Genomic DNA, 55,634 nt, shown 5'->3' with positions numbered 1-55,634 from the left:
ACGTGGCCTTCGAGCTCGGATCCGCGGACGCCTCCGCCGTCAACGCCTGGCTCGCCGGCGAGGGCGACGAGGGCGACCTCTCCCGGCTCGCCGGGCCCCTCACCCGCGGCGTGTTCGGAGAACTGCTGAGCTGGCTGCGCCGCTACAACCGGAGCAGGTCGCAGCCCGTCCGGATCGTGGGGATCGACCTGCCCAACACCCTCACCCTGCGCCCGGACCTCGACCCGGTCGCCGAGTACCTGCGACAGGTCGACCCGGACCTCGACGACTTCGTGGCCGGCGTCCTGAGCGCGGCCGGCGAGATCACCGGAGGCTCGGCCGCCGTGTCGGCGCCCGCGTGGGGCGCTCTCGACCCGGCGTTCCGGGACTCCCTCACGGCGAGCCTGTCCCGGCTGTCGCTGCGGCTGCGGGCACTCGAACCGCTCTACGTCTCGCGCGGCGACCAGCACCGGTACGACACGGCCCGCCGCCACCTGGAAGCCGCCTGCCACACCGACTACATGCTCCGGGCGATGAACGACCTGTTCTCCGGCGCGGGTTCGCCGGGCGACACCTCGGCTCGCGACCACTACATGGCCGCGGCCGTACGGTGGCACCTGGCGCGGGCCGGCACCGGCGCGCGAGTCGTGCTGGTCGCCCACAACAACCACATACAGAAGACCCCCGTCACCTTCGGCGGCCACCTGGCCGCCCTGCCGATGGGCCACTACCTCGCACGCGACCTCGGCCCGCGCTACCGCGCCGTGGCGCTGACCCACACCGCGGGCCAGGTTCCGGAGATGATCGTCCCCGCCGAGGGCTCCCCGGTCGGATTCGCGCTCGACGTCGTCAGCGTCGACGCCCCGGCTCCCGGGAGCGTGGAAGGGGCCCTCGTCGACGCCGGGCTCGGCGAGGCCGTCACCCTGACCGACCTGCGTTCGGGGCCGCCGCTGGACCGCATCCGGTCGCAGAGCGCCTCCGTGGACACGCCGCTGCACCAGGCCTTCGACGCGGTCGTGTGCACTCCCACCGCGACGGCGGACCCATCGACCATGTTTGGAGCAGCTTCATGAACATCACCAACGCCGTCGTCACCGGCGCCGCCGGCGGGATCGGCAGGGCGCTGGCCGCCCGCCTCCACTCGGACGGGGCGCGGGTCGTGCTCGCCGACGTCGACGAGACGGCACTCACCGAAGCCGCGGCCGAGCTGGGGGGCGAGGCCGTCCCGACCGACGTCTCGGACGCCGCGCAGATGGAGGCGCTGGCCGCCGCCGCGCCGGAGGCCGATCTGGTCTGCCTGAACGCGGGCATCGTCGGCCAGGACCTGGGCACGCCGTGGGAGGTGAGCCCGCAGGACTGGGACCGCGTGTTCGCGGTGAACGTCGGCGGCGTGGTCAACGGACTGCGCGCGTTCGTCCCGCGGCTGCTCTCGTCCGGCCGGCCGGCGCACATCCTGATCACGGCTTCCCTGGCGGGGCTCGTCACGTTTCCCGCCGGTGGCGCGTACGCGGCCTCCAAGCACGCCGTCGTCGCCCTCGCCGAACAGGCGGCGCTGTCGCTGGCCGGCACGCCGATCGGCGTGACGATGCTGTGCCCGGCCCTGGTCCGCACCGGCATGTCGCCCGACGGCGAGGACCCCGCGGACATCGCGGACCAGGCCCTCGCGGCAGTGCGGGCAGGCACCTTCACCGTGGTGCCGGACGGCTGGCCGGCCGCGATCACGCGGCGCGCTCACTGGCTGGCGACCGGCGCGCCGCCGGAGATGCCGGCCGCCGGCTGATTTTGACCTCCAGGTCCAGAAACTGCTAGCTTCGTTGTCATGGGGAGGCCGAAGCAGTTCGATCCGGATGTGGCCGTCGAGCACGCCATGCAAGTGTTCTGGCGCAAGGGCTACGCGGCCACCACGCCGCAGGACCTGGTGGACGCGCTCGGCATCGGCAAGGGGAGCCTCTACAACACCTTCGGCAGCAAGCACGCGCTGTTCGAGGCGGCGCTGGGCCGCTATCGCGACAGCCAGGCGTCGGCGCTGATCGAGATGCTGGAGGAGCCGGGCCCCGTCAAGGACAGGTTGCGCAGGACACTGCGCCTCCTGTCCGAGATGGACCTGGCCGACCCCGACCGGCGCGGCTGCCTGGCCGTGAACACCGCGGCCGAGCTCGGCCGGGCGGACGAGAGCGCGGCGCAGCTCGTCCGGCGGATGTTCGACCGCACCGAGGACGCCTTCCGCGCACTGGTCGAGGAGGGCCGGCGCACGGGCGAGATCGCCGCCGACCGGGACGCCCAGGCGATCGGGAGCCTGCTGCTGAACACCGTCGTCGGCATGCGCCTGCTGGCGCGCGTCGCCGACGGCCCGGACCGCCTCACCAGAGTGATCGACGCGGTCATCGACTCCCTCTGACCTCAACCCCCCTTTTCGGGGGTTCACTGCGACCTCATTTTGTACCTAGAGTTCAAGAAAATTGGAGAGATCATGAAGCTCGGACTCGACAGCAAGACCGCCGTCGTCACCGGCGCCAGCCGGGGCATCGGCCTGGCCACCGTGCAGACCCTGATCGACGAGGGGGTACGCGTGGTCGGCGCCGCCCGCACCATCACCCCCGAACTGGAGAAGTCGGGAGCCATAGCGGTGCCGGCCGACCTGAGTACCCCCGGCGGGGTCTCCACCCTCGTGGACACCGCGCTCGCCGAGCTGGGCGGCATCGACCTGCTGGTCAACAACGTCGGCGGCGGCGACACCGTGGAGCCGGTCGGCTTCCTCGACACCGGCGACGCGGAGTGGGCCGCCATCTTCGACCTCAACCTGCTCAGCGCCGTCCGCGTCACCAGGGCCGCCCTGCCCAGCCTCATCGAGCGCCGCGGCTCGGTGGTGAACGTCTCGTCCATCAATTCTCGGCTCCCGGCCGCCGGCCCCGTCGCCTACAGCGCCGCCAAGGCCGCCCTGACCGCGCTCGGCAAGTCCCTCGCCGAGGAGTTCGGCCCTCGGGGCGTCCGGGTCAACACCGTCTCGCCCGGTGTCGTCCGTACCGCGATCTGGGACGACCCGGACGGCTTCGGCGGCAAGGTGGCCGCCCTTGCGGGCGCGGACCACGCCACGTTCCTGGAGGGCCTCCCGGCCGCAATCGGCATCACCACGGGCCGCATCACCGAGCCGCGGGAGGTGGCCGCGTTGATCGCTTTCCTGCTGTCGGATGTGGCGGGCAACATCACGGGCGCGGACCACATCATCGACGGCGGCACCGTGAAGACCCTCTGACGACCGGAACGGTCTTGGGCGGCGCCGTGTGGATCTCCGGGGAAATCGGAGGCGTCGCCATCGAGGATGACCAAGGCCACCGTGCCATTCCTGACGAGAGAGATGATCACGTCACCGACCCGACAACCGTCTGGCGGTAGGTGGGATCGCCGCAGCCCTGCGCACATGGACACGGGCGCGAAGCCGTAGGCGTCGTGTACTTCGCTCGGAATGCCCGGGCGGCTCAGCCCTCCTCCGCATCCGCCCGGCCGTTTCGACCATCTGTAGCACAGGGGGCTACGTCAAGCTACGATAGACACATAATGAAGATCATCACCCAACGGGAGTTTCGCAATAACTCCGCCGCTGTCATGGATCAGGTTGAGGCAGGCGAGGTCTTTCACATCACCCGCAACGGAGTCGAGATCGCCGAGTTGCGACCGATTCCACGCCGACGGCGCTTGAGCGCTGAAGAGCTCGTCGCCAGGCATCGCAGACTTCCAGTCGTGGACTACGCGGCGATGCGTCGAGAGGCCGACGAGTTCTTCGGCTCCGAAGACCGCATCGACGACGACCCGTGGGAGGGGCCGCGATGACTGAGCGGCACAGTGCCGGAGTGATAGACACGTGCGTTTACATTGATCTCACCGAGATCTCTCCCGCCGATCTCCCGGCTTATCCAGAGCTCACAGCCATCACGCTTGCCGAACTTCACCAAGGTGTGGCCATGGCCAAGGATCAGGCCACCCGAGTCGCGCGCATGGAGAAGTTGGGCGCTGCGGTAACCGACTTCGAGCCTCTGCCCTTCGATGCCGACGCGGCGGCTCGATACGGCAGTCTTGTCGCACTGACGCTAGCGGCGAAGCGTGACCCGCGACCTCGCCGAATGGACCTCATGATCGCCGCAGTCTCCTCCAGCCGAGGGTTGCCGCTCTTCACGCGTAACACCGACGACTTCGTCGGGCTGGAGAGCTTGGTCACCGTCGTTCCCGTGTGAACATCAATCTCTGGACGGCCCTCCATGATGAGATCGGGGAGACGCCGTCCCAGCGCACTGAAGGGCGCTTATCCTCACGTCGATTGACCTGACTGCGAGGTCTGGAGGGCAACCTGCGGCCCTGACCAACGAAGCTTGCCGGATCCAGCAGGCAGGGTGGGCAGAAGTCGGCCCACCGCCTCGTAGGTCAAGGGGTGGGGCACCGGTCGTCGAATGCGGCGATGGCGTGCGCCGCGACCAGCAACGACCAAGCGGCAGAACACTGGCTCGATGAGGCCAACGAGCCGGCGGAGCAGATGCCCGACGAGGCAGACGCTCGGTTGACTGTCCGCCTGGCGCCCTCAACCCCCGCGCGCCTATCCCTTCTGCGCAGGTGGACGTAGGGTGACACGCGTTCATCCTGCACACCCGCGCCTACGTCGAGTGGTGCGACGATCGCAGGTCGGTACATCCACCATCCGCCTGACGAGGCTGGCCCCGCGCCCGCGACGCGGCGATGATCCGGCTTGGCCACACCATGCAGGCCATGAGGTAGGCCGAAGTGCCAGTGGCAGCCGGACTCCGGCTGCTGCCGGCCGAATGCAGCCAGTGCTACGCCGGCTGCGCCGACGACCCGATCAGCCGGCGAAGGGCTGATAGGCGAGATCAGCCGACGACGGCCCCGCTTCCGGTTCTCGGCTGGGGGCGAGGCTCACCTATGCCAAGCCTGGGCGCGTTACAGCGGGGGTGACAGTCGCCTATCGGCGAAGGCTGGAACTGGCATTTACCTTACCCATTCCGGACTGTAGTCATACGATCACGGTGAGCAACTCGTCTAGACGAAGGAGGCCGGCATGGGAAAGCACAAGGGCGAGGAGCCCAGCCTGAAGCCGTTCACTCCCCCGAAGGAGAAGAAGAGCCAGAACGACGGAGACGGCAGCGAGGGCAAGCGCGGCAGCGGTGACGGGGACAAGAAGGACGGCAAGTGACCCTCGACCTGGGCGCCCGTCTTGATGGCCTCATCGACGCCATCAGCGAGCGCCGCCCGGTCAGCGGCGCCATCGACAAGGCGCTGCGGGCCGTGCCCCGGCATCGGTTCGTGCCCCCTGCCGGGGTCGTTCTCACCGGGGGCGGCCCCCGCCTCATCGACCAGGACGCCGACCCGGACACCTGGTGGGCCACGGTGTACGGACCGGACGCCATCGTGACGCAGCTCGACGCCGGCGCAACCGACCTCCGCGAGGTGGACGGGCGCTACACCTCCTCCAACTCCGCCCCGGGGACCGTCGTCGATCTGCTCACCCTGCTCGATCCGGAGCCGGGCGATCGGGTGCTGGAGATCGGCACGGGGACGGGCTGGACCGCCGCGCTGCTGTCCCACCTGGTCGGCGAGCACGGCATTGTGACCTCGATCGAGGTCGACCAGGCCGTCGCCGAGCAAGCGGGAAAGACGCTGGCCGCGGCCGGCGTGCACCCGCACCTGATCGTCGGAGACGGGGCGGACGGGTGGGCCGAGGGAGCACCGTACGACCGGGTTCACGTCACCTGCGCCGTCCACACGGTGCCGTACGCGTGGGTCGAGCAGACCCGGCCGGGCGGCGTGATCGTGGCGCCGTTCTCGCCTGGCTTCGACGTCGACTTCTCCGTACGGCTCGTGGTCATGCCGGACGGGGTCGCCGCCGGCCGGTTCCCCGGCTACACGTCGTACATGATGATGCGCTCGCAGGACGGATCCCCTGTCTCCGACGACGACGGCAGCGGCCGACGGTCCACAACCCAGGTCGACCCGCGCACGATCGCGCACGCGCCGGCCGGGGCGGGGCTGGCCATGTCGGCTCTCACCGGCCTGCACATCCGCGAGGTCGACGAGGGAGACCGCTTCGTGCTGTACGTCGTCGACCCTGTCGAGCCGACCCACTGGGCGGCGGCGGTTCACGACCCGGACGGCGATCACCTCGCATACCAGCTCGGCGATCGGTCCCTGTGGGATGAGATCACCGACGCCTACGCCCAGTGGGTGTCCTGGGGCGAGCCGGGCCGGGAGCGGTTCGGCATGACCATCACGCAGGAGGGGCAACGGATCTGGCTGGACACGCCGGAGCGTACGCTGGGCCGCGCCGGAGCCTGATCGCGCAGAGAGCGCCTCTGGCCAGGCGCCAGGCCCTCAACCAGGGAGATCCTGCCCCGGGCGAACGCGCCGTCGTCGCGGAACCCGCCGCCGGCCGTCAACCGGGTTCGGCAGGGCTACCAGCCGCGACCGCCCAACGAAGCTTGCCTGATCCAGCAGGCAGGGTGGGCAGAAGTCGGCCCACCGCCTCGTAGGTCAAGGGGTGGGGCCGACCAGTCGCCGAAGGCGTGGGGTGCGCCGAAGGCGCCCAGACAGGAAACGTCTGAGCCCTTCGGCGCGAAGCGCCCCATTGCGAAGGCCATTGTGCGGGGCGGGCGTCAGGCGGCCCACCATCCAGATGGGCAACGGGTGGGTGGACCCGGCCCACCTACTCCGGGGTGAGCCGCGGTCCGCCTACACCGGGGTGTGCATGTGGCGGGTCAGGGCGTGTTCCACCAGGGTGATCAAGGTGGATTTCACCGACTCCCGCTGCCTGGCGTCCAGGCGCACGATCGGGATGTGGCCGCCGATCGACAGGGCCTCGCGGATCTCGTCCTCCGCGTGCCCGAACTGCCCGTCCCAGCCGTTGATGCCGATCACGAACGGCAGCTTCGCTTCTTCGAAATAGTCGATCGCGGGGAAGCTGTCCGCCAGGCGCCGCGTGTCCACGAGGACGACCGCGCCGATGGCGCCGCGTACCAGGTCGTCCCACATGAACCAGAAGCGGTGCTGTCCGGGCGTGCCGAACAGGTAAAGGATAAGGTCGCGGTCGAGCGAGACCCGGCCGAAGTCCATGGCCACGGTCGTGGTGGTCTTGTTCGGTGTGAGGGAGACGTCGTCCACGTGCGCGGAGGCGTCCGTCATGACCGCTTCGGTGGTGAGCGGCAAGATCTCCGAGACCGCACCCACGAACGTCGTCTTCCCCACGCCGAAGCCCCCGGCCACGACGATCTTCGTCGAGGTTAGGCCGGGGCTAGAGCCTGCGAAGTCCACTGAGCACCCTTTCGAGCAAGTTGAGGTCCGGCTTTCCGGCGTCCAGCGCAGGCTGGTGCACGCGGATCAGGCCCTCGGACGCCATGTCGGCGATCAGCACCCGGACCACGCCAAGGGGCTGGCGTAAAAGGGCGGAGATCTCGGCAACCGACCGGACGTTCCGGGTCAGTTGAATAATCGCCTGATACTCCGGACTAAGTAGGGAAATGTCTTGGTATTCCGACGTCACGGAGGACACCAATGCCTCCATGGCGAACTTCATCCGCGGAGCGGTACGCCCCCCGGTCACGGCATAGGGCCGTACCAGGGAGCTCTGCTTCTGCGGACGGGGAGCCGCCGGATGCGGCGGAGTGCTATCACCAGCCCAACCCTGACCTGACACCATGATCTCCTGTCACCGCCCCGCTAGCGGGGGCGGGCCGCTTGCAGCTCGGCGCGTACGGCCGGCGTCAGCACCTGGCCCGCCCGCTCGACCAGCAGGGTCATCTGGTATGCCACCAGGCCCATGTCACAGTCGGGAGCCGCCAGGACCGCCAAACAGGACCCATCACTGATGGACATGATCATCAAGAGCCCACGCTGCATCTCGATAACGGTCTGGGTCACCATACCGCCCTCGAAGACCCGCGCGGCGCCCTGGGTCAGGCTGATCACGCCGGACGCCACCGCGGCGAGCTGGTCGGCCCGGTCCTTGGGAAAACCCTCGGAGAAGGCCAGCGGCAAACCGTCGGACGACACCACGACCGTGTGGGCGACGCCCGGCACGTTGTTCACGAAATCCGTGATCAACCAGCTGATGCCGCGCGCTCCCTGGCTCATTTCTCTCATTTGTCCTCCTCATTCTCTTCGCCCCGGGTGAACGCTCGGCCCTGGCGGACGCCCTGCTGGAAGCTGGAGAGCCGGCTGCGCAGCCGCTCGGGTGAGATCTGCGGTGCCGGCGACGAAGCCTGGGGCTCGGCGAGGCTGGCCGTACCGGGCACCAGGTTGGCCTTGGGCACGCGACGGGGCAGGCCCGAGGACGTCATGCCGCCCTGCGCGGGCTGCGCGGCGGCCTGCGCGGCCTGGAAGCCGGAGTCCGCGGGCGAGGACCACGTCGCGCCCGCCCCCGATGCGCCGGGCGTGCGCCGCGGCAACCCCGACGGGGACTGCGCGGGAGCGGCCGGGGCCGGGGCCGGGTCGGCGGGCACGGCCGGGTGCACGGCCGTGATCTCCGGCTCGGCCTCGTAGGGAGCGGGCTCGCTGTGCGGCTGCAGCACCTCGGGCTCCGGCCGCCGGAACCAGTCGGACCCGACCGACGAGAAGATCGGCAGGAACTCGTCGCCCTGCTCCTCCATCGGCGAGTTGCGCACCACGGGGAGCGGGCCGGTCATGTCCTGCGAGGAGTAGTCGCCGGGCCCGAACCTGTCGTAGTTGGAGTGCCCGTTCTGCTGGAACTGGTCGGCGGACTTGACCTCATCCGCGAACGGCGAGCGGTACGACTCCCCGAACTGCGGCTGCGGACGATCCTCGGACTCGAACAGCGACCTGCGCGGCGTCGGGTCGGCGAACGACGACCACCGCGGCTCCTCCTGCGGCTGCTTGGGCGGCTCGGTCGCGAACGACGGCCAGCGCGGCTCCTCCTCCTGCAGGGGCGGCGGCTGCTCCGCGAAGGACGGCCACCGGTTCTCCGCGAACGACTGGGACTGCGGCGCGGGAGGCGGCGTCTCCTCGGCGAACGACGGCCAGCGCTGCTCCCCGAACGGCTGCTGCGCGGAAGGAGGGGGCTCCTCGGCGAACGACGGCCAGCGCGGCTGGTCGCCGTTCTGCGAGCTCTGCGGCTGCTCGGTGAAGGGCGACTGCCGCTCGCCAAAAGGCTGCTCGCCGAACGGCTGATCCCCGAACGGCTGCTCGCCGAACGGGCGGTCCCCGGCGGGCCGGTCGTTGAACGCGGCGGGCTGCTCGTTGAACGGCGCGGGCTGGTCGTTGAACGGCGCCTGCTGGTCACCGCCGAAGGGAGCCCAGTTGCCGCTCCCCGGCACCGGCAGCGACCCCGGCCACTGCGTGTCCACCACGTGCTCGGGACCGTCGCCGGAGGGACCCGCCGCGTAGGAGCCGGACCCGTTCCGCGACGGCTCCGCGAACATGCTCGGGTCGAAGTCCGTGAACGCCTCGTACTGCCCGCCCTGCTGCGGGACGCCCAGGCCGTTGCTGATCAGCATGTCCGGCATGAAGACCAGAGCGCTCAGGCCGCCCGTCTCCCGGGGGCTGAGCTGCACGCGGATGCCGTGGCGCAGGGCCAGGCGGCCGACCACGAACAGGCCCATGCGCCGCGACACCGACACGTCCACGACGGGCGGGTTCGCCAGGCGCCAGTTGGCCTCGGAGAGCTCCTCCTGGTTCATCCCGATGCCCAGGTCGTTGATCGACACGAGCACGCCGCCCTCGGCGGGGGTGCTGGTGACCTGGACCTTGCTCTCGCGGGGGGAGAACGAGATCGCGTTCTCGATCAGCTCGGCGAGCAGGTGGACGGCGTCGGTGACGGCCGGGCCGACGATCAGCGTGCCGGACGGGATCTGGATCTGGACCCGCTCGTAGTTCTCGACCTCGGACAGCGAGGCGCGGGCGATGTCGACCAGGGGCACCGGCTCGCTCCACTTGCGCGCGGCCTCCTGGCCGGCGAGGACCAGGAGGTTCTCGCTGTTGCGGCGCATGCGGGTGGCCAGGTGGTCGAGCCGGAACAGGTTCGCGAGCCGCTGCTCGTCCTCCTCGCCCTGCTCCAGGCCCTCGATGAGCTGCAGCTGCCGCTCGACCAGCGTCTGGCTGCGGCGGGAGAGGTTGACGAACATGGCGTTGACGTTCGCCCGCAGTTTGGCCTCGTCGCCGGCCAGCCGGATCGCCTCGCGGTGGACCTCGTCGAAGGCCTGGGCGACCTCACCGATCTCGTCGCGGGTGTTGATGCCGACCGAGGGCGTCTCGGGCACCTGCGCGCCCTCGCCGGACTCGCGCAGCACGCGGACGGTCTCGGGCAGCCGGGTCGTGGCGACCTGGAGCGCCTCGGCACGCAGCCGGCGCAGCGGGCGGACCAGCGAACCGGCCACGCGGGTGGTGAAGACCAGGACGAGGAGCAGCAGGACCAGGATCACCGCACCGGAGATGATCGCGTTGCGCTGCTCGGTGTCGCTCAGCTCCCGGGTCCTGGCCACGATCCTGGTGGCCAGGCCGTCCTCGACCTTGCGCATGGCGTTGCCGGACAGCGTGGTCGACTCGTACCAGTTGCCGAGGTCGCGGCGGGTCGTGACGTCGAGGTCCCGGATCTCGTTGTACTCGCGCATCTGGGCGAGCGCGCGCTGGCGCATGGCGTCGGCGAGGTCGATCTGCAGGCCCTTGACGCCCTTCTGGTACGCCTCCAGGTCCTTGGCGTCCGCCTCCTGCTCGAAGGCGGCCAGCTCGGCCTGCTGCCTGTTCCAGGAGCCCAGGAAGTCCGACAGGTCGTCGTTGTCCAGCTTCCGCTGGACGAGCGCCACGATGAGGATGATCTGCTGGCGCGAGATCTCCTCCTTGACCCGCTGCAGCGAGCCGAGCGCGGCCACGTCACCCTGGAGGGTGTCGTCGTTGACGCCGTCGCCCAGGTCGGCCTCGATCGCGGAGAAGATGCCGATCATCGTGGTGTACGTGCTGATGGCGGCACGCGGCGGCACGTTCGAGACCATCGACTCGCGGAGGCTGTCGAGACCGTCGAGCCACCGGCGCATGTTTGCGACGCCCTCGATGACACGCGCGGAGTGTGAGGCGTCGATGGCGTTGGCCGCGCTCAGCACCTGCTTCTTGGCCGTGTCCGTCGCCTGCCGCTGCGTCTTGAGCTGCACGAGGCGCTGGCCTCTGCTGCGGTCGGAGACGTACCACGCGGTGAGCGTGCGCTCTTTGCCGAGCTCGTGGTTGAGCGCTCCGACGCGCTGCACCAGCTCGGCGACCTGGGTGAGCCGGCGGTACTCGGCGCTGGTGCCGATGGCGTTGGCCAGCTGCACGCCGGCGAGCAGCACACCCACCACCGTGGGGATGAGGATCAGCGCGACCAGCCTCGAGCGCACACGCCAGTTCCCCAGCCGGAAACGTCCGCCTGTGTACTCCCCTGACCTCGTGTGCCTGGGGTCTTTCGTCCTCACTGACTCTCGCAACCTCTCGCCGGTACGTGCTCGAAAGAAATCAGACACGCGTGTGGCGCATGGGATTCGTTCCGGCTGGGTAATTGGAACACAACCCGTACCAGATCGGCCAACCGAACATATCCCATCACACGTGCCCAAAGGGTCACTTTGGGCAACATATCGCCGTACACGTCTTCAGGCGGGCCGGAACGAATCCCGCTCAGCGGGTGCCGCGTGCTTCACCATCAGGTGCCGCGTCACCGAATACTCCTGTACCGCCTCCTGGCTCATGTCCTTGCCGAACCCGCTGCCCTTCACCCCGCCGTGCGGCGCCTCGCTGGCGATGGGCAGGTGGTCGTTCACCCAGGTCACGCCCACATCGAGCCGGTGTGACACGCGCATGGCCCTGGAGACGTCACGCGACCACACCGACGAGGCCAGACCGTACCGCGTGTCATTGGCCAGTTTGACCGCCTCGTCCTCGCCGTCGAACGGTAGCGCCACGAGCACGGGTCCGAAAAGCTCTCCCTGGACGATCTCGCTGTCCTGGGCGACGTCGGTCACGAGCGTGGGCGGGTAGAAGAAGCCGGGACCCTCGATCGGGGCGCCTCCGTGGAGCACGCGCCCGCCGGCCCTGGAGACGAACCCGTGCACGCGGTCCCGGTGCGCGGCCGAGATCAGCGGGCCGATGTCCGTGGCCGGGTCCCAGGGGTCACCGACGGTAATTCTGGCAAGAGTTGCCCGCAGTGCCTCGATCGCGTCCGCGTACACCTCGCGGGCGACGTAGACGCGCGTGGCGGCCGTGCAGTCCTGCCCCGTGTTGTACGTCGCCCCCATCGCCACCCCGTGGGCCATCTCCGCGAGGTCGGCGTCCTCGAAGACCAGCGCGGGCGCCTTGCCGCCGAGCTCGAGGTGCACCCGCTTGAGCGTGGCCGCGGCCCCGGTCATGACCGACCGGCCCGTCTCCGTGGAGCCGGTGACGCTGACCATGTCCACGCCCGGGTGGGTGACCAGCGCCTGGCCCACCTCGGCGTCCCCGGTGACCGCCTGGACGAGCCCGTCGGGCGCGCCCGCCTTGGCGAACAGCTCGGCCAGCCGCAACGTCGTACGCGGGGTCTGGGGGGCCGGCTTGATCACCACGGCGTTGCCCGCGGCCACCGCCGGGCCGACCTTCCAGACGGCCATGACGAACGGGAAGTTCCACGGCGCGATCGACCCCACCACCCCGACGGGACGGCGCAGCAGGACGGAGGTGTAGCCGGGGCTGAAGACACCGGCGCCCGAGCCTTCGAGGGAACGGGCGGCCCCGGCGAAGAAGCGCAGGTTGTCGGCGGCGAACGGCAGCTCGCCGTCCCTGAACACCGCCGCGGGCTTGCCCGTCTCCTCCACCTCGAGCCTGGTCAGCTCCTCGGCGTCGGCCTCCACCAGGTCGGCCACCCGCAGCAGCAGCCGCGCGCGGTCGGCCGGGGTGGTCTGCGACCACTCCTCGAAGGCCGCGCGGGCCCGGTCGACGGCCGCCGCCACGCCCTCCACCGGCGTGTCAGGAATCTCGGCGCACGGGAGCCCGGTGGCGGGGTTGATCAGTTCACGCATGGAAAGTCATGTCCTCACTGGCCGAGCTGCTCGATCAGGTCGGCGGCCTTGCGCAGGCCGTCGCGACGCCTGATCTCCTCGCCCGCGGCGGCGAGCCGGGCGCGCAGCTCGGTGTCCCCGAGCAGCCGCTCGACCGCCCCCTTCAGTTCGTCGTCGGTGAAGGTGTAGGTGGAGAGCCTGACACCATAGCCCAGCTCGTCGACCCGCTGTGCGTTGTCGTACTGGTCCCAGAAGAGCGGCAGCAGGATCATCGGCTTGCCGAAGTGCAGCGCCTCGGTGGTCGTGTTGTTGCCGCCGTGGGTGATGACCAGGTCACACAGTGGGATGATCTTGGTCTGCGGGAGGAACTCCGCGCCCCACATGTTGTCGGCGAGCTTGATCTCCTCGTGCAGCGGGCCCTTGGAGACGATGTACTGGTGCGGCGTGGTGGCCAGCACGTCGATGACGCGCTGCATCAGCTCCACGTCGGAGGAGCCCAGCGAGCCGAGCGAGAAGTAGACCAGCGAGCCCGCATTTCTCTCGAAGGGCAGCGTGAACGCGTCATCCGTCTCCCGGACCGAGGAGTCGAGCCGGTGCCAGGAGTCGCCCAGCGGGCGGGCGTCGGCGTAGTCGAGGATCTCGGGGTAGACGTAGAGGTTCAGGTCGCCCTCGTGGATGAAGTCGAGCTCCGGCAGCGGCTCGGTGCCCTGCTCGACGCACCACTCGTTGAAGGCGGTCCAGACCTCGCGGTGGGTGCGGTCGTACTCGGCGCGGAAGGCCTCCCACTCCGAGCGGTCGTCGGCCGGCAGGCCGGAGAAGACCGGCGCGATGTTCTCGCCGCGCACCTCGAGCGGGTTGCAGGAGACGATGCGGACGAACTTCTTGCCCGCGGTGAGCAGCGCCGGGAACGTGATCACGTTGTCCTCGACGATCACGTCGGGGTTCACGCGCTCGATGATCGCCTTGAGCTGCGGCTCGCAGTACTTCACGCCGTCGATCAGCGAGTCCCAGATCGGCTTGGTGACGGTGTCGAGCTGCTCCAGGGTGCTCTTGCGGTACTCGGGGGCGGTCTCGCGGATGAAGTCCTTCCAGAACTGCCCCGGGTCCTGCTCCTCCTCCGCGTCCTCGGCCGGCGGAGCGAGGTCGACGAGGTCCTCCTCGAAGCCGAGCGCTTCGAGCTTGCCCTTCCACGACGCCTCCGCGGCGAAGACGACGCGGTGGCCGCGGCGGCGGAGGATGTCGCCGATGCCGATCGAGTTGTTGGTGGGCCCGTAGGCGCTTTCAGGCATGAACAGGATGGTGAGAGACATCGAGACTCCGGGGAAACTCATCAATTTGAAGAGGAATTCAAGAACTCATCTAGCGTGAAGGTCAAGTAACGGGCACTATGGTCACGGCTAACTGAACAGCAGCCAAACGAGTGAAGGCGGTGGGGGTGGCTCAGCGTAAGAGCCGTAGTGACCGGCGCATCGACTTGATCGAGGCCGCGCGCAGGGCCATCATCCGTCACGGCATCGACGGCGTACAGCTCTCGCACGTCGCCGAGGAGGCCGGTCTGACCTCCGGCGCGGTGCTCTACCACTACCCCGACCTCAGCGAACTGCTGGTCGAGGCGCAGCACGCGGGCATGGAGCGCTTCTACGAGCAGCGCGTGCGGCAGCTCGCCACCCTCACCAATCCGGTCGAGAAGCTGGTCCTCACGATCAAGTCGGGGCTGCCGACCGGGTCGCTCGACCCCGATGTCCGCCTGCTCAACGAGCTGGGCGGGGCCGCGGGCCGCAACCGGGTCTACGGCGTGCTGCTCACCTCCCTCTACGACCGCCAGGTCTCGATGTACCAGGCGGTCCTGGACACCGGCGCCGCGTTGGGGGTGTTCAGGCTGAGCGCCGACTCGCTGACGATCGCCCGCAACCTGGTGGCGCTGGAGGACGCGTACGGCTACCGCATCACGGCCAGGCACCCGGTGATCGGCCCGGCCGAGGCGGCCGAGCTGATCCTCTCGTACGCCCGCGCTGCCACGGGCAACGACCTGGCCCACTGAGCTCACCGGTCGACCGCCATGATGACCGCGTCCTCGGCCTTCCAGCGCACCTTGACCTTCGCGCCCGCCTTCACCGTGCTCGCGCCCTGCACGGCGACCAGCACCGGCTTGGCGTGGCCCGGCACCTCCACGGAGATGTGCGACACGCCTCCGTAGAAGCTGACGTCCAGGACGCTGCCCTTGAGGCCGCGGGTGGCACTCTCGTCGGCCAGCTCGACCTTCTCCGGCCGGATCGCCAGCAGCGCCTTGGCGCCCGCCTCGATCTCTTCGAGCGGGGCGCCGGCCAGCATGCCGAAGTCGTCGGTCTTGATGCCGTCGAGGCCGCCGGCCGTGCCGTGGAAGAGGTTGTTGGCGCCGACGAAGTCGGCCACGAACGGCGTGCGGGGCCGCTCGTAGAGCGCGATCGGCTCGTCCACCTGCCGCACCTTGCCGCTGTCGAAGACCGCGATGCGGTCGGCCAGCGACATGGCCTCCTCCTGGTCGTGCGTGACCACCACGAACGTGATGCCCACCTCGTGCTGCAGCCGCTTGAGCTCCAGCTGCATGTCGGCGCGGACCTTCTTGTCCAGGGCCGACAGCGGCTCGTCGAGCAGCAGCAGGCGGGGCCGCTTGACGATGGAACGCGCCAGCGCGACGCGCTGCCGCTGGCCGCCGGAGAGCTGGGCGGGCTTGCGGTCCGCGTGCGCCGACAGCCCGACGGTCTCCAGCACCTCGCCGACGCGCTGCTTCACCTCCTGGCGGGGCACCCGCTCGCGTTCCAGGCCGTAGGCCACGTTCTTGGCCACGGTCATGTGGGGGAACAGCGCGTACGACTGGAACATGAGGCTGATCGGCCGCCGGTTCGGCTGCTTGGACAGCAGGTTCTCGCCGTCCAGCGTCACCGTGCCCCGGTCGGGCGTCTCGAACCCGGCGATGATGCGCAGCAACGTGGTCTTGCCGCAGCCCGAAGGGCCGAGCAGGGCGAAGAACTCCCCCTGGCCGATCTCCAGCGACACCTCGTCGAGCGCCGTGACCTCCCCGAACCTGCGGGTGATCCCGTCAATCCTGAGCACGTCTCTCCCCGATCTTCGTCATGCGCTGCCCGGCGATCACCGCCGTGAAGCTCACGAGGAGCAGGATCGCGGCCAGCGCGTTGATCTTCGGGGTGACCCCGAACCGGATCATCGAATAGATGACGATCGGCAGCGTCTGGTCGCTGTTGCCGATCGTGAAGAAGGCGATCACGAACTCGTCCAGCGACAGCGTGAACGCCAGCAGCGCGCCGGCGACGATGCCCGGTGTCAGCTGCGGAAGCGTGATCTTCATGAACGTCGTGACCGGCCCCGCGCCCAGATCCCGCGAGGCCTCCTCCAGCGAGGTGTCGGAGTTCGTCAGCCTGGTGCGCACCACCGCGGCCACGAACGCCATCGCGAACAGGCCGTGGGCGAGGATCACCGAGTACAGGCCGAGCGTGAGCTGGATCAGGCCGTAGAACAGCAGCAGGCCGATCGCGAGCACCAGGTCGGGCAGCACCGCCGGCATGAGCGCGATGGCGTCCAGCGTCTTGGACCTGGTGTGCCGGGCCAGCCCGACGGCCAGCAGCGTGCCGAGCACGGTGGCGATCACCGTGGAGCCGGTGGCCACGATCAGCGTGTTGACCAGGCCGTCCCTGACCCGCTCGTCGTTGACCAGCTCGCCGTACCACTTGAAGCTGAAGCCCTCGTACGTGTACGCCGACTTGCCGGAGTTGAACGACATGACGACGAGCACGACGATCGGCAGGTAGAGGAAGACGTACGTGGCCCAGAACGGGATGTACAGCAGCTTTGACCTACGCACGGCGCGCCACCCTGGCCTGCACGAGGAGCAGCACGATCAGCACCGCGATGAGCGCCAGCGCGAGCGTCGAGCCGAACGGCCAGTCGCGCGCCTTCAGGAACTGGTCGCGGATCAGGTTGCCCACCATGATCGACTTGCTGCCGCCGAGTATCTCGGGGATGACGAAGTTGCCGAAGCTCGGCACGAACACGAACAGGCACCCGGTCATCACGCCCGGGACCGTCAGCGGCAGCGTGACCTTCCTGAAGGTGGTGAACGCCGAGGCCCCCAGGTTGGCCGAGGCCTCCCGCAGCTGCGGGTCGAGCCGCTCGATGGCGGAGTAGAGCGGCAGCACCATGAGCGGCAGGTACGAGTAGAGCAGCCCGGTGACGATCGTGCCCTGCTTGTAGAGCAGCTCCAGGTCCGTGCCCAGCAGCGAGTTGATCACGCCGGGGCCGCTCAGCAGGATGATCCAGGCGTACACGCGGATGATGAAGTTCGTCCAGAACGGCAGCACGATGGCGACCAGCGCGATCGTCTTCCACTTCGGCGGCAGCTGGGCGATCAGGTAGGCCGTGGGATAGCCGATCAGCAGCGCGATCAGCGTCGTCAGGGTCGCGATCTTCAGCGAGGTGACCACCACGCCGAGGTAGAGCGGATCGACCAGGCGCTCGAAGTTCTCGGTGGTGAACTCGTAGACGATGCCGCCGAAGCGGCCGCGCTGGAACACCGTGTTGCTGAGCACCAGCACGAGCGGCACCAGCAGCAGCACGATCAGATAGGTCACACCGGGTGACAGGAAAACGAACGCGCCCAGCCGGCGTCCCTTGGACGCCGACCGGGCCTTGACCTCAGACTTCACTGTTTACTGCTGTGCCGTGATTTCGGTCGACAGGCGCGTGTACTTGGTCGACGCCTGGCCCAGGTCGATGATCGACTCACCGTTGAGCAGCTCGGCGGGCTTGATGCCGAGCAGCGAGCCCTTGGGCACCTGCACCCGGTCCATGGCCGCCTTGTTCGGGACCTTGTAGTTGATGTTCTCGGCGGCCCAGCTGTGGATCTCGGGGTCGAGGATGTAGTTGATCAGGGCGTGCGCGGCCTCCTTGTTCTTGGAGGACTTCATGATCACCATGGTGTCCACCCAGAGGTCGCTGCCCTCCTTCGGCACCACGAACTTGATGTTGTTCTTCGGGTCCGTGGTCGGGCACCAGCCGTCCCACGCCTCCACCATGACGGCCTCGCCGGACTTCAGCTTGTCGCCGAACGTGGTGTCGTCGTAGGTGAGCAGGTGGGGCTTCTGCGCGACGAGGAGGTCCTTGACCTTCGCGATCTCGTCGTCCTTGTCGGTGTTGACCGAGTAGCCGAGCGCCTTGAGTGCGGGCAGCGCGAGCCAGCGCTCGGTGGTCATCATGGTGACCTTCTTGTCGGCCCAGGCCGGGGGCTTGAGCAGATCGTTCCAACTCGTCGGCTCGGACTTCACCAGGTCGGAGCGGTAGCAGATGCCGGTCGTGCCCCAGGTGTAGGGCACCGAGTACTTGTTGCCCTTGTCGTAGGAGAGCTGCGTGGCCTCCGGGTAGAGGTTGGCCAGGTTGGGGATCAGCTCGGGGTGGATCGGCTCCAGCAGGCCCGCCGCGTTGAGCGCCTGGGCGTACTGGCCCGACACGAACGCCACGTCGATGCCGCTGTCACCGGGGGCGGTGAGCTTGGTCATCGCGACTTCGTTGGTGTCGTGCAGGGCGACCTTGACGTCCTTGACCTTGAGCTTCGCCTTGACCTTCTCGGGCAGCTCCTTGGGCGTGTAGTCGGCCCACACGGTGATCTGGAGCGACTGCTGCGACAGGTCCGCGTTCGGCTTGAGCTGGTCGGCCGCCGCCGGGGCCGTGCCTTCTGAGCTGGTCGACGACTCACCGCCGCACGCCGCGACGGCGAGCGCGAGGCCGGCCGCCGTGATGGCAGCCGGGAGACGACGGGTGAACCGGATACGGGGCACGGCCGCTACTCCTTCTGAAATTTGTGCAGTTTGAGGGGTCGCGCGACCTTACCGGACACAGCAGACCAGAGCAGGAGTGTTGCAGGGTAAATCAACATGAGCAAGACTTTTGATGACATTGCTACCAGGAAGTTTGGTCTACGAGTTGAATTGGGATTCAATAGCTGATCGGCTGCTCTCTCTCGGTGAGAGGCCCCTCACGGCCCGAGACCGGGGTGTCAGCGCCGCACTCCTCGCGCTGCTGGGGGGTGAGGTGCCGCCGCCGTTCGCGGTGCGGCGCTTCCTCCCGCTGCCCACCCTCTCGTACAGCCTTGGAGATCTCCACACTGGGGCCCCAGGTGAGCGGGATTTCGGCCCGCACGTGGACCAGACGAACTACTCGGTGGTCGTGGACGAGAAGGTCGTCGTCAAGTGGATCACCCCACCGGTTCCACTTCCCCACCCCACCCCAGAGGTCTTCGCTCACCTCGTTGAGGCGGGGTTCAACGACACAGCACCCCCTTACGCGGCCCTGACCCGCGCTGTGGACGGGAACGAGCAGCTCCTGGCCCTGGTGACGGGCTATCTGCCGGAGGCTCGCGACGGCTGGGAGTGGTGCGTCGACGAGGCCGAGGCCGGCGCCACGGAGTTCGCCCCCGTGCTCGGCCGCCTCGCCGCCGACCTGCACCTCGCCCTCGCCACGCTCCCTGTGCCGGCGCTCGGTGCCACGAGTACGGCGGCCGCCAGGGCGGAGGCCGCGCTCGCGGAGGCCCTTGAGCTCACGGACGGCGAGGACGGCGCGTGGCTGGCCACGCGGACCCCGGCGATCCGGCGCGAGCTGGCCGCCCTCCAGGCGCCGATCACCGGCCCCCGCATCATGATCCACGGCGACCTCCACGTGGGCCAGATCCTCAGATGGCGGGACGGCTACGCGGTGATCGACTTCGACGGCAACCCCACCGTCACCGACGCCGACCCGTGCCAGCCGGCCGCCAGGGACGTGGCCCAGCTCACCACGAGCATCGAGCACGTGGCCCAGGTCGCGATCAGGCGGAGGGACGCCGACCCCGTCGCGGCGGCCGCCTGGGCCGCGAAGGCGCGCGCCGGGCTGCTGGCCGCCTACAAGGCCCGCCTGGCCGAGAAGGACCGGCCGGACCTGCTCGATGAGAGGCTGGTCCGGCCGTTCGAGGTGGAGCAGGAGTGCCGCGAGCTCATCTACGCCGCCCGCCACCTGCCCCGATGGCGCTACGCCCCCATGGGCGTCCTGCGTACCTGGTACCAAGAGGAGAACATCACGTGAATTCCGAGCTCTACCTGTCCGACCTGGAGGCCAAGCCGGCGGCGCTCAGGGGCCTGGCCGCCGCCCTGAGGGAGGACAACCCGTTCGCGGCCCTCCCCTCGGGCCTGACCAGGGTGCTCTTCCTGGGCATGGGCAGCTCCAGGTACGCCGCGGGTGTGGCCGCGCTGCGCCTGCGCCGGGCGGGCGTGGACGCGTACGCCGACTACGCCTCGGCGGAGGCCACCTACCCGGCCGCCGCGGACACCCTGGTCGTCCCGATCTCGGCCACCGGTTCGAGCAGGGAGACCCTCGACGCCGTGGAACGGTACACGGGCGGCCCATCCTATCTGGCGGCGCTCACCAACACCCAGGGTTCTCCCCTCGCCGAGCAGGCCGACCTGGTGGTCGACATGCGCGCGGGCGAGGAGCGCGGCGGCGTCGCCTGCCGTACGTTCCAGCACACCCTGGCCCTCCTCCTGGCCCTGGAGGCCCACCTCACCGGTACGGGCCGCGACCTGCCGAAGCTGCTGGAGCGGGCCGCCGAGGCCACGACGGACCTCCTGGACAGGAGGGACGAATGGCTCCCCATGACCATGGAGCTGCTGGACGGCGACCGCGGCGTCTACACCATCGCCCCCGCGGAGCGGCTGTCGTCGGCCGAGCAGTCGGCGCTGATGTTCCGCGAGGGCCCGCGCCGCCCCGCCGACGCGTGCGAGACGGGCGACTGGTCACACGTGGACGTCTACCTCACCAAGACCCTCGACTACCGCGCGCTGCTCTACCCCGGCTCCCGCTACACCGAGCAGGCCATGGACTGGGTGCGCGAACGCGGCTCCACGGTGGTCACCGTGGGCGCCGAAGTGAAGGACGCCAGGGCCGCGGTCAGGTACGCGCACGACGACGACCCGGACGTCGCCCTGCTCACCGAGACGCTGGTGGCCGAGCTGGTCGCCGGGAAGTGGTGGGCCGCCCAGTAGGGGTCAGTGGGCCCGCGCGGCGAGCGCGTGCTCGACGAGCGAGATGAGGGTGTTCTTGACCGCCGGCCGCGCCCGCGCGTCGGTGCGGATGACCGGTATGTGCGGGGAGAGCGTGAGCGCCTCCCGCACCTCGCTCTCGCTGTGCGGGAACACCCCGTCCCAGCCGTTCAGCCCGATGACGAACGGGATGCCGGACTCCTCGAAGTAGTCGATGGCCGGGAAGCTGTCGGCCAGCCGCCGCGAGTCCACCAGCACCACGGCCCCGATGGCACCGCGTACGAGGTCGTCCCACATGAACCAGAACCGGTGCTGCCCCGGCGTGCCGAACAGATAGAGAAGCAAATCCTGGTCCAGCGAGAGCCGCCCGAAGTCCATGGCCACGGTGGTGGTGGTCTTGCCCGGCGTGAGCCCGATGTCGTCGATGCCCTCGGACGCGTCCGTCATCACCGCCTCCGTGGTCAGCGGCATGATCTCGGACACGGAGCCCACGAACGTGGTCTTCCCTACACCGAACCCACCCGCCACGACGATCTTCGTGGAGGTGAGCCGGCTAGAGCCTGCGAAGTCCACTCAATACCCTTTCAAGCAGGCCCCTGTCGGGGAGGCCCGCGTCCAGCTGCGGCTGGTACACCCTGACCAGCCCGTCCGCCTCCATGTCGGCCACCAGCACCCTCGCCACTCCGAGAGGAACGCTCAGCAGCGCGGAGATCTCCGCCACGGAGCGCACCTGCCGGCACAGCTCGCTGATCGCGCGGTATTCACGGGTGTACGTCATGCCGAGTCGTGCCGAGGTGGCCGACGATACCAGGGCCTCCATGGCGAGCTCCGTACGAGGAGTCGTCCTGCCACCGGTGACGGCGTACATCCGGACGAGCGAGCTGCGCTCCGGCTCATCGTTGTGCCACGATGCCAACGTCTACTCCCATCACCCTGTCTGTCCGGCCGCAGCGGGATCCATCACGGACGCGCCGCCGACAGTTCCGCCCGCACGGCAGGTGTGAGCACCTGCCCGGCGCGCTCGACCAGGATCGTCATCTGGTAGGCCACCAGGCCCATGTCGCAGTCGGGCGCGGCCAGCACCGCCAGGCAGGATCCGTCGCTGATCGACATGACCAGCAGCAGGCCGCGGTCCATCTCGACGAGTGTCTGGGTGACCCCTCCGCCCTCGAACACCCGCGCCGACCCCTGCGTGAGGCTGACGAGCCCGGCCGCGATGGCGGCGAGCTGGTCGGCGCGGTCTTTTGGGAAGCCCTTGGAGTACGCCATCGGCAGCCCGTCGGCGGACACGACCACGGCGTGCGCCACCCCTGGGACCTCGTCGACGAAGCTGCTGACCAGCCAGTTCATGTCCCTGGCCGCCTGGCTGAGCTCCCTCATGAGTCCTCCTCGAGCTCGGCGCGACCCTTGCGCACGCCCTGCTGGTAGCTGGCCAGCCTGTTGCGCAGCCGGTCAGGCGACACCGGAGGAGCGGAAGCGGGCGGGGGTTTCGGACTCGCGGTGCCCGGTACCAGATTCGCTCTCGGAGTCCGCTTCGGCAAGCCGGAGTTGGTCGTGCCGTTCTGCGCCGGTTCCGCGGCCGCGCCGGCCGCCTGCCAGCCCTGATCGGCGGGCGAGGACCAGGCCGGGTCGCGGTGGTCGGCCGTCGGCGTGGACTTGGTGAACCAGCTGCTCTCCTCGACGGCGGAGTAGATCGGCAGGAACTCCTCGTCCTTGGACGGCGCCGGCGGGGTGGCGAACGACGGGTAGGAGTCCGCCGGCCCACCCAGGTCAGGTGGCAGTTGCTCGACCGAGTGCGCCTGCGACGACCTGAACCAGGACGACGGCTCGGGCGCCGCGGGGACGACGTCCAGCGACGGATGCCCAGGGAAGGGGTCGGCGGGCGGCAGGGTCCCGAAGGACGGATGCCCCGGGAAGGGCGCGGCCGGCGTCGGCGGGTTGGCCTGCCTGGGCACCGGGATGCGCGCCGGCACGGGCACCGCGCCCGCCACCGTGCCCGACACGGCCGTGAGCAGCGCGGGCGGGATCAGCACCATGGCGGTCAGCCCGCCGATGTCCTGCATGCGCAGCTGGACCCGGATGCTGTGCCGCAGCGCCAGCCGGCCGACCACGAACAGGCCCATGCGCCGCGACACCGACACGTCCACGACGGGCGGGTTCGCCAGCCGCCAGTTGGCCTCGGCCAGCTCCTCGGCGCTCATGCCGATCCCGTGGTCGGTGACCGACAACATCAGCGAGCCGGTGTCGATGCGGCTGCTGGAGATGATGACCTTGGTGTCCCGCGAGGAGAACGAGACCGCGTTCTCGACCAGCTCGGCCAGCAGGTGCACCACGTCGGTGACGGCCTGGCCGGCGATGGCGACGTCCGACTGGACCTGGATGCTGACCCGGTCGTAGCTCTCGACCTCGCCGAGCGCGGCCCGCACGATGTCCATCAGCTCGACCGGCTCGCTCCACTTGCGTGCCGCCTCCTGCCCGGCCAGGACCAGGAGGTTCTCGCTGTTGCGGCGCATACGGGTGGCCAGGTGGTCGAGCTTGAACAGGTCGCCGAGCCGGGTGTCGTCGCGCTCGCCGCGCTCCAGCCGCTCGATCAGCGTGAGCTGCCGCTCGACCAGCGTCTGGCTGCGCCTGGACAGGTTCACGAACATGGCGTTGACGTTCGCCCGGAGCTTGGCCTCGTCGCCCGCCAGCCGTACGGCCTCGCGGTGCACCTCGTCGAACGCGCGGGCGACCTCGCCGACCTCGTCCCTGGAGAAGATCCCGATGGGCGGGACCTCGGCCTGGACGGCGCCGTCGCGGGACTCTCGCAGGTGCTGGACGAAGTCCGGCAGCCGCCTGCCCGCGATCTCCAGCGCCTCGCCGCGCAGGCGGCGCAGCGGCCGCACGAGCGACCTGGCCACTCCGGTGGTGATCAGCAGGACCGCCACGAGCAGGGCGAGCACGGCGCCCGCGGTCACGAGCGCCTGCTGCCGCTCGTCCGCGCTGAGCGCCTCGCTGCGTGCCACGATGCCCTGGGCCTGGCGCTCCTCGACCTCGCGCATGGAGTCGACGACCACGTTGGCCGCGTCGAACCACTCCTTGGCGTCGTCGCGCTTGCTCAGGTCGAGGCCGCGCAGCGGCAGCCCCTTCGTGCTCCTGATCAGCACCAGCTCGCGCAGGAACAGCATGCGGTCGGCGGACCTGCCGTTGACGGTCTCGTCGAAGAAGCGGCGCTCTTCGGCGGTGGCCTCGGTGGAGTACGCCTTGCGCTCGTTCAGCTCCTTGGACTGCTCGCCGAGGAAGCGCTTGAGCTGGTCCTGGTCGAACGCGCCCTCGACGAGCACGGCGGTGACCAGGGCCTGCTGGTAGGAGACGCTCTCCTTCGCCCTGGCCAGGGCGTTCAGCATGCGGGTCTGGCGGAACAGCTCGTCGTCCACGCTGTCCTTGATCAGCTCGTTGTGGACGGAGAGCAGGTCGCCGATCACGGTCGTGTAGAGCTCGACGGCGGGGCCCGGCAGCAGGTTGGCCTCCAGCGCCTGCTTGCGCAGGCCGGTCAGGTCGTCCAGGCGGCTGAGCAGGTTCTCGAGCTGGTCGGCGCTACGGCCGCTGACCTCGGTCAGCAGTTGCCCGGCGGTGCCGCGTACCTGCCTGACGGCCAGGTCGGCCTGGTCCATCTGGGCCTGCACCGTGGAGAGCATCCCCGCCGGCCGGTTGCGCGCGATGTACCAGGCGGTCGTGGCGCGCTCGGCCGCCACCTGGTGGGTGAGCCCGCCCAACTCGGCGGAGAGCTGGGCGAACTGGTTGGTACGCGCGTAGTCACCGGCGGCGGACGTCCTGGCGAGCACCTGGATGCCGCCGAGCAGGACGGCGGCGGCCGTCGGGATCAGGATGAGGGCAACAAGACGCGCGCGGACGCGCCAATTGCTCAGCCGCCAGTTGCCGTTACTGGCCTGCCTCTCACCCAACGCTGTAGTCACCGAACGCACCTCGCCCGAATCGGCGTATTTGAGGGGGCTGTGTCCCGTGGGGAAATCAGCAAGTGCCGGCCAATTAGAACACATCCCACAGCAGTGTGGCCCACCCGAACATAACGCTACAAAAAGCGACTCGTGTGACTCAAGTGCTAAAACCTGGAGCTCCATGATTCATGATCGGAAAGCGGGAAATAAGCCTTTATCCAGTTGGATGTCACGGTTTGGGGCTTTAGTACGTTCCAACCTCATAACACGCCAGGAGCATGGAGGTCTCTGGAGTGTCACGGCGTTGAGATTTCAGTTATTCGCGCCATATGTTGTGGCGGTCAAAGAAGGAGGCGATGGTGGGGGTTTCTCCCGACAGCGCGGCCATCACTGTTGAGGGCCTTTGGAAGATCTTCGGCGCCAGGGCGCAGAAAGTCCTGGACAGCGAGGACAGGCATCTCGACCAGGCCGCACTGAGAGAGAAGACCGGCTGCACCGCCGCCGTCAGGGACGTGAGCTTCGAGGTGCGACCGGGCGAGGTCTTCGTGGTCATGGGCCTGTCCGGCAGCGGCAAGTCCACCCTCGTACGCTGCCTCACCCGGCTGATCGAGCCCAGCGCGGGCGAGATCAGGATCGGCGGCGAGGACATCGGCCGTGCCTCCCCCGCGCGGCTCCGCGAGATCCGCCGCCACCAGGTCAGCATGGTCTTCCAGCATTTCGGCCTGCTGCCGCACCGCAAGGTGATCGACAACGTGGCGTACGGGCTGGAGATCCAGGGCACCGCCAAGGCGGCCAGGCACGCGCGGGCCGCGGAGATCCTCTCCCTCGTCGGCCTCGACGGGTACGCCGACGCCTACCCCGACCAGCTCTCCGGCGGCATGCAGCAGCGCGTCGGACTGGCCCGCGCGCTGGCCGTGGACCCGCAGGTGATGCTGTTCGACGAGCCGTTCAGCGCGCTCGACCCGCTGATCAGGCGCGACATGCAGGCCGAGGTGATCCGCCTGCACCGGGAAGTCGGCAAGACGATGGTGTTCATCACGCACGACCTGTCCGAGGCGCTGAAGCTGGGCGAGCGGATCGCGATCATGCGGGCGGGCTCGATCGTGCAGCTCGGCACCGCCGAGGAGCTGGTGGGTGCGCCCGCCGACGACTACGTGGCCGACTTCGTACGCGACGTGCCCAGGAGCCACGTGCTGACGCTGCGCTGGATCTGCCGCGAGCCCGAGCCCGGCGAGCCGCTGGACGGGCCCGTATTACCGGCCACCACGCTCATCATGGACGCCATCGGCGCCTCGTCCGCCTCCTCCCGCCCCATCAGGGTCGTGGACGGCGACGACCTCGTGGGCGTCGTGGACCGCGTGGACCTGCTGACCTTCCTCTCCGGCGCGGACGTCACGGTGAAGGCATGAGCGAGCGCAGCGAGCGACCCATTGGACACAGCCACGCAGTGCTCATGCGACCGACGAAGGAGGGCGCATGAGCACGACGGCCGTCAGCACTCCTTCCCGGCTGAAGTTGCCGAAGTGGGCGGCGCCCGCCGGGGTGGCGGTCCTCTTCGCCGTGGCGTACCTGGTCTTCCGCGGCACGGCGACGCTGCCGCACGACAAGGAGGCGCCGCAGTTCCTGGCGGTCACCGACCTGCGCGAGTGGATCGACGACCACCGCAACGACAACCCGCTCTTCCTGTACTTCCTCAACTACATCCGGCTCTTCGTGGGCTGGTTGTACGGCCTCTTCCAGACTGTCCTGTACGCGCTCGGCTGGCCCGGCATCACCGGCGTCATGGGCGCGCTGGCCTGGCTGGCGGGCGGCTGGCGGATCGGGCTGGCCGCGGTGGCGGGCGTGAGCGCGTTCGGATTCCTGGGGCTCTGGCAGTCGAGCGTCGACACGCTGGCCCTGGTCGCGGTCTCGGTGCTGCTGTCCCTGGCGATCGGGATCCCGCTGGGCGTCTGGGCCGGGCTCTCGGGCCGCCTCCGGCGGGTGATCACGCCGGTGCTGGACGTCATGCAGATCATGCCGACGTTCGCCTACCTGGCTCCGCTCGCGCTGTTCTTCCACATCGGCGCCCCGGCCGGGGCCATCGCGACGATGATCTACTCGATCCCGCCGGCCATCCGCATCACCGCGCTGGCCGTCTCCGAGGTCTCGCCCACGGCCGTCGAGGCGTCCAGCTCGCTGGGCGCGACGCGCCGGCAGACGCTGTTCAAGGTCTACCTGCCGCTGGCCAGGTCGACGATGGCGCTGGCGGTCAACCAGACGATCATGATGGCCCTTTCCATGGTCGTCATCGCCAACCTGATCTCCGCCCCCGGCCTGGGCGGCGACATCATCCGCGGCCTGTCGCGGGCGCAGGTCGGCATCATGCTCCCGGCGGGCGTGGCCATCGTCATCATGGCGGTGCTGCTCGACCGCACCATGATGGCGATCGCCCACCGCGAGCCGCACACGAGGCTGGGCCGGGTCGACCTCGTCGCCGCCGGCGTGCTGGCGGTGGCCGGGGTCGCGCTCATCCCCGTGCTGCCCAGGACGTGGCCGGACAGCCTCACGGTCAACTTCGTGGCCGAGGTGAACGACGCCGTCCGCTGGGCCGAGACCAGCTGGTACGACGTGACCACGTCCATCAAGGACCTGATGACCAGCGCCCTGCTCAACCCGCTGGAGGCGCTGCTCACCTCGGCCCCGTGGTGGCTGGTCGCCCTGGCGGTGCTAGCCGTGGCCTGGCGGGTGAGCGGGGTACGCCCGGCGCTGACGGCCCTGGCCTGCCTGCTGGCCATCGCGCTGCTCGGCGTCTGGGAGCACACCATGCAGACGCTGACCACGGTCGTCGTCGCGGTGTTCGTCACGCTGGTCGCCGGCCTGCTGCTCGGAGTGGCCGCGGCCCGCTCGCCGCGATACTCGGCCGTGCAGCGGCCCATACTCGACGCCGCGCAGACCATGCCGGCGTTCGTCTACCTGCTGCCGGCGCTGGCTCTGTTCGAGACCACCCGGTTCACGGCGATCTTCGCCTCCGTCATCTACGCGGTGCCGCCGGTGGTGCGGCTGGTCGAGGACGGCATCAAGGGCGTGCCCGCCACGGTCGTCGAGGCGGCCACCTCGGCGGGTTCGACCTCGGGCCAGCTCCTGTGGAAGGTGCAGCTGCCCATGGCCAGGCGGGCGATCCTGCTCGCGGCCAACCAGGGCATCGTGATGACGCTGGCCATGGTGGTCGTCGGCGGTCTGGTCGGGGCGGGGGCCCTCGGCTACGACGTGGTCGTCGGATTCTCCCAGCGACCCGACTTCGGCATGGGCTTCGTGGCCGGCATCGCGACCGTGCTGCTCGGAGTCATGCTCGACCGCATCACGCAGGGCGCCGACAGGCGCCCCTCCCCCCGAAAAAGGAAATCCACATGAAGATTCGCCTGCTCGCAGGCCTCCTCGCCCTCGGGCTCGCCGCTGCCGGTTGCGGCGGAGCCAAGGTCGAGACCTCTCCCAGCTCCTCCGCCGCCCCTGCGGCCTCCGGATCGAGCGCCGCCACCGGGACCGTGAAGATCGCGATCAACCCGTGGGTGGGCTACGAGGCCAGCGCGAACGTCGTCGCGTACCTGCTGAAGAACGAGCTCCGCTACAACGTCGAGCTGCCCGAGATCAAGGAGCAGCTCGCGTGGGAGGGGTTCGAGACCGGCGACGTCGACGTCATCATCGAGAACTGGGGCCACCCGGACCTGAAGAAGAAGTTCATCGAGGAGAAGAAGGTCGCGGTCGAGGCCGGCTCCACCGGCAACAAGGGCATCATCGGCTGGTACGTGCCGAAGTGGATGGCCGACAAATACCCGGACATCACCGACTACAAGAACCTCAACAAGTACGCCTCGCTGTTCAAGACCTCGGAGTCGGGCGGCAAGGGTCAGCTCCTCGACGGTGACCCCAGCTACGTCACCAACGACGAGGCCCTGGTCAAGAACCTGAAGCTGAACTACAAGGTCGTCACCGGCGGCAGCGAGGCGGCCCTGCTCAAGTCCGCCACGCAGGCGCAGGAGCAGCAGAAGGCGCTGCTGTTCTACTTCTGGACGCCGCACTGGCTCTTCGACAAGGTGGACCTGGTCCGCGTCAACCTGCCCGCCTGGACCGACGGCTGCGACGCCGACCCCAAGAAGGTCGCCTGCGACTACCCGGAGATGGACCTCGACAAGATCGTCAGCAAGAAGTTCGCGGACACCGGCGGCAAGGCGTACGAGCTGGTCAAGAACTTCAGCTGGACCAACGAGGACCAGAACGCCGTCGCCAACGACATGACCAACAACGGCATGACCGGCGAACAGGCCGCCAAGAAGTGGATCGAGGCCAACACCGCCAAGTGGCAGGCCTGGATCCCCAAGTGACGCCCTCTTGACCGCGGCCCCGCACGGGGCCGCGGTCACCGGGAGACCTCATGTTGCGAACGAACAAGCTCGTCGGGCCGCTGGTCGCGGCCCTGCTGCTGACGACCGCCTGCTCCGGCGAGGAGCCCGGCTCCGCCACGGGGTCGAAGGGGACCGTCAACATCGACATCCACGGCTGGGTCGGGTACGAGGCCCAGGCCGCCGTGCTGGCGTACCTGCTCGAGCACGAGCTGGGTTACACGGTGCGCAAGCGGACCATGAAGGAGGGCGATTCCTGGGAGGATTTCGAGGAGGGCAAGGTCGATGTGATCGTCGAGAACTGGGGCCACAACGACCTGAAAAAGAAGTTCATCGAGCAGAAGAAGGTGGCCCTGTCGGCCGGGCTCACCGGTAACCAGGGCATCATCGGGTGGTATGTCCCCGAGTGGATGGTCAAGAAATATCCCGACATTACGGACTACCGAAACCTCAATAAGTACGCACACCTTTTCCGGACCGACAAAACCGGAAATGCCGGACAGGTTCTGGACGGAGATCCGACGTTCGTGACGAATGACGAGGCTCTCATCAAGAACCTCGGGCTCAATTACAAGGTCGTCTACTCGGGCAGCGAGGCGGCGCTGATCAAAGCAGCCGAGTTCGCCACCAAGAACCGGACGCCGCTGCTGCTGTATTTCTACGAGCCGCAATGGCTGTTCACCAAGGTCAAACTCGTCAAGGTGGCGCTGCCGCCCTACGCCCTCGGCTGCGACGACGACGCGAAGCGGGTCGCGTGCGACTACCCGCCGTACCTGCTCGACAAGATCGTCAGCAAGAAGTTCGCGCAGACCGGCGGCAAGGCGTACGAGCTGGTCCGCAACTTCACCTGGACCAACGACGACCAGAACTCCGTGGCCAGCGACATGATCAACGAGAAGATGACCGCCGAGCAGGCCGCCGAGCGGTGGGTGCGGGACAACAAGATCGTGTGGAAGGACTGGATCCCGCGTTGAGGCCCGGCGATCGAGAGGGCGGGTGACAGTTGTTTCAGCCTAAACTAAACCCATGGCTCCTTCCGACGACCGCGAGCGGACACTCGAGTGGGTCGAGCGCGTGGCGACGTTCTGCGGCGATGCCTGGGGTCTGGCGCCCATCACCGGGCGCGTCCTGGGCTGGCTGCTGATCTGCACCCCCGCCGAGCAGTCCGCCGGCGAGATCGCCGACGCGATCGGGGCCAGCCGGGCGTCCATGACGTCCAACCTGCGCCTGCTGACCTCCATCGGTCTCGTCCGGCGCCGCACCCGGCCGGGCGAGCGCACCACGTACTACCGGATCGAGGACGACGCGTTCGAGAAGGTCGTGCGGCAGCGGCTGGCCTCGTTCGCCGCGTTCGGGGAGATCGCGGAGGAGGGGCTGGAGCTGGGCGGGGAGGACGAGGAGCGGGTCCGGCGCATCCGCTCGGCCCAGCACTCCATCGCCCTCCTCACCGACTACCGGGTGAAGTGACGCCTACCGGTCGAGCCGCTGATAGAGCCGTACCGACAGGACGAAGAAGACGACGGTGATCACCACCGGCCAGATCACCGCCATCAGGACGGCGTGCTGGGCCACCCACGAGTCGCCGCCCCAGCCGGGGTTTCCGAAGAGCTCCCTGGCCGCCGCCACCGTTGACGACAGCGGGTTCCACTCCGAGATCGCGCCCAGCCAGCCCGGCATCGTGTCAGGGGCGACGAAGGCGTTCGACAGGAAGCCCACCGGGAACTCCAGCACCTGGATCGCCACCACGCCGCCCGGATCCCTCATCAGCAGCCCCAGGTACATGCCGGCCCAGAGCAGCGAGAAGCGCAGCAGGAGCAGCAGGCCCACGGCGCCCAGCGCGCCCGGGAAGGAGGACGGCCGCCAGCCCACCGCCAGGCCGCAGACCAGCAGCCCGGCCAGGATCAGGACCGAGTTGAGCAGGTCCGCGACGGCCCGGCCGATCAGCACGGCCGAGGGCGCCATGGGCATCGAGCGGAAGCGGTCGGTGACGCCCTTGGAGACGTCGGTGGCGACGGCGATCATGGTGGCGCTGAGACCGAAGAGCATCGTCATGCCGTACATGCCGGGCATGAGGAACGCGAAGTAGTCGGCCCCCGAGGGCACCTTGACCGCGCCGCCGAACAGGTACCCGAAGGCCAGCGTGATCACCACGGGGAAGAGCACCCCGAACACCACCGTCATCGGCTGGTTAGCCCAGTGGATCAGGTCGCGGCGGGCGACGGTCCAGCCGTCTGCCAGAGCCCATCTCATACGGCGCCCCCTCGGCGGTCGGTGAGGTTCAGGAAGACTTCGTCGAGCGTGGGACGGCGCACCGCGACGTCCTCGGCCTCGATCCCGGCGGCCGCCAGGGTCGCGAGCGCCTCCGTGAGCGCCCGCACCCGGTCGCTCACCGGCGCGCTCACGTGCCTGGTGTCCCGATCGACCTCGGCCGGCCCCGACGCCGCCCCGCCGACGATCCCGGCGGCCTCGTCGAGCCGCGCCGGGTCGTGGATCACCACGTCGAGCCGGTCGCCGCCGAGCTTGGACTTGAGCTCGTCCGGCGTGCCCTCGGCCACCACCCGCCCGGCGTCGATCACCGCGATCCGGTCCGCGAGCTGGTCGGCCTCCTCCAGGTACTGCGTGGTCAGCAGCACGGTGGTGCCGTCCGCGACGAGGTCGCGCACCGTGCGCCAGATCTCCGTGCGACTGCGCGGGTCCAGCCCCGTCGTCGGCTCGTCGAGAAACAGCACGGGCGGCGTCAGGATCAGGCTGGCCGCGAGGTCGAGCCTGCGCCGCATGCCGCCCGAATACTCCTTGGCCGGCCCTTTGTGCTCCAGCCCGAACCGCTCCAGCAGCTCGTCCGCCTTGGCCCGGGCCTGTGACGGGCTGAGGTGGTAGAGGCGGCCGAACAGCTCCAGGTTCTGCCGCCCGGTCAGGATCTCGTCCACGGCGGCGTGCTGGCCGACGAGGCCGATGCTGCGGCGTACCTGCCGGGGCTGGGTCGCCACGTCGAACCCCGCCACCTCCGCGCGGCCGCCCGAGGCGCGCAGGAGGGTGGTGAGGATGCGGACGGTCGTGGTCTTGCCCGCGCCGTTGGGGCCGAGCAGGCCGCAGACCGTGCCCCGGCCCACGTCGAGGTCGATCCCGTCGAGTGCCGCCTTCTCGCCGTACTTCTTGCGCAGGTTCTGCGCGAGCACCGCTGGCATGCGTGTCCCCTCCCTGAATTCCGTACGGCGTACCGTACAGCATACGGTTCACGGCGGCAACCGTACGGTGTACCGTACGCATGTGACCGTTGAGTACTCGGGAAAGGGCGACCCCGCGCGCAGCCTGGCGCTGCTCTGGCGCACCAGCGAGCGCGCCAGCCGCAAGGGCAAGCCCGAGCTGAGCGTCGACCGCATCGTGCGCGCGGCCATCGAGGTGGCCGACGCCGAGGGGCTGCAGGCGCTTTCCATGCGCCGCGTGGCCGAGCGGCTGGGCGTCGGGACGATGTCGCTCTACACGTACGTGCCGGGCAAGCCGGAGCTGTTCGACGTCATGCTCGACACCGTCTACGGCGAGACGGCCAGGCCGGAGGACGTGCCCGGCGGCTGGCGGGGCCGGCTGGAGCAGATCGCCAGGGAAAACTGGGCCCTCTACCTGCGCCATCCGTGGCTGCTGCAGGTGGCGGCGAGCCGCCCGGTGCTCGGGCCGAACGTCACGGCCAAGTACGACTACGAGCTGCGCGCCGTGGACGGCATCGGGCTGACGGACCTGGAGATGGACTCGGTGATTACGCTGGTCGCCGGGTTCGTGCACGGGGCGGCGCGCGGCGCGGTCGAGGCGGCGCAGGCCGAGAGCCTGACGGGCATGACCGACGAGCAATGGTGGGCCGCGCACGCGCCCTTCCTCAGCCGGATCGCCGACGCCGACCGCTACCCCACGGCCGCGCGCGTCGGCCAGACGGCGGGCGAGGCCCTCAACGCCGCCTACAGCCCGGAGCACGCCTTCGAGTTCGGCCTGCAGCGCGTCCTCGACGGCGTCGAGGCCCTGATAAGCCGCCGCTCAGCCTGACGGCTCAATCCGACAGCTCAATCCGACAGCTCAGCCCGACAGCTCAGCCCGACAGCTCAGCCCGACAGGGCCTTTTCGTAGGCCATGAGGGTGTCCACGAACATCCGCCGCTGCTCCGGCGTGAGCGGCCCCAAGGCCTCGCGCCAGGCCTTGGCGCCGTAGCCGAGCCACTCGTTGATCGACTCCTGGTGCCGGTCCGCGATGCTCACGATCGTACGGCGCCGGTCCGCGTCGTCCTCGCGCCGGTCGAGTATGCCCTTCCTGCTCAGATCGCCCACCATCAGGCTGACCGTCGCGGGCGCCACCTCCAGCCGGGCCGCCAGCTCGTTCACCGTCATCGGCCCGTCGAACAGCAGGTAGGCCAGCAGCGACAGGTGCCGGGGCGCCAGGGACAACGACTGCAGCTCGGGTGGCACCCCCAGCCGCTTGGCCCGCCCGACCATCCGCGGCATCAGCAGCAGCAGCGTCCTGATCCCGTCGTCCACGCTCAAGCCGTCTGTTGACATGTCGAACACCTTGATGTCTAAATTAGCTTTGCTTGCAAAGCAAATACGAAGCCTCGTCCAAGGATATGACGTGACCGATTTCAATCAGCAGGTGATCGAGGAGTTCAGGGCGAACGGCGGGGAGGTGGGCGGCATGTTCGAGGGCACGCCTCTCGTGCTGCTCACCACCACGGGCGCCAAGACGGGCTGGCGGCGCACCAACCCGGCCGTCTACCTGCGCGACGGCGAGCGGGTCCTGGTGTTCGCCTCCAACGCGGGCGGCGACGCCGATCCGGCCTGGTACCACAACCTGCTCGCCAACCCGAGGGTCGTCGTCGAGCTGGGAGAGGAGAGGTTCGCGGCGCGGGCGGTGTCGCTCGAAGGCGAGGAGCGCGACCGCCTGTACGCCCGCCAGGCCGCGATCAACCCGGCCTTCGCCGCGTATCAGGACAAAACCGAGCGCGTCATCCCGGTCATCGCGCTCTACCCCGAGCGCGAGCGGCTGGAGGCGTTCGGGGACGAGCTGGCCAGGATCCACGACTACCTCAGGGGCGAGCTGGCCAAGGTCCGCCGAGGGGCGCCCGCCGACGATCTGAGGGCGCACTGCCTGGCCTTCTGCGACGCGATGGCCTTCCACCACAACGGCGAGGACCGGGTGGCGTTCCCGCACCTGGAGAAGCTCTTCCCCGAGCTGAAGGAGCCCCTCGACCGGCTGCGCGCCGAGCACACGGTGATCGCCGGCCTGGTCGCCGAGCTGCGGGAGGCCCCCGAGCCGGCGACGCTGGAGCGCATCGCCGGCGAGATGGAGGCCCACTTCGCCTACGAGGAGGAGCAGCTGGTGCCGGTGCTCAACTCGCTGGAGAGCGTCCCCTGGAGCTAGCGCACGGGGGCGGCACGCAGCCGTACGACGTGCTCCACCAGCGAGATCAGCGTCGCCTTGACCGACTCGCGGTTGCGGGCGTCGGTACGCACGATCGGCACGTACGGCGACAGCGCGAGCGCCTCCCTCACCTCGTCGTCGGTGTGCGGGAACTGCCCGTCCCAGCCGTTGATGCCGATGACGAACGGCAGCTTCGCCTCTTCGAAGTAGTCGATCGCGGGGAAGCTGTCGGCGATCCGGCGGGTGTCGAGCAGCACGACCGCGCCGATGGCGCCGCGGACGAGGTCGTCCCACATGAACCAGAACCGGTGCTGCCCGGGCGTGCCGAACAGGTAGAGGATCAGGTCGCGGTCGAGCGAGAGGCGGCCGAAGTCCATGGCCACCGTCGTGGTCTGCTTGTTGGGGGTGAGACCGAGGTCGTCGATGCCCGCGGACGCGTCCGTCATCACCGCTTCTGTGGTGAGCGGGAGGATCTCGGACACCGCCCCCACGAACGTCGTCTTACCGACGCCGAACCCACCGGCGACGACGATCTTCGTCGACGTCAGCCCGGGGCTAGAGCCTGCGTAGTCCACTGAGCACCCTTTCGAGCATGTTGAGGTCTGGCTGTCCCTGGCTGAGGCGTGGCTGGTGCAGGCGGACGAGTCCTTCATCGGACATGTCCGCCACGAGCACCCTGGCCACGCCCAGCGGGACGCGGAGCAGGGCCGAGATCTCGGCGACCGACCGGAACGACCTGCACAACTGCATGATGGCCTCCTGCTCAGGAGTGAGCATGGCCATCTCGTCGTCCGGGATCGACATGGACGAGATCAACGTCTCCATCGCGAGGTGATAGCGCGGCTCAGAACGGCCACCCGTCACCGCGTAAGGACGGAACAGGGGCTCTTCGTCCCCGGCTCCGTCAACGCCGTACACGGCCCTCTCCCATCAGTTCCATCACATCACCGGGTCCTGGCGGCCTGGAGTTCAGCCCGCAGGGCCGGCGTGAGCGCCTGTCCGGCCCTGTCTACCAGCAACGTCATCTGGTACGCCACCAGGCCCATGTCACAGTCGGGGCCCGCGAGCACCGTCAGGACGGAGCCGTCGCTGATCGCCATGACGATGAGCAGGCCGCGCTGCATCTCGACGACGGTCTGCGTCACAGAGCCGCCCTCGAACACCCTGGAGGCCCCCACGGTCAGGCTCAGCAGGCCCGCGGAGACCGCGGCGAGCTGGTCGGCCCGGTCCGGCGGAAAGCCTTCGGAGGCGGCCAGGCACAGGCCGTCGGCCGACACGACGACGGCGTGCGCGACTCCGGGCGTGTTACGCACGAAGTCGGTGATCAGCCAGTCGAACCTGTTCGCCTCGTGGCTAAGGGTTGTCACGCATCCTCCCCGGCGGGACGCTCACTCACTCTGTTCCTCCTGTCCACGTACTTCCTGGCGGCCCCGTCGCACACCCTGCTGGTAACTGGCCATCCGGCTGCGCATCCGATCCGCCGAAACCGGCGGCATCGGAGCCGGCCGCTGCGACTGCTGCGGCTGCGCCTGCTGGCTCGCCGTACCGGGAACCAGATTGGCCTTGGGGGTGCGCTTCGGGAGCCCGGCGGCGGTGATGCCGCCGAGGTTGGGCTCGGCGGCAGCGGCCGCCGCGCGCCAACCGGCGTCGGCCGCCGTTCGCCACGCTTCCTCCCCAGAGGGTACGGCTTGCGCGGGCTTGTCCTTACCATCTCCGGCCACCTGCGGCGCCGCCTCCTCCGGCGGCCTGCGGAACCAGGCGGACTCCACCGCCGCGAAGATGGGCAGGAACTCCTCCTGCTCCGGCTCCATCGGCGACACCTCGACCGAGGGCGTCGGGTCGGGCCGGCGCACGTCGTTCGTGGTGTACGACGGGGGCGGCGGAGGCGTCTGGAACGCGCCATTTCCGGATGGGTAGGAGCCCGTGTTCGGGAGCGACGGGTAGACGCCGGAGTCGAGCGAGGGCGCCTGCCTGCGGTAGGAGCCGCCGTCGGTGTCGGCGGTGAAGCCGTTCACGCCTGCCCTGCCGGGGTCCGAGTGGTACGGCCCGCTGTCGAACGAGCGCGGGCCCGGCGTGCTCTCGGGAGGCTGGAAACTATGCCTGGGGGCGGGCCCGTTGGGACGCCGGCCGCCGTCGAAGGAGTCGAAGCTGCCGAACGACCTGAACGTCCCGTTCTGCACGGGCGGGTTCGCCGGGGTGGGCACGGTCCCGCCGCCGAACGCGGGCCGCTGCGGCAGCGGCTGCTGCTGCGTGCCGTCGACGATCAGCGTGGGCGGGAGCAGCACCATCGCGATCAGGCCGGCGCCCTCGCCCTTCCTGAGCTGGACCCGGATGCCGTGGCGCAGCGCCAGGCGGCCGACCACGAACAGGCCCATGCGCCGGGAGACCGACACGTCCACGACGGGCGGCTCGGCCAGGCGGCGGTTGGCCTCGGCCAGCTCCTCCTCGGTCATGCTGATGCCGGTGTCGCTCACCGACAGCAGCGCGCCGCCGCCCTCGATGAGGCTGCTGGTGACGATGACCTGGGAGTTGCTCGGGGAGAACTGGATGGCGTTCTCGACAAGCTCGGCGACCAGGTGGACCAGGTCGTTCGCGGCGCTGCCGAGCACCGAGGTGGCCCGGTGCACCTTGACCTGGACGCGCTCGTAGCCCTCGACCTCCGACAGCGCGGCGCGTACGACGTCGACCAGCTTGGCCGGCTGGCTGCGCCGGCGGGTGGCCTCGTGGCCGGCCAGGACCAGGAGGTTCTCGGAGTTGCGGCGCATGCGGGTGGCCAGGTGGTCGAGCTTGAACAGGTCGGCCAGCCGGGCGCCGTCCTGCTCGCCCTTCTCCAGGCCGTCGATCAGCGAGATCTGCCGCTCGACCAGCGTCTGGGTGCGGCGCGAGAGGTTGACGAACATCGAGCTGATGTTGCTGCGCAGATCGGCCTCCTCGCCCGCCAGCCGCACCGCCTGCTGGTGCACCTGGTCGAAGGCCCTGGCGACCTCGCCGATCTCGTCGTTGCCGTCGACCTCGATCGGCCGTACCTCGCCGGCGGACGCGTCGCCGCCGGCCCGCAGGCGGTGCACCACGTCGGGGAGCCGGAAACCGGCCACCTCCAGCGCCTCGGTACGCAGCCGGCGCAGCGGGGTGACCATGGAGCGGGCGATGGCCACGGTGAGCAGCAGGACCAGCAGCAGCAGCGCCAGGATCAGGATTCCCGCGACGATCGCGTTGCGGATCTCGGACTCGCGCAGCTCCTTGCTGCGCAGGCTCACCTCGCCGGCCAGCTCCTGCTCGATGCCGTGCAGCACGTCGACGGCCACGGAGTTCTCGTTGAACCACTGCTCGCGGCTGCCGTTGGCGGAGATCAGGTTGTCGCTGATCCGCGCGCCCGGCGCCCGGCCGCTGGCCAGCGTGACCGCGCGCGACTTGGTGAGCTGGACGTTGACGTACTCGGGCTGGGAGGTCAGCGCCTTGGACAGCTTGAGCCCGACCTCGGCGCCGGCCTCCGCGCCGACCTGGGAGATGTCGCTCTGTTCGCGGGCGTTGGAGGCGATGAACTGCTCGACCTCCTTGGCGTCCACCCGCTGGGTGTTGTACGAGGCCTGGAGCAGCTGGACGCGCTGCCGGGAGATCTCCTCCTTGGCCGCGGCGAGCGCGCTCAGGGCGCGGAACTGGCCGATGATCTGCGGGTCGTCGGACAGCAGGCTCAGCTCGTCGTGCAGCTTGAGCAGGGTGTCGGTGAGGAAGTCGTACCGGATGGTCTCGGTCTGGCCCTCGGCGCGGATCCTCGGCAGCCGGCCCAGGTCGTACCTCACCTGCTGGGCGGCCTTCACGATGCGGGGGCCGTAGGAGTCGTCGATCGTTTCGAGATCGGCGTTCACGGTCTTGACCAGCGCGTCGACCGCGGCCTTGCGCTGCGCGAGCGGCTGGGCGAGCTTCTTGCGCATGGCGCGGTTGGCGCCGATCCAGCCGCCCGTGTCACGCTCCAGCCCGATCGCCTGCAGCAGGTCGCGGATATGGGCCGCCTGCTCCGCACCGGTCGCCGTGCGGTCGTAGTCGCCGATGCTCTGCACCGATCCGACGACTCGCGCTCCCCCGAGCACGACGCCGGCCATGGTGGGCACCAGGATCAGGGCGGTGAGCCGCCACCGCACACGCCAGTTTCTCAGGCCCAGGCGTGGCAGTGGCCGCTTTCCGCGGTCCCGCTTCACGGCTGGGCCGCTGTCGGAGTTCCCCGTCACTGCTTCCGCTACCCCTCAATCGTCCCGTCCCACCGACGGGCCTTCAAGCCGTCCACAAGGTATCCGCAGCTTCTGACTTACCGGGCATTTCGGACACAATCGTTACACATGTGACCGGTAGTCGTGTGCTATTGGTTATCGCAGTGCGGCCAGGACTTGATCGCGGACTTGTGCCCTTTGCCCGGCGTCGCTGAGGGGGCGACCGGCGCGATCCACGACATAGAAGACGTCCACCGCCTCCGCGCCGAGAGTCTCCACGCGAGCGGCCCTCACGTCAAGACCACACTCGCCGAACGCCCGTCCAATACGCCACAGAAGTCCCGGCCTGTCATGGGCCCTGACTTCCACCACAGTGGCGGTCGCGGAGGCGTCGTCGACCAGTGTCACCCGAGGTGGGGCCACAGGTACGCGAGGCGGCCGCATGGCCCGGGCACGGCGGGCCAGCCGCTGCTCTATGTCAAGACGGCCAGCAAGGACGAGACGGAGATCGGACTCCAGCGTCGCGGGGTCGGGCGGGGAGCCGTACTCGGGGATGACCGAGAACTCGATCACCGCGGTGGAGCCCGCGGAGGCGGACGAGGCGGAGCGCACGATGAGCCGGTGTGCGGACAGCACGCCGGCTGCGCTCCACAGCAGCCCCACCCGGTCGGGGGCGACGACCGTGACGGCTCCCCCGTTGACGCGGACGGCCCCGCCGCCGTGCCGGGCGAGCGCGGTCTGATCGGCCGACAGTGTCGGCGGCTTGGGCGGCGGCGAGCCGGCCAGCACGGACCTGACCCGGCGCACGAGATCGGCGACGAGCCCGGCCTTCCAGCTGTTCCAGGCGGCCGGCCCGGTCGCGTTGCCGTCGGCGACCGCGAGCGCGGCCAGCAGGTCGAGGACCTCCCGGGAGCCGACGGTGGCGGCGACCTTCTCGATCGTGACGGGGTCGTCGAGGTCCCTGCGGGTGGCGGTCTCGGGCAGCAGCAGGTGGTGGCGTACGACGGTGGCGAGGGTCTCGACGTCCTGCGCGGGCAGGCCGATGCGGGTGGCGATGTCGCGGACCACGACCTCGCCGGTGGCGGAGTGGTCCCCTGGCCAGCCCTTGCCGACGTCGTGCAGGAGCGCCCCGATCAACAGGAGGTCGGGACGGGAGACGTCGCGCGTGTGGCTGGCGGCGTTCGCGGCCGCCTCGATCAGGTGCCGGTCGACCGTGAAGCGGTGGATCGGGTTGCGCTGGGGACGATGGCGTACGCGTTCCCAGTCAGGAAGCAACTTGACAAGGATGCCCGCCTGGTCGAGCTCCTCCCACACGGGCACGGCGGCGCGGCCCGCGCCGAGGATCGACACCAGTGAGTCGCGTGCCTCCTCCGGCCACGGCACCGGCATGGGGGGCGACTGAGCTGCGAGCACGGACACCGTCGCGGGGGCGAGCGGCAGCCCGGAGTCGGCCGCCGCGGCGGCGGCGCGCAGCACCAGCACGGGGTCCTTGCGCGGGTCGACCCCCCTGGCGAGCACCACTTCGCCGCCGTGCTCGACCACGCCGTCCGCCAGCGGGCGGCGGCCTCGGGGAGCGGGCCCTGACAGGAGCCTGTCAACGGTGCGCCAGGTGCCGTCGAAGGCGTGGGAGATGGTCCGGCCCGCCTCGGCGAGCCTGCGCATGAGCGCCTCGGCGTCGAGCAGGCCGAGCACTCCCGCCACGGCGTCCTGCTCCTGCAGCACCAGCCGGTCGGTGCCGCGGGCGGTGACGACGTGCAGCGCGTGCCGCACGTCGAGGATGAACTCGTACGCCTCGCGCGCCCTCGGGCCCGGCGCCGAGGCGACCCAGGCGGCCGCCACCGCCTGCATGGCCTGGACGTCGCGGAGCCCGCCGCGCCCGTCCTTGAGGTCGGGTTCGAGCAGGAAGGCCAGCTCGCCGCTCACCTGCGCCCGCTTGTCGGCCGCCTCACGCAACTCGCCGAGCCGGCGCCGGGAGTCGGCCCGCCACTCGGCCAGCACCGCCTCCCTGGCCTTCCTGGTCAGCTCGGGGTCGCCGGCCACGTGCCGGGCCTGGATGAGGCCGAGCACGGCCTTCAGGTCCTGCCTGGCGACGCCCACCGCTTCCTCGACCGTCCGCACGGAGTGGTCGAGGTTGACCGCGGAGTCCCAGACCGGATACCAGATCCGGTCCGCGATCCTGGCCACGTCGGCCCGGCCGTTGTGCAGCAGGACCAGGTCGAGGTCGCTGCCTGGTGCCAGTTCGCCCCTCCCGAGGCTCCCGACGGCGACCAGTGAGACGTGGTCGCCGTCGCTCGCCGTGCGGAAGAGATCCTTGAGCCAGCGGTCGGTGTCCGTGGTCCGCTCCTTGCGGGCCGCGGCGTACGAACGGGCCTCTCCCCTCAATGCTGTGCCCCCTTGCCGAGCTCCGCCCGGACGCCGTCGTCCGGGCGTCGCCGTGGATCCGTCGTTTCGGCCGAGCCCCGCCGGGTCACAGGGCTTCAGGACCCCGCTCTCCCGTGCGAACACGGACGACGGTGTCCACCGGGACGGACCAGACCTTGCCGTCGCCGATCTTGCCGGTGTGCGCCGCCTTGACGATGACGTCGATCACGTCCTCGGCGTCATCCTCTTCGGCGAGGACCTCCAGGCGGACCTTCGGCACCAGGTCGACCTGGTACTCGGCGCCGCGGTAGACCTCGGTGTGGCCGCGCTGGCGGCCGTAGCCGCTCGCCTCGCTGACCGTCATTCCCTTGATGCCGAACTGTTCCAGTGCGGCCTTCACGTCATCCAGCTTGAAGGGCTTGATGATCGCGGTGATGAGCCTCATGCGTCCACCTTCTTAGCAGCCGGGGCGGTGGGCCCGTTGGGGGAGGTCACGCCGGAGGCGTAGACCGTGCCGAGGTCGTACCCCGTCTCGGCGTGCGCGGTGACGTCGATACCGGTGCGCTCGTCCTCGGTGGAGATCCGGAAGCCCATCGTCTTGTCGATGATCTTCCCGAGAACCCAGGTGATGACGAAGGAGTAGCCGCCGACCGCGACCGGGCCGAGCACCTGCAGGCCCAGCTGGCCGAATCCGTCGCCGTAGAACAGACCCTTGCTCTGCTGTTCGAGGAAGGGGTAGGCGGCCAGGAAGCCGAGCGAGACGGCGCCGATGACGCCACCCACCAGGTGCACGCCGACCACGTCGAGCGAGTCGTCGAAGCCGAGCTTGTACTTCAGGCCGACGGCGTAGGCGCAGATGACGCCGGCGAGCAGGCCGATGAGCATCGCGGCCCACGGGTCCACGAAACCACAGGCGGGGGTGATGGCGACCAGACCGGCGATCGCGCCGGAGGCGACGCCGAGGCTGGTGGCGTGCCCGTCGCGCATCTTCTCCACGACGAGCCAGGCGCCCGCGGCGACCGCGGTGGCGATCTGGGTGTTCATGAACGCCAGGCCGGCCGTGCCGTCGACGGCCAGCTCGGAGCCGGCGTTGAAGCCGAACCAGCCGAACCACAGCAGGCCCGCGCCGAGCAGGACGAAGGGGAGGTTGTGCGGCCGCATCGGCTCCTTGCGCCAGCCGGCGCGCTTGCCGAGCACGAGACACAGTGCCAGGCCCGCGGCACCGGCGTTGATGTGGACGACCGTGCCGCCCGCGAAGTCCTCGATGCCCATCGTGTTGAGCCAGCCGGTGCCCCACACCCAGTGGGCGACCGGGAAGTAGACGATCGTCGCCCAGAGGATGGAGAAGAGGATCCACGCCCCGAACTTCGCCCGGTCCGCGATCGCGCCGCTGATCAGCGCGACGGTGATGATGGCGAAGGTCAGCTGGAAGGCGGAGAAGACCAGGCTCGGCATGCCGGTGCCGTCGTCCTTGGTGGCCGTGTCCACCAGACTTTGCAGGCCGAGTGCGTCGAAGCCGCCGACCACGTTGTTGATCGCCGAGCTGGGGTTGTCGGTGAACGCCAGCGAGTGCCCGAACAGCACCCAGGCGATGGTCACCGTGATGATGGCGCCGAACGACATCATCATCATGTTCAGGACACTCTTGGCCCTGGTCATGCCCCCGTAGAAGAAAGCGAGACCCGGAGTCATCAGCAACACCAGCGCGGTGGCCGCGAGCATCCAGGCTGTGGTGCCGCTATCGATCTTCACGACGCGACCCTCCTTACATGTGACGTGTGGCCACAGCGTGTTCGTCCGCGGTTTCATGACTCGACCAGGCGTGTTTCACATTCGTGAATCTCGCCACACTGGTGTTTCGGACGCGTTTCGGTGTTCTCACACATCCCATTTCGGCTCAGCAATATCAGGCATGAGATACTTAGGTTTGCCTAACCTCCGATCAAGGAATGCCGATGCGTCTTCGCCTGGCCGTCGCCGCCATGCTCCCCGTCCTCGCCCTCGCCGCCTGCGGCACTTCCACGTCCTCGCAGGAGGCGGGACCGACCCGGACCGTCAAGCACGCCATGGGAGAGACGAAGGTGCCGATGACCCCCAAGCGGGTGGTGGTGCTCGACACGGACAAGCTCGACTCGATGGTCTCGCTCGGCCTGGCGCCCGTCGGCGCGGCGCAGGCGTCCCAGAACCAGAAGTGGCCCGCCTACCTCGGCTCGGCCCTGTCGGCCACCAAGGCGGTCGGCACCACCCAGGCCCCCAACATCGAGGCCATCATGGCGCTCCAGCCGGACCTCATCCTGGGCAGCAAGTTCCGGCAGGCGGCGTTCTACGACAAGCTCAGCAAGATCGCGCCGACCGTGTTCACCGAGAAGGTGGGCATCACCTGGAAGGAGAACTTCCTGCTCGACGCCGAGGCGCTGGGCAAGAAGGACCAGGCCCAGCAGCTGCTGTCCACCTATGAGACGCGCGCCAAGGAGGTGGGCGCGAAGTTCTCGAAGCTTAAGGTGAGCATCGTGCGGTTCATGCCCACCGAGATCCGCATGTACGGGCCCGAGTCCTTCAGCGGCATCGTGGTGGGTGACGCGGGCATCCAGCGGCCCGAGGTGCAGAAGCTGGCCGACCAGGCCGACAAGCGCTTCGGCAAGCTGAGCCAGGAGAACATCGCCCAGGCGGACGGCGACGCGATCTTCTACACCGCGTACGGGGAGGCGGCCGTCAAGTCGCAGACCACGGTGACCGGCGGGCCGCTGTGGAAGAACCTCGGCGCGGTCAAGTCCAACAACGCGCACAACGTGGACGATGAGATCTGGATGACCGGCATCGGCGTCACGGCGGCCGGCAAGATCCTGGACGACCTGGACAAATACCTCACGCCGCTGGCGTCGTAAGCCCCGCCACGCGTACCCGGTCGCCCTTCCTGACCCTCCCGGGCCGCACCACTCGCGCGTACACCCCCGCGCACGGCTGCGGCCCCATGTCGAACACGGGCACCCGGTTGTGCCTCCGCAATGCAGTCGTTCTCCACGAACCGTTCCTATGGACTGAGCATGAGTTGCGTGTGCTCAGCCGAACGCTCCGAACGGTGTTGAGCGTTCTGGTCGCCCGCGTTCTCGCCGCGTCCGGGCGGCACGGATCGTGTCCGTGGTCCGGGGATGCGGGGGCGGGTTCCCTCACGCCCGCGGGGTTCCGGTCCTGCCTGGGCGGTCCGATGCCCCTGCTCATCGCTCCGGTGGACAGGGGGCGGTGCCGTCCGACGCCGGATCGGGTGCCCTTGGGCGCGTCTGCCGATCGCCACGGCGGCTGCGTCGTGGCGGGTGGTCGTGCGTTTGGTGGTGGTGAGGGGCTGTTGCCAGTGCTGGGCGCCCCATTTGGAGGTGTAGGCGGGGTCGGCGGCGATGATCGCGATCCCGCTCTGGTCGGCCATCGACGTCAGTCGGGCGCGCAGCCTGCTCGTGGGCATGCCGGAGATCAGCTGGCGGAAGCGTTTGCGGCGGCCGTGCTTCTCCCGGGTCTTGTCCGCGGTGAAGTCGAGGTCTTCGATGGCGATGGCGTTCACGCCGCAGGCGCCGGCCCAGTGCAGCAGCCGGGTCAGGGCGTGGCGGACCTGGGCGTCGCGGTGTTCGGCGGTCCCGTTCAGGTCGTAGGTGAAGCGGCGGGGGTTGCCGATCGGGTTGCCGTGGGTGTCCAGGCGCCAGGCGGCCAGGTGGTCGGCGTTGGTGTCCACGCCGATCACCCCGTGGGCGAGCGCAGCCGACATCGGCGCGGCCGGGGCCGCAGGGATCTGCCAGGAGGCGGTGATGTACCAGCGTCCCCGCTGAACGTCCAGGTGGATGCGATAGGCCACGGCCCGGTTGGCCTCGATACGATCCCGCCACTCCGTGCCCCGGTGGGCGAAGGCCACCCGGCAGGCCAGCACGTAGCGGCCGTGTGCCGCGTTCGCGTGATGTGCCAGCGGTGCGGGCAGCTTGATCGACGCCTGGCCGTCGGGGGTGATGCGGATGGTCTCGTTGCCGTAGCGTTTGCCGGACTCGCCGTCGGCGGCCAGAAACCAGCGCTCGGCCTCCCACCTCTGCCGCCACTCGGCCTGGGTGAGCCCTGCGGCCTCCAGGCGGTGTCGGGCGCGGGCGAGGCGTTTGCCGCCCCGCACCACACGCACCCGCCCGGCCTGCTGCTCGGCCCGCCGCCGTTGCAGTCGGTCCTGCAGCACGCCCAGGCGGCGGGACTTGGCGAACCACTCCTGCGCCGACCGGTAGCCGCCCGGTTCCTTGCGGGCGCCCTTCTTCCCGACGGGCTGAGACAGTCGGCGGGTGATCGTGGCGATGGCGGCTTCAAGGTCGCGTATGTGGTCGGCCTGGCCGCGGCGGGCCAGCGCCCACTGATCATGTGACGCTTTGGTGATGGCCCCGGCCCAACGCGCCGACGACTGCACGGTCAGCTCGCGCTTGCGGGCCGCCCAGCTTCCGGCGCAGTGCCCCAGCCCATCGGCGCACCGGGCTTTCAGATCGGCGGAGGCCAGCGCGCCCAGATGCACGCCGACCAGGCGCAACACCTGCTCATCTGCGGGAGTGAGGTGCTTGAGCCGGTCGCGGACGGCGACACCGGACGGGCCGGCCACGACGAAAGCGGGGCCGATCGGGCGCAGCTCAGCCATGCCGGCGGGCCTCCCACGCGATGCCGGCACGGCCCGTGGCCGACCAGCGAACGCAGGCACGCCACATCGTCAGCGCTTTCGGATCGCGCCCGAACGGGCACGCTCGCATGATGGCCACTCGCCTCCTCCGAGTTTTCACGCTGCGTTGCTGCAACGATACCAAGAGTTGGAGCAGTCGAGTAGAACATGTGCACGACAAGTGCCAGTCGCTCCACCTCCGTCCCGATCACCAGGTTGGGCCGGCAACGGAGGGCCTCGACGGAGCCACACGGGCCGAGTGCGCCGATCCGCGCGATCGCCGAGATTGCGATGAGGTGGATCGGGGCGAAATCGAAGAGCGTCCCGGCGGGCGAGGCGGCGCAAGCGTGCCGACAGTGTGGGGGCCCTCCGCCTCGATGCCCTCGGCCAGCACCCGCTCCGGCACCGAACGCTCGAACTCGGCGCCCTCAAGAGGCGCGTCGATCAGCTATAGCTCGCTCTCAGCGAGTCCCTCCCAAGCATCGACTTGACGGGGTAGCGCCGCACGGCCTCCAGATACATGGGGCGATCTTACGGCTGCGCCCAGAACCACCTCAGATGCGGCACCAGCTCATCCGCCCGATCATCGGGGAAGAACAACCGCCCGCCCTCGATCTCGACGATCTCCTTGACCCCGGGGATCGTGTCCCGCAGCCACCGGGCCCAGCTCACGTCGAAGAACACGTCTCCCGTGCCCCAGACCAGGAGCGTCGGCACGGTCAGCACGGTGAGCTGCGGCTCGATGGCGATCATGTCCTTGGCGTCGATCGAGGTCAGCAGGCGCTCGAAGGCCCGGCCGCCGTCGGGCTTGGCGAAGATCGGCCTCAGGTACGCGTCGACCAGCGCCGCCGGGTCGTCGATCCGCCCGTAGCCCTCGCCGTACGCGGTCTGGGCCAGGAGCTCCGGCTGGTCCAGCACGAGCGCGGTGAGCGCGGCCAGCTCGCCCCTGGCGGCCAGGTCGACCGTGGGCTTGAACGCCTCGGGCGGGGTGTTGGTGTGGACGTCGCAGTTGGTGAGGGTGAGCGTACGCAGGCGCTCGCGGTGGCGTACGGCGAAGACCTGGGCCACGGCGCCGCCGGTGTCGTTGGCGACGAGATCCACCTCGCTGAGCCCGAGCCCCTCGCACAGCTCCTCGACGGCCTCGGCCAGCGCGGGGATCGACAGGTCGTCGCGCGGGGCGCTGCCGCCGTGCAGCGGCAGGTCGATCGCCACGCAGCGACGCTCGTCGCGGAACGCGGCGATGACGTTGCGCCACAGGTACGAGCTGGTGCCGACACCGTGCACGAACAGGCTGACCGGCCCTTCCCCCACGTCGACGTAACTGATGCCCTCCATGGGACCCTCCTCGGGCAGATTACAAACCGACTGTCGGTCTACGAAATTACCGACTGATGGTCGGTTTGTCTATGGTGGGTCCATGAACCTCAAGGCGGAACGCGGCGCGGCCACCCGCGACAGGGTCCTGGCGATCGCCACGCGGCTGTTCGCCGACCGGGGCTACGACGACACCTCCATCGAGGCGGTGCTGCAGGAGTCGGGGCTGAGCCGGGGGGCGCTGTACCACCACTACGCCGGCAAGGACGCCCTCTTCGAGGCGGTGCTGGAGGCCACGGAGTCGGCCATCGGCGCCAAGATCCGGCAAGCCGTCCGCGGCATCACCGACCCGGCGGCCGCCCTCCGCGCCGGCGTACTGGCCTGGATCTCGCTCGCCGGGGACCCGGTCATCAAACGCATCGTCCTCATCGACGCGCCTTCGGTGATGGGCTGGGAGCGGTGGCGGGCCATGGAGGAGCGCTACTCGTTCGGGATGCTGAAGGCGGCCCTGGGGGCCACGGGGGCGGTACCGGCCGAGTTCCTGGACCTGCACGCGCACATGCTGCTGGCGGCCGTCAACGAGAGCGCCCTAATGGTGGCCCGCGGCGGCGACCACACCATCGCGGTTGCCGCCGTCGAAGAATTCCTCCGCCGCATCCTCCACCACTAGCCCCCCGCTGGGACGCCACCCCCGACCGAGCACACCATCCCGGGCCACCCACCGTCAAAGGCGCCGCCCAGGCCAAAGCGCCGCGTCGGCGGGACGCGGAACGGCGGAGGCCGGTCAGGCGGCGGCGGTGGCCATTTTGCGGAGGCGGGCCAGGGCGTCGCGTTCGATGCGGCGGGCGCGGTCGCGGCCGATCCCGTAGCGTTCCCCGACCTCAGTGAGCGTGTGCTCGCGCCCGTCCACCAGCCCGTACCGCCACCGCAGCATCTCGCTGGTGTCGCCCTCGAGCCCCGTCAGCCACTGATCGAGCCGCTCGCGCTCCAGGATGTCGATGGCCTGCTGCTCGGGATCGGCCCACGTCTCGTCGGCGATCATGTCGCCGAGCTCCGTCTCGTCCTCGTCGCCCACCCCGAGCTGGAGCGAGACCGGGTCGGAGGCCCAGCGCCGCAGCTCGCGTACGCGCTCGATCGGCAGGTCGAGGATCTCGGCGAGATCGTCGTCCGTGGGCTCGGCGTCGAACTCCGCCAGCATGTCGCGGCGGACCCGCATCAGCCGCGTCATCTGCTCCCCCGCGTGCGTGGGCAGGCGCACCGGGCGGGCCTGCTCGTGGATGGCACGCCCCACCGACTGCCGGATCCACCACGTCGCGTACGTGGAGAACTTGTACCCCCGCCGGTAGTCGAACTTCTCCACGGCCCTGACCAGCCCCAGATTGCCCTCCTGCACCAGGTCGATCAGCGGCATCCCCCGCCCCGAGTATTTCCGGGCCACCGCCACCACCAGGCGCAGGTTGGCCTGGATGAACTCGTCCTTCGCCCGCTGGCCGGAGATGGCCAGCCGCTCCAACTCCTCGTCGGCCGCGTCCCCGATACGCGGCTCCGAGCCCCCGCTGTCGAGCAGCTGCTCGGCGAAGAGACCCGCCTCGATCCGCTTGGCGAGCTCCACCTCTTCCTCCGCCGTGAGCAGCGGGACCCGGCCGATCTCAGCCAGGTAGGTCCCCAGCAGATCGCGCTCGGCGATGTGCTGCTCCTGCGTGCGACTCCCCGTAGGCCTTGCCATCCCCGCACCTCGTTCCGCAGCTGCGTTCTATACCCGGCCAACGTCCGGCCAAATGCAAAGATTCCCAAAAGCAGTACGTCGCAGGGATGGTTCTGGATGTCCTCCTAAAGGAGGAGACCGCCGCGAAACACCTGGTGAACGAGGGGGACGCCGGGCCGGTAAGCAAGGTGTACATAGGAGGGGGCATCGAGGACGACGAGGTCCGCACGGGCCCCGGGCCGCAGCCAGCCTACGTCCGTACGGCGCAGCGCGCGCGCCCCGCCGTACGTCGCCGCCCTGATCGCCTCCAGCGGCGTCATCCGCATCTCGCGGACGGCCAGCGCCACGCAGAACGCCATCGACGACGTGAACGACGACCCCGGGTTGCAGTCGGTCGCCAGCGCCACGGTCGCCCCCGCGTCGATCAGCCTCCGGGCGTCCGGGTACGGCGACCGCGTCGAGAACTCCGCCCCCGGCAGCAGCGTCGCCACCGTGTCCGACGACGCCAGCGCGTCCACGTCGGCCGGCGTCAGATGGGTGCAGTGGTCGGCCGAGGCGGCGCCCAGCTCGCAGGCGATGCGCACGCCGGGCCCCTCCCCGAGCTGGTTGGCGTGCACCCGCACGCCCAGCCCCGCCTTGAGCCCCGCGCCCAGGATCTCGCGCGTCTGGTCGCCGTCGAAGGCCCCGCGCTCGCAGAACACGTCGACCCACTTGGCGTACGGGGCGCACGCGTCGAGCATCTCCCCGGCGACCAGCCGCACGTAGGAGTCGGCGTCCATGCCGGCGGGCACGACGTGCGCCCCCAGGAACGTGGTCTCGCCGGTCAGCCCGGCGGCGATCTCCAGCGAGCGCCGCTCGTCCTCGACGGTCAGGCCGTAGCCGCTCTTGATCTCGACGGTCGTGGTGCCCTGGGCGAGCATCTCGTTGACCAGGGCACGCGCGTGGGCGGCCAGCTCCGCGTCGCCGGCCTGCCGGGTGGCGGCGACCGTCGTCCTGATGCCGCCCCCGGTGTACGGCTCGCCGGACATGCGGGCCTGGAACTCGGCCGTCCGGTCACCCGCGAAGATCAGGTGGGCGTGGCTGTCCACGAAGCCGGGGATGACGGCGCGGCCCTCGACGTCCACCCGCTCGTCGGCGTCGGGGGCCTGGGCGGCGGGCCCGGCCCAGGCGACCAGGCCGTCCGCCATGACCAGCGCCGCGTCGGGGATCTCCTCGCGCTCGGGGTCGCCGGTGTACAGCGATCCGATCCCGTCGATCAGCGTCGTGCTCATCTCACCCTCCGTATCGCCTCGGCCAGCATGGATCCGACGTCGCCGAGCCGGTGCCGCCCGTCCGTGACGACGCGGCGGCCGCCGGAGACCACCGAGTGCACGTCCGCCGCCGTGGCCGCGAACACCACGGCCTCCGGTCCGCTCGCGCCCGCCGTACGTACGGAGTCGAGCCGTACCGAGACCAGGTCGGCCCACGCGCCGGGCACCAGCAGGCCCGCGTCGGGGAAGCCGAGGGAGGCGTGGCCGGCGACGGTCGCGGCGGCGAGCAGGTCGGCGGCGCTCCAGTTGCCGCGCTTGCCGCTGCTCAGCCGCTCGTCCAGCTCGACCCCCCGCGCCTCCTCGAACAGGTCGATCACGGCGTGGCTGTCGGAGCCGAGCGTGATCTGCGCGCCCCGGTCGGCGGCCGCCCTGGCCGGGCCGATGCCGTCGGCGAGGTCGCGTTCGGTGGTGGGGCACATGCAGATGTGCGTACCGGACTTGGCGATCAGCTCGATGTCCACGTCGGTCAGGTGAGTGGCGTGCACGGCGGTCGAGCGCGGCCCCAGAGCGCCCCGCTCGTGCAGCACCTGGACCGGCGTGGCCGCGTACATCTCCACGCAGGCGGCGTTCTCGGCCGGCTGCTCGGACACGTGCATGTGGAGGGGGCCCGCGTGCCGGTGGGAGAACTCGGCCACGACCGACATCTGCTCCGGCGGCACCGCGCGTACGGAGTGGATGGCCGCGCCGATCTCCACGTCGTGCTGCCCCTCGTAGGCCGCCGCCAGGTCGTCGGCCCTGACCGCCCAGCGCTCGGCGTCGCCGTCGGTGAAGCGCAGCTGCGCGCCGGTGAGCGGGACGCCGATGCCGCCGGACAGGTAGCAGGTGTCGAGCAGCGCGATGCGCAGGCCTGCCTCGCGGGCCGCGCGGACGAGGGCGTGGCCCATCTCGTTGGCGTCGTCGTACGGCCGGCCGTCCGGCCCGTGGTGCAGGTAGTGGAACTCGCCCACGCAGGTCACCCCGGCCAGCGCCATCTCGGCGTAGACGGCCCTGGCCAGTTGGAGGTACGAGTCGGGCTCCAGCGCCGCCGCCACCTCGTACATCCGCTCGCGCCAGGTCCAGAAGTCGCCCTTGCCCACCTGGGCGGTGCCGCGCAGCGCGCGGTGGAAGGCGTGGGAGTGGGCGTTGGCCAGGCCCGGAACGGTGATCCCCGGCAGGCGCTCGGCCGTGCCCGGCGGGCCCTGGCCGACGCTCGCGATCCTGGCGCCGTCGACCTCGATGAGCACGCCCTCCGCGACCCCGCCGGGCAGCCAGGCCTGTTCGCACCAGTACGTCAGCGACACAGGTCCTCCAGCACGTCCGCGAGGGCGACGACTCCCGCCTCGCAGTCTGCCCGCTCGGCGTGCTCGTCGGGGGAATGGGACACGCCGGTGGGATTCCTGACGAACAGCATCGCGCTCGGGACGCCCGCCGAGGCCAGGATCCCCGCGTCGTGACCCGCCCCCGTGGGCAGGACGGGCGCCGGCGTGTCACCTCCCGCGACCCTGGCCAGGCGTTCCCTGAGCGGCACGTCGAAGTCGACGACCGGGGTCCACGACTCCTCCCGCACCGTTGCCTGCGCCTCCTCGGTCAGCTCGGCGACGAGGGCGCGTACGGCGTCCTCGTCCGCCCCTCGGGCGTCGAGCCAGGCCGAGACCAGGCCGGGGATCGCGTTGGCGTTGCCCGGCGAGACGCGTACCTTGCCGACCGTGGCCACCACGTCGCGGCGCTCCGCGGCCGCGCGGGCGGCCAGCACCATGCGGGCGAACGGCAGCATCGGGTCGTCCCGGTCGGCCAGCCGGGTGGTGCCCGCGTGGTCGGCCCGGCCGTGGAAGTCGAAGCGCCAGCGTCCGTGCGGCCAGATCGCCGCGGCCACGCCCACCGGCCGCCCTTCGTGGACGAGTGCCTGGCCCTGCTCGACGTGGAGCTCCACGAACGTGCCGACCGTGGCGAGCGTCTCGTCGTCCCGCCCCAGCTCGTACGGCGCGCGCCCGGCCTTCGTCATGACGTCGGCCAGCGTGTCGCCGGAGTCGTCGGTGAGCGCGAGGGCCCGCTCGGGCTCCAGCACGCCCGTGAGCAGCCTCGACCCCATGCACGGCACCCCGAACCTGGCGCCCTCCTCGTCGGTGAAGCAGACCACGCCGACCGGCCTGGGCGGCGTGACCCCGCGCTCCTTCAGCAGGTCCAGGGCGGCGAAGGCCGACACCACCCCGAGCGGCCCGTCGTAGGCGCCGCCCTGCCGTACGGAGTCGAGGTGGCTCCCGGTCACCACGCCAGGGCGGCCCGAGGGGTCGCCCCACCAGGCCCAGAGGTTGCCGTTGCGGTCTTCGCGCAGGTCGAGCCCCCGCCGCCGGGCCTCGCCCGCGAACCACTCGCGTAGCTCCATGTCAGCGTCCGACCAGGCGTCCCTGACGTAGCCCCCGGTCGCCGGATCCCGTCCTATGTGCGCGAGTGGTTCAAGCATGGCCCCACTGTAGTGAATGGATCCATTCAGTTGACAGGGCCACCCCTGGGCCGGAGGGTCAGCTCGGTGAGGTGGGCGTCGGGGCCGGCGGTGACGGCGGCCAGCACGGCCCGCGCCACGCCCTGCGGCGTGAGGTACTTCTCGGGCTCGAACTCGCCGCCCTCGTAGCGGCGCAGCTCGCGCTGCATGTCGGTGGCCGTGCGGCCCGGGTAGACGGTCGTCACCCGCAGCCGCGGCTCCTCCAGCCGCAGCGCGTCGGCGAACGCCTTCAGCGCGAACTTGCTGGCCGCGTAGGCGCCCCACTCGGGGTTGGCCCGCTGCCCGGAACCCGAGTTGACGCAGACCACGTGTCCCCCGGCCCTGCGCAGGGCGGGCAGCAGCAGCCTGGTCAGCTCGGCGACCGCGACGACGTTCACCTCCAGCGTCTCGCGCCACGCGGCGGCGGACAGGTCGGCGATCCGGCCCATCCGGTTGATCCCGGCGGAGTGCACGAGCACGTCGAGCCGGTCGATCCCCGCGACGTCCGCCTCCGTGAGCCCCGTCAGCTCCGCCGGCCAGACCCGCGCGTCGGGCAGCCCGGCCGCCACGGCGGCCAGCGACTCCTCGTCGCGGCCGTTGAGTATCACGTGGTGCGTGGGGCCCAGCGCCTCGGCCACGGCCGCGCCGATCCCGCGCGAAGCGCCTGTGACCAGCGCAGTCGGTCGTTCGTTCATGGAGATCAGCTTATTGATGTTGACGACTGCTCAAATTTGAATACAAACTTGTACTCATGTCTGCTTCGACGCGCATCCTCATCCTCGGCGCTCTGCTCGACGGCCCCATGAACGGCTACGGGGTCCGCCGCCGGCTGGAGGTGATGGGCACCGACCAATGGGCGAACGTCGCCTTCGGGTCGATCTATCACGGGCTGAGCAAGATGGCCGACGAAGGACTCCTGGCCGTCGTCGAGGCAGGCAGGGGCGGCAAGGTCGTATACGAACTGACCGAGCAGGGCCGCGAAGAGTTCCACCGGATGTTGATGACCGCCTGGCACGAGGTCAAGCCCATCGTCGACCCGTTCCAGGTGGCGCTGACGTTCATGGATCGGCTGGAAAAACAGGAGATTCTGCCGGCTCTCTATGGCAGGACGCAGCAGCTCAGAATGAGCGTCGAGATCCTTGGACATGCCCTCGGCGCCAAGCAGCGCTTCGGCGCTCCCCAGCACGTGGACGAGAACCTCCGTCTCAACAGAGCCATGGTCCAGGCCCAGCTCGACTGGGTCGAGAAAGCCATCGAACGGGTTGAGGCCGACGAATTGCCCTAAGGAGCTGAACCCCCCAATGATCATTCAGGCGCAGGGCCTGCGAAAGACGTTCACCACCAGGAGCAGGAAAGGCACGCAGACCGTAGAGGCCGTCCGCGGCGTGGACCTCGAGGTCGCGCAAGGCGAGATCTTCGGCGTGCTCGGCCCCAACGGGGCCGGCAAGACCACCACCATCAGGATGCTCTCCACGCTGATCGCCCCCGACGCGGGCGCGGCCACCATCGCGGGCCACGACCTGCTCAAGGAGCCCGCCGCCGTCCGGCGCAAGCTCGGGTACGTGAGCCAGGCCGGCGGCGTGGAGGACACCACGAGCGCCAGGGCCCAGATCATGATGGCCGCCAAGATCCACGCCATGGCCGACCCGAAGCAGGCCACCGCCGAGGTGCTGGAGCGCTTCGACCTGACCGAGATGGCCGACCGCCCCGGCCGTACCCTGTCGGGCGGGCAGAAGCGGCGGGTGGCCATCGCGATCGGGCTGGTGCACAACCCGCCGCTGCTCTTCCTCGACGAGCCCACCACCGGCCTCGACCCGCAGAACCGCGCCAATCTCTGGGACCGCATCAGGCAGCTGCGCGAGGCCGGCACGAGCGTGCTGCTCAGCACCCACTACCTCGACGAGGCCGACGCGCTGTGCGACCGCCTCATGATCGTCGACCACGGCCAGGTCGTGGCCGAGGGCACGCCCGGGGAGCTCAAGCGGCAGGTCTCCGGCGACGTGATCACGCTCAGGGTGGACGACCTGGAGCGGGCCGCGGACACGCTCAAGCCGTACGCCCGCGAGACCCGTGTCGACGAGGACCTGCTGCGCGTCTACGTCGACGACGGCGAGCACACGCTGCCCGCGCTGCTGCGGGCCCTTGAGGAGCAGGGGCTGGGGCTGAGCTCGATCGCGCTCGACCGCTCCACGCTCGACGACGTCTTCCTGGCCAAGACCGGCCGTTCCCTCCGCGACACCGGAGCCGCCTCATGATCCGCCACATCGCCCTGTTCACCGGCTACGAGCTGAAGAAGTCGTTCAGCAACCCGATCTGGCCGCTGTTCGGCATCATGCAGCCGGTGTTATATCTGCTCATGTTCGCGCCGCTGCTGAAGTCGCTGACGCCGGGTGGCTCGACGGTGGACGCGCTGCGGATGTTCACGCCGGCGTCGATGATGATGATCGCGGTCTTCGGAGCGCTGTTCTCGGGGTTCGGGCTGATCGCCGACCTGCGTAACGGCTCGCTCGAACGGTACGCCGTCAGCCCCGCCTGGCGGCCGGCCATCGTGCTCGGGCGGGTGGCCAAGGACATGATCGTGCTGGTGTGCCAGGCGATCCTCGTGCTGGTCGTGGCCATCGCGATGGGCGTGCGCATCGGGGCCGTCGAGCTGCTGCTGGTGCTGCTGCTCATGGCCGCCACCGGGCTGTTCGCCTCGGGGCTGTCCCAGGGGCTGGCGCTGACCGTGCGTGACGAGAACGGCATGTCGCAGACGCTCAACCTGTTCATGCTGCCGATCATGCTGCTGGCCGGGCTGTTCATCCCGATCTCGTTCGCGCCCGGCTGGATGCAGACGCTCGCGCCGATCAACCCGCTCTACC

At 69.8% G+C, this 55,634-nt stretch carries 54 protein-coding genes (2 of these 54 cut by a window edge); 23 read left to right on the top strand and 31 right to left on the bottom strand.

Translation table 11 applies throughout. From position 1 onward, the window contains the following. From ACIBI9_RS34875 to ACIBI9_RS34840, 8 genes are all read left to right on the top strand, one after another. On the top strand, positions 1-1,052 hold the 3' portion of the coding sequence (locus ACIBI9_RS34875) for an erythromycin esterase family protein (RefSeq protein WP_397228394.1). The gene continues 208 nt to the left of window position 1, outside the view; the window shows 1,052 of its 1,260 coding nt (coding positions 209-1,260); the start codon falls outside the window, past its left edge; the stop codon is at positions 1,050-1,052. Continuing rightward, the gene (locus ACIBI9_RS34870) at positions 1,049-1,759 is read left to right on the top strand and encodes an SDR family NAD(P)-dependent oxidoreductase (RefSeq protein WP_397228392.1); all 711 of its coding nucleotides are present in this window, start codon (positions 1,049-1,051) and stop codon (positions 1,757-1,759) included. The genes ACIBI9_RS34875 and ACIBI9_RS34870 overlap by 4 nt, the downstream gene beginning before the upstream one ends. Positions 1,760-1,798: 39 nt before the next feature. Next, a complete protein-coding gene (locus tag ACIBI9_RS34865; RefSeq protein WP_397228390.1) occupies positions 1,799-2,377 on the top strand; it encodes a TetR/AcrR family transcriptional regulator in 579 nt (192 codons plus the stop codon). 72 nt (positions 2,378-2,449) lie between these two features. Further along, positions 2,450-3,232: an oxidoreductase gene (locus ACIBI9_RS34860; RefSeq protein ID WP_397228388.1), complete on the top strand. Its 783-nt coding sequence runs from the start codon at positions 2,450-2,452 to the stop codon at positions 3,230-3,232. A gap of 302 nt (positions 3,233-3,534) precedes the next feature. Further along, on the top strand, positions 3,535-3,807 hold the full coding sequence (locus ACIBI9_RS34855) for a type II toxin-antitoxin system Phd/YefM family antitoxin (protein ID WP_397228386.1): 273 nt from the start codon (positions 3,535-3,537) through the stop codon (positions 3,805-3,807). Then, positions 3,804-4,208, top strand: coding sequence for a type II toxin-antitoxin system VapC family toxin (locus tag ACIBI9_RS34850; RefSeq protein WP_397228384.1), 405 nt, complete (start codon positions 3,804-3,806; stop codon positions 4,206-4,208). Before ACIBI9_RS34855 ends, ACIBI9_RS34850 begins: the two co-directional genes overlap by 4 nt. 833 nt (positions 4,209-5,041) lie before the next feature. After that, on the top strand, positions 5,042-5,176 hold the full coding sequence (locus ACIBI9_RS34845; protein WP_364250823.1) for a hypothetical protein: 135 nt from the start codon (positions 5,042-5,044) through the stop codon (positions 5,174-5,176). Next, a complete protein-coding gene (locus ACIBI9_RS34840) occupies positions 5,173-6,315 on the top strand; it encodes a methyltransferase domain-containing protein (RefSeq protein ID WP_397228382.1) in 1,143 nt (380 codons plus the stop codon). Before ACIBI9_RS34845 ends, ACIBI9_RS34840 begins: the two co-directional genes overlap by 4 nt. A 393-nt stretch (positions 6,316-6,708) precedes the next feature. On the opposite strand, the gene ACIBI9_RS34835 is transcribed toward ACIBI9_RS34840, so the two are convergent. The 6 genes from ACIBI9_RS34835 to ACIBI9_RS34810 form a co-directional block, all read right to left on the bottom strand. Beyond that, positions 6,709-7,287, bottom strand: coding sequence for a GTP-binding protein (locus tag ACIBI9_RS34835; protein ID WP_397228380.1), 579 nt, complete (start codon positions 7,285-7,287; stop codon positions 6,709-6,711). Beyond that, positions 7,268-7,672 carry a DUF742 domain-containing protein gene (locus tag ACIBI9_RS34830; RefSeq protein WP_225964010.1) on the bottom strand — a complete coding sequence of 135 codons (405 nt, stop codon included), beginning with the start codon at positions 7,670-7,672 and terminating at the stop codon, positions 7,268-7,270. The genes ACIBI9_RS34835 and ACIBI9_RS34830 overlap by 20 nt, the downstream gene beginning before the upstream one ends. A gap of 20 nt (positions 7,673-7,692) precedes the next feature. Then, positions 7,693-8,106 (bottom strand): roadblock/LC7 domain-containing protein, encoded by a 414-nt coding sequence (locus ACIBI9_RS34825; RefSeq protein WP_201760494.1) that lies wholly within the window; start codon positions 8,104-8,106, stop codon positions 7,693-7,695. Positions 8,107-8,111: 5 nt separating this feature from the next. Continuing rightward, a complete protein-coding gene (locus ACIBI9_RS34820) occupies positions 8,112-11,354 on the bottom strand; it encodes a nitrate- and nitrite sensing domain-containing protein (protein WP_397228378.1) in 3,243 nt (1,080 codons plus the stop codon). Between the two features lie 252 nt (positions 11,355-11,606). Beyond that, positions 11,607-13,004, bottom strand: coding sequence for an aminobutyraldehyde dehydrogenase (locus ACIBI9_RS34815; protein ID WP_397228376.1), 1,398 nt, complete (start codon positions 13,002-13,004; stop codon positions 11,607-11,609). A 14-nt stretch (positions 13,005-13,018) separates the two neighbouring features. Next, entirely contained in the window at positions 13,019-14,272 is a 1,254-nt protein-coding gene (locus ACIBI9_RS34810; protein ID WP_397228374.1) for a nucleotide disphospho-sugar-binding domain-containing protein, read from the bottom strand. A 146-nt stretch (positions 14,273-14,418) separates the two neighbouring features. On the opposite strand from ACIBI9_RS34810, the gene ACIBI9_RS34805 reads away from it, so the two are divergent. Beyond that, a complete protein-coding gene (locus ACIBI9_RS34805) occupies positions 14,419-15,024 on the top strand; it encodes a TetR/AcrR family transcriptional regulator (RefSeq protein ID WP_394495783.1) in 606 nt (201 codons plus the stop codon). A 2-nt stretch (positions 15,025-15,026) separates the two neighbouring features. Here ACIBI9_RS34805 and ACIBI9_RS34800 read toward each other — a convergent pair whose 3' ends face one another. The 4 genes from ACIBI9_RS34800 to ACIBI9_RS34785 are packed head-to-tail and all read right to left on the bottom strand — an operon-like array spanning position 15,027 to position 18,811. Continuing rightward, positions 15,027-16,076 carry an ABC transporter ATP-binding protein gene (locus ACIBI9_RS34800; protein WP_397228372.1) on the bottom strand — a complete coding sequence of 350 codons (1,050 nt, stop codon included), beginning with the start codon at positions 16,074-16,076 and terminating at the stop codon, positions 15,027-15,029. Further along, a complete protein-coding gene (locus tag ACIBI9_RS34795; protein WP_397228370.1) occupies positions 16,063-16,842 on the bottom strand; it encodes an ABC transporter permease in 780 nt (259 codons plus the stop codon). Before ACIBI9_RS34795 ends, ACIBI9_RS34800 begins: the two co-directional genes overlap by 14 nt. Continuing rightward, positions 16,835-17,683, bottom strand: coding sequence for an ABC transporter permease (locus tag ACIBI9_RS34790; protein ID WP_397228368.1), 849 nt, complete (start codon positions 17,681-17,683; stop codon positions 16,835-16,837). Before ACIBI9_RS34790 ends, ACIBI9_RS34795 begins: the two co-directional genes overlap by 8 nt. Before the next feature lie 3 nt (positions 17,684-17,686). Continuing rightward, complete coding sequence (locus ACIBI9_RS34785) at positions 17,687-18,811, bottom strand: spermidine/putrescine ABC transporter substrate-binding protein (protein ID WP_397228366.1); 1,125 nt, start codon at positions 18,809-18,811, stop codon at positions 17,687-17,689. A 361-nt stretch (positions 18,812-19,172) separates the two neighbouring features. On the opposite strand from ACIBI9_RS34785, the gene ACIBI9_RS34780 reads away from it, so the two are divergent. Both ACIBI9_RS34780 and ACIBI9_RS34775 read left to right on the top strand, forming a co-directional pair. After that, a complete protein-coding gene (locus ACIBI9_RS34780) occupies positions 19,173-20,090 on the top strand; it encodes a hypothetical protein (RefSeq protein WP_397228364.1) in 918 nt (305 codons plus the stop codon). Continuing rightward, positions 20,087-21,046, top strand: a complete 960-nt coding sequence (locus tag ACIBI9_RS34775) for an SIS domain-containing protein (RefSeq protein WP_397228362.1) — start codon at positions 20,087-20,089, stop codon at positions 21,044-21,046. The genes ACIBI9_RS34780 and ACIBI9_RS34775 overlap by 4 nt, the downstream gene beginning before the upstream one ends. A gap of 3 nt (positions 21,047-21,049) precedes the next feature. Here the strand turns inward: ACIBI9_RS34775 and ACIBI9_RS34770 are convergent, their stop codons facing one another. From ACIBI9_RS34770 to ACIBI9_RS34755, 4 genes are all read right to left on the bottom strand, one after another. Further along, positions 21,050-21,616 (bottom strand): GTP-binding protein, encoded by a 567-nt coding sequence (locus ACIBI9_RS34770; protein WP_397228360.1) that lies wholly within the window; start codon positions 21,614-21,616, stop codon positions 21,050-21,052. Beyond that, a complete protein-coding gene (locus ACIBI9_RS34765; protein WP_246556553.1) occupies positions 21,597-21,911 on the bottom strand; it encodes a DUF742 domain-containing protein in 315 nt (104 codons plus the stop codon). The genes ACIBI9_RS34770 and ACIBI9_RS34765 overlap by 20 nt, the downstream gene beginning before the upstream one ends. 92 nt (positions 21,912-22,003) lie before the next feature. Then, positions 22,004-22,423, bottom strand: a complete 420-nt coding sequence (locus ACIBI9_RS34760; protein WP_397228358.1) for a roadblock/LC7 domain-containing protein — start codon at positions 22,421-22,423, stop codon at positions 22,004-22,006. Beyond that, positions 22,420-24,999, bottom strand: a complete 2,580-nt coding sequence (locus ACIBI9_RS34755) for a nitrate- and nitrite sensing domain-containing protein (protein WP_397228356.1) — start codon at positions 24,997-24,999, stop codon at positions 22,420-22,422. The genes ACIBI9_RS34760 and ACIBI9_RS34755 overlap by 4 nt, the downstream gene beginning before the upstream one ends. Before the next feature lie 338 nt (positions 25,000-25,337). Here ACIBI9_RS34755 and ACIBI9_RS34750 point away from each other — a divergent pair, with 338 nt between their 5' ends. The 5 genes from ACIBI9_RS34750 (at position 25,338) to ACIBI9_RS34730 (ending at position 30,824) form a co-directional block, all read left to right on the top strand. Continuing rightward, positions 25,338-26,390, top strand: a complete 1,053-nt coding sequence (locus ACIBI9_RS34750; RefSeq protein ID WP_397228354.1) for a glycine betaine/L-proline ABC transporter ATP-binding protein — start codon at positions 25,338-25,340, stop codon at positions 26,388-26,390. A 67-nt stretch (positions 26,391-26,457) separates the two neighbouring features. Then, positions 26,458-28,371, top strand: coding sequence for an ABC transporter permease (locus ACIBI9_RS34745; RefSeq protein WP_397228352.1), 1,914 nt, complete (start codon positions 26,458-26,460; stop codon positions 28,369-28,371). Next, positions 28,368-29,339 carry an ABC transporter substrate-binding protein gene (locus ACIBI9_RS34740; RefSeq protein WP_397228350.1) on the top strand — a complete coding sequence of 324 codons (972 nt, stop codon included), beginning with the start codon at positions 28,368-28,370 and terminating at the stop codon, positions 29,337-29,339. Before ACIBI9_RS34745 ends, ACIBI9_RS34740 begins: the two co-directional genes overlap by 4 nt. A 50-nt stretch (positions 29,340-29,389) precedes the next feature. After that, complete coding sequence (locus tag ACIBI9_RS34735) at positions 29,390-30,331, top strand: ABC transporter substrate-binding protein (protein ID WP_397228348.1); 942 nt, start codon at positions 29,390-29,392, stop codon at positions 30,329-30,331. A 52-nt stretch (positions 30,332-30,383) separates the two neighbouring features. Beyond that, positions 30,384-30,824 carry a GbsR/MarR family transcriptional regulator gene (locus tag ACIBI9_RS34730; protein ID WP_397228346.1) on the top strand — a complete coding sequence of 147 codons (441 nt, stop codon included), beginning with the start codon at positions 30,384-30,386 and terminating at the stop codon, positions 30,822-30,824. A gap of 3 nt (positions 30,825-30,827) precedes the next feature. Here ACIBI9_RS34730 and ACIBI9_RS34725 read toward each other — a convergent pair whose 3' ends face one another. Next, complete coding sequence (locus ACIBI9_RS34725; protein ID WP_394495759.1) at positions 30,828-31,607, bottom strand: ABC transporter permease; 780 nt, start codon at positions 31,605-31,607, stop codon at positions 30,828-30,830. Next, positions 31,604-32,542: an ATP-binding cassette domain-containing protein gene (locus ACIBI9_RS34720; RefSeq protein WP_397228344.1), complete on the bottom strand. Its 939-nt coding sequence runs from the start codon at positions 32,540-32,542 to the stop codon at positions 31,604-31,606. The genes ACIBI9_RS34725 and ACIBI9_RS34720 overlap by 4 nt, the downstream gene beginning before the upstream one ends. Before the next feature lie 82 nt (positions 32,543-32,624). Between ACIBI9_RS34720 and ACIBI9_RS34715 the strand changes: the two genes are divergently transcribed. Beyond that, positions 32,625-33,389 carry a TetR/AcrR family transcriptional regulator gene (locus ACIBI9_RS34715; protein WP_397228342.1) on the top strand — a complete coding sequence of 255 codons (765 nt, stop codon included), beginning with the start codon at positions 32,625-32,627 and terminating at the stop codon, positions 33,387-33,389. A 56-nt stretch (positions 33,390-33,445) separates the two neighbouring features. Here the strand turns inward: ACIBI9_RS34715 and ACIBI9_RS34710 are convergent, their stop codons facing one another. Next, complete coding sequence (locus tag ACIBI9_RS34710) at positions 33,446-33,895, bottom strand: MarR family winged helix-turn-helix transcriptional regulator (RefSeq protein WP_397228340.1); 450 nt, start codon at positions 33,893-33,895, stop codon at positions 33,446-33,448. Between the two features lie 70 nt (positions 33,896-33,965). Between ACIBI9_RS34710 and ACIBI9_RS34705 the strand changes: the two genes are divergently transcribed. After that, the gene (locus ACIBI9_RS34705) at positions 33,966-34,754 is read left to right on the top strand and encodes a nitroreductase/quinone reductase family protein (RefSeq protein ID WP_397228338.1); all 789 of its coding nucleotides are present in this window, start codon (positions 33,966-33,968) and stop codon (positions 34,752-34,754) included. On the opposite strand, the gene ACIBI9_RS34700 is transcribed toward ACIBI9_RS34705, so the two are convergent. The 7 genes from ACIBI9_RS34700 to ACIBI9_RS34670 all read right to left on the bottom strand — a co-directional run bounded on the left by ACIBI9_RS34700 (position 34,751) and on the right by ACIBI9_RS34670 (position 43,072). After that, positions 34,751-35,302 (bottom strand): ATP/GTP-binding protein, encoded by a 552-nt coding sequence (locus ACIBI9_RS34700; RefSeq protein ID WP_394496055.1) that lies wholly within the window; start codon positions 35,300-35,302, stop codon positions 34,751-34,753. The two genes, ACIBI9_RS34705 and ACIBI9_RS34700, sit on opposite strands and share 4 nt — an antisense overlap. Positions 35,303-35,309: 7 nt before the next feature. After that, the gene (locus ACIBI9_RS34695) at positions 35,310-35,672 is read right to left on the bottom strand and encodes a DUF742 domain-containing protein (protein ID WP_185071484.1); all 363 of its coding nucleotides are present in this window, start codon (positions 35,670-35,672) and stop codon (positions 35,310-35,312) included. 26 nt (positions 35,673-35,698) lie between these two features. Beyond that, positions 35,699-36,121 (bottom strand): roadblock/LC7 domain-containing protein, encoded by a 423-nt coding sequence (locus tag ACIBI9_RS34690; protein ID WP_185071483.1) that lies wholly within the window; start codon positions 36,119-36,121, stop codon positions 35,699-35,701. Between the two features lie 21 nt (positions 36,122-36,142). Then, positions 36,143-38,854, bottom strand: a complete 2,712-nt coding sequence (locus ACIBI9_RS34685; protein WP_397228336.1) for a nitrate- and nitrite sensing domain-containing protein — start codon at positions 38,852-38,854, stop codon at positions 36,143-36,145. A gap of 261 nt (positions 38,855-39,115) precedes the next feature. Next, positions 39,116-41,341: a [protein-PII] uridylyltransferase gene (locus tag ACIBI9_RS34680; RefSeq protein WP_397228334.1), complete on the bottom strand. Its 2,226-nt coding sequence runs from the start codon at positions 41,339-41,341 to the stop codon at positions 39,116-39,118. Positions 41,342-41,426: 85 nt separating this feature from the next. Beyond that, positions 41,427-41,765, bottom strand: coding sequence for a P-II family nitrogen regulator (locus ACIBI9_RS34675; protein WP_192790675.1), 339 nt, complete (start codon positions 41,763-41,765; stop codon positions 41,427-41,429). Continuing rightward, on the bottom strand, positions 41,762-43,072 hold the full coding sequence (locus tag ACIBI9_RS34670) for an ammonium transporter (protein ID WP_397228332.1): 1,311 nt from the start codon (positions 43,070-43,072) through the stop codon (positions 41,762-41,764). The genes ACIBI9_RS34675 and ACIBI9_RS34670 overlap by 4 nt, the downstream gene beginning before the upstream one ends. A gap of 203 nt (positions 43,073-43,275) precedes the next feature. Here ACIBI9_RS34670 and ACIBI9_RS34665 point away from each other — a divergent pair, with 203 nt between their 5' ends. After that, entirely contained in the window at positions 43,276-44,205 is a 930-nt protein-coding gene (locus tag ACIBI9_RS34665; RefSeq protein WP_397228330.1) for an ABC transporter substrate-binding protein, read from the top strand. A 146-nt stretch (positions 44,206-44,351) separates the two neighbouring features. Here the strand turns inward: ACIBI9_RS34665 and ACIBI9_RS34660 are convergent, their stop codons facing one another. Then, positions 44,352-45,968: an IS200/IS605 family accessory protein TnpB-related protein gene (locus tag ACIBI9_RS34660; RefSeq protein ID WP_397228328.1), complete on the bottom strand. Its 1,617-nt coding sequence runs from the start codon at positions 45,966-45,968 to the stop codon at positions 44,352-44,354. A 549-nt stretch (positions 45,969-46,517) separates the two neighbouring features. Beyond that, a complete protein-coding gene (locus ACIBI9_RS34655) occupies positions 46,518-47,321 on the bottom strand; it encodes an alpha/beta fold hydrolase (RefSeq protein ID WP_397228326.1) in 804 nt (267 codons plus the stop codon). Positions 47,322-47,403: 82 nt separating this feature from the next. On the opposite strand from ACIBI9_RS34655, the gene ACIBI9_RS34650 reads away from it, so the two are divergent. Further along, positions 47,404-47,970 (top strand): TetR/AcrR family transcriptional regulator, encoded by a 567-nt coding sequence (locus ACIBI9_RS34650; protein ID WP_397228324.1) that lies wholly within the window; start codon positions 47,404-47,406, stop codon positions 47,968-47,970. Positions 47,971-48,084: 114 nt separating this feature from the next. Here ACIBI9_RS34650 and ACIBI9_RS34645 read toward each other — a convergent pair whose 3' ends face one another. The 5 genes from ACIBI9_RS34645 to ACIBI9_RS34625 all read right to left on the bottom strand — a co-directional run bounded on the left by ACIBI9_RS34645 (position 48,085) and on the right by ACIBI9_RS34625 (position 53,468). Further along, complete coding sequence (locus tag ACIBI9_RS34645; RefSeq protein WP_192790669.1) at positions 48,085-49,026, bottom strand: RNA polymerase sigma factor RpoD/SigA; 942 nt, start codon at positions 49,024-49,026, stop codon at positions 48,085-48,087. 104 nt (positions 49,027-49,130) lie between these two features. Continuing rightward, positions 49,131-50,276, bottom strand: a complete 1,146-nt coding sequence (gene hutI / locus ACIBI9_RS34640; RefSeq protein WP_397228322.1) for an imidazolonepropionase — start codon at positions 50,274-50,276, stop codon at positions 49,131-49,133. Next, positions 50,273-51,595: a formimidoylglutamate deiminase gene (locus tag ACIBI9_RS34635; RefSeq protein ID WP_397228320.1), complete on the bottom strand. Its 1,323-nt coding sequence runs from the start codon at positions 51,593-51,595 to the stop codon at positions 50,273-50,275. Before ACIBI9_RS34635 ends, hutI begins: the two co-directional genes overlap by 4 nt. After that, positions 51,586-52,755: an allantoate amidohydrolase gene (locus ACIBI9_RS34630; RefSeq protein WP_397228318.1), complete on the bottom strand. Its 1,170-nt coding sequence runs from the start codon at positions 52,753-52,755 to the stop codon at positions 51,586-51,588. The genes ACIBI9_RS34635 and ACIBI9_RS34630 overlap by 10 nt, the downstream gene beginning before the upstream one ends. 26 nt (positions 52,756-52,781) lie before the next feature. Continuing rightward, on the bottom strand, positions 52,782-53,468 hold the full coding sequence (locus tag ACIBI9_RS34625; RefSeq protein ID WP_397228316.1) for an SDR family oxidoreductase: 687 nt from the start codon (positions 53,466-53,468) through the stop codon (positions 52,782-52,784). A 56-nt stretch (positions 53,469-53,524) separates the two neighbouring features. Here ACIBI9_RS34625 and ACIBI9_RS34620 point away from each other — a divergent pair, with 56 nt between their 5' ends. The 3 genes in view from ACIBI9_RS34620 to ACIBI9_RS34610 are tightly spaced (at most 16 nt apart) and all read left to right on the top strand, a layout consistent with a single transcriptional unit that may run on beyond the window. Then, entirely contained in the window at positions 53,525-54,058 is a 534-nt protein-coding gene (locus tag ACIBI9_RS34620; RefSeq protein WP_397228314.1) for a PadR family transcriptional regulator, read from the top strand. Positions 54,059-54,074: 16 nt separating this feature from the next. Continuing rightward, complete coding sequence (locus ACIBI9_RS34615) at positions 54,075-55,028, top strand: ATP-binding cassette domain-containing protein (protein ID WP_397228312.1); 954 nt, start codon at positions 54,075-54,077, stop codon at positions 55,026-55,028. Next, positions 55,025-55,634, top strand: the 5' portion of a protein-coding gene (locus ACIBI9_RS34610) for an ABC transporter permease (protein WP_397228310.1). The gene runs 140 nt beyond the window's last position; the window shows 610 of its 750 coding nt (coding positions 1-610); its start codon is at positions 55,025-55,027; its stop codon lies off the right edge, out of view. The genes ACIBI9_RS34615 and ACIBI9_RS34610 overlap by 4 nt, the downstream gene beginning before the upstream one ends.

The sequence above is a fragment of the Nonomuraea sp. NPDC050451 genome (genome assembly GCF_044458585.1).
This window is presented reverse-complemented; position numbering and strand designations above follow the sequence as displayed.

Excerpts from the sequence above, each read along its gene's own strand:
- ACIBI9_RS34860 (WP_397228388.1), top strand. The coding sequence starts at position 2,450 with ATGAAGCTCGGACTCGACAGCAAGACCGCCGTCGTCACCGGCGCCAGC.
- ACIBI9_RS34650 (WP_397228324.1), top strand. The coding sequence starts at position 47,404 with ATGAACCTCAAGGCGGAACGCGGCGCGGCCACCCGCGACAGGGTCCTG.
- ACIBI9_RS34625 (WP_397228316.1), bottom strand. The coding sequence starts at position 53,468 with ATGAACGAACGACCGACTGCGCTGGTCACAGGCGCTTCGCGCGGGATC.
- ACIBI9_RS34830 (WP_225964010.1), bottom strand. The coding sequence starts at position 7,672 with ATGGTGTCAGGTCAGGGTTGGGCTGGTGATAGCACTCCGCCGCATCCG.
- ACIBI9_RS34675 (WP_192790675.1), bottom strand. The coding sequence starts at position 41,765 with ATGAGGCTCATCACCGCGATCATCAAGCCCTTCAAGCTGGATGACGTG.
- ACIBI9_RS34865 (WP_397228390.1), top strand. The coding sequence starts at position 1,799 with ATGGGGAGGCCGAAGCAGTTCGATCCGGATGTGGCCGTCGAGCACGCC.
- ACIBI9_RS34720 (WP_397228344.1), bottom strand. The coding sequence starts at position 32,542 with ATGCCAGCGGTGCTCGCGCAGAACCTGCGCAAGAAGTACGGCGAGAAG.
- ACIBI9_RS34645 (WP_192790669.1), bottom strand. The coding sequence starts at position 49,026 with ATGGCAAGGCCTACGGGGAGTCGCACGCAGGAGCAGCACATCGCCGAG.
- ACIBI9_RS34760 (WP_397228358.1), bottom strand. The coding sequence starts at position 22,423 with ATGAGGGAGCTCAGCCAGGCGGCCAGGGACATGAACTGGCTGGTCAGC.
- ACIBI9_RS34620 (WP_397228314.1), top strand. The coding sequence starts at position 53,525 with ATGTCTGCTTCGACGCGCATCCTCATCCTCGGCGCTCTGCTCGACGGC.
- ACIBI9_RS34850 (WP_397228384.1), top strand. The coding sequence starts at position 3,804 with ATGACTGAGCGGCACAGTGCCGGAGTGATAGACACGTGCGTTTACATT.
- ACIBI9_RS34815 (WP_397228376.1), bottom strand. The coding sequence starts at position 13,004 with ATGCGTGAACTGATCAACCCCGCCACCGGGCTCCCGTGCGCCGAGATT.
- ACIBI9_RS34630 (WP_397228318.1), bottom strand. The coding sequence starts at position 52,755 with ATGCTTGAACCACTCGCGCACATAGGACGGGATCCGGCGACCGGGGGC.
- ACIBI9_RS34870 (WP_397228392.1), top strand. The coding sequence starts at position 1,049 with ATGAACATCACCAACGCCGTCGTCACCGGCGCCGCCGGCGGGATCGGC.
- ACIBI9_RS34685 (WP_397228336.1), bottom strand. The coding sequence starts at position 38,854 with ATGGCCGGCGTCGTGCTCGGGGGAGCGCGAGTCGTCGGATCGGTGCAG.
- hutI (WP_397228322.1), bottom strand. The coding sequence starts at position 50,276 with ATGAGCACGACGCTGATCGACGGGATCGGATCGCTGTACACCGGCGAC.
- ACIBI9_RS34825 (WP_201760494.1), bottom strand. The coding sequence starts at position 8,106 with ATGAGCCAGGGAGCGCGCGGCATCAGCTGGTTGATCACGGATTTCGTG.
- ACIBI9_RS34810 (WP_397228374.1), bottom strand. The coding sequence starts at position 14,272 with ATGCCTGAAAGCGCCTACGGGCCCACCAACAACTCGATCGGCATCGGC.
- ACIBI9_RS34665 (WP_397228330.1), top strand. The coding sequence starts at position 43,276 with ATGCGTCTTCGCCTGGCCGTCGCCGCCATGCTCCCCGTCCTCGCCCTC.
- ACIBI9_RS34855 (WP_397228386.1), top strand. The coding sequence starts at position 3,535 with ATGAAGATCATCACCCAACGGGAGTTTCGCAATAACTCCGCCGCTGTC.
- ACIBI9_RS34710 (WP_397228340.1), bottom strand. The coding sequence starts at position 33,895 with ATGTCAACAGACGGCTTGAGCGTGGACGACGGGATCAGGACGCTGCTG.
- ACIBI9_RS34740 (WP_397228350.1), top strand. The coding sequence starts at position 28,368 with ATGAAGATTCGCCTGCTCGCAGGCCTCCTCGCCCTCGGGCTCGCCGCT.
- ACIBI9_RS34765 (WP_246556553.1), bottom strand. The coding sequence starts at position 21,911 with ATGTACGCCGTCACCGGTGGCAGGACGACTCCTCGTACGGAGCTCGCC.
- ACIBI9_RS34615 (WP_397228312.1), top strand. The coding sequence starts at position 54,075 with ATGATCATTCAGGCGCAGGGCCTGCGAAAGACGTTCACCACCAGGAGC.
- ACIBI9_RS34845 (WP_364250823.1), top strand. The coding sequence starts at position 5,042 with ATGGGAAAGCACAAGGGCGAGGAGCCCAGCCTGAAGCCGTTCACTCCC.
- ACIBI9_RS34735 (WP_397228348.1), top strand. The coding sequence starts at position 29,390 with ATGTTGCGAACGAACAAGCTCGTCGGGCCGCTGGTCGCGGCCCTGCTG.
- ACIBI9_RS34750 (WP_397228354.1), top strand. The coding sequence starts at position 25,338 with ATGGTGGGGGTTTCTCCCGACAGCGCGGCCATCACTGTTGAGGGCCTT.
- ACIBI9_RS34655 (WP_397228326.1), bottom strand. The coding sequence starts at position 47,321 with ATGGAGGGCATCAGTTACGTCGACGTGGGGGAAGGGCCGGTCAGCCTG.
- ACIBI9_RS34725 (WP_394495759.1), bottom strand. The coding sequence starts at position 31,607 with ATGAGATGGGCTCTGGCAGACGGCTGGACCGTCGCCCGCCGCGACCTG.
- ACIBI9_RS34730 (WP_397228346.1), top strand. The coding sequence starts at position 30,384 with ATGGCTCCTTCCGACGACCGCGAGCGGACACTCGAGTGGGTCGAGCGC.
- ACIBI9_RS34745 (WP_397228352.1), top strand. The coding sequence starts at position 26,458 with ATGAGCACGACGGCCGTCAGCACTCCTTCCCGGCTGAAGTTGCCGAAG.
- ACIBI9_RS34660 (WP_397228328.1), bottom strand. The coding sequence starts at position 45,968 with ATGGCTGAGCTGCGCCCGATCGGCCCCGCTTTCGTCGTGGCCGGCCCG.